A 42,001-nucleotide genomic window follows, 5' to 3' on the forward strand; every position below is an offset into this window, starting at 1 on the left:
CATACAGGCGCGACCTGCAAAGTCGCTATCACAACTGTCTCGCCAATAGCAATTGGACGGGACCTGCTGTTCTGCCAGCAGTAGCCTACTCGATCGTGCGTCGCTGGTAACGGCGGGGTGCGGAGCATCGAGGACAACGACTGGGGCCGCAAGGCCTAGCCCGAGCCGCGAGGCGAAGGCGACACCTGCAAGCATCGACGCGGGAGCCGGAAGGGCTCGGGTGGCACGGTTAACGGAAGTGAATTCTCGCAAGCGTCGTGATTACAGTCCAGCCAAAGATGCTGACAGGCTGAGGGCAAAAGCTACGCGACCGGGTGCATTCAGTCTGTGGTGAATGCACGCAGACCACGGTGTCGCCGGCGTAAAGAGGAAACCGTCGTCATCCCGTTGCGACAGCGGAACAGGGTAAGCCCATCTCGTCGCCCCCAGGGGCAGGCCAACCGCGAGGGAGGCTGCGGGCGGAGCGGGTAAAGGAGGTTGGAGAAAGCGAACGCCAGGCCGTAATGGCCGGGATACGAGCTGAAACATCGCTCGACACGAAAGTGGGCAGACTTCCAACTGGTCTCTCATCACGAGATAACTTGCGTAATCTTTGAAGGCGAGAAAGCAAATGAACGGGCTGTCAACGTGTGCACTGGCCGACCAAGGTACGTCGTGGCACAGCATCGACTGGGACGCGGCCCACGCCATGGTCAAAAGAATGCAAGCGCGTATCGTGAAGGCGACACAGGCCGGTCGCTGGAACAGGGTCAAGGCTCTGCAACGGCTACTGACCACCTCGTTCTACGGCAAAGCGTTAGCCGTTAAACGAGTGACGGAAAACCAAGGCAAACGTACACCGGGCGTTGACAAAGTGCTTTGGTCGACCCCGGATGCCAAATACATGGCAATAGGCTCGCTGACGCGGTGTGGGTATCAACCGCTGCCGCTGAAGCGTATCTATATACCCAAGAGTACCGGCAAGCTGCGCCCGCTGAGCATCCCCACGATGCGAGATCGGGCGATGCAGGCCCTTCACCTGCTCGCCCTCGACCCCGTATCCGAAACGATCTCTGATGGACAATCCTATGGATTCCGAAAAGAGCGATCTACCCATGACGCGATAGCGCAATGCTTCATGAACGCCCGATACCACGGCAACCCAAAAGACCGGGGCGCACGGGTCTCGGCGCAGTGGATTCTCGAAGCGGACATCCGCGGCTGCTTCGACAACATCGACCATGCGTGGCTCTTAAAGCACGTGCCGACGGACAAGGCCGTGTTGGCGAAATGGCTGAGGGCCGGTTACTTGAAGGACGGTGTATTCGCGAGGACGACCGAAGGGACGCCACAGGGCGGCATCATCAGCCCTGTGCTCGCCAACTTTGCGCTGAACGGGCTGGACAAGGTTTTATCGTCCGTTTTCAAATATCCGTCACATCGCGTAGCTCACAAGGTCAATCTCGTGCGATACGCCGACGACTTCGTCATCACTGGAGTGAGTCGGGAAGTGTTGCAGGACACAGTCACCCCGGCAGTCACCACGTTTCTTGCATCTCGAGGACTGGAACTCGCCCCGGAGAAGACGAAGATCACCCACCTGACGGAAGGCTATGATTTCCTTGGCCAGAACGTCCGGCGATACGGCAAGAAACTGCTTATCAAGCCGGCGCGGAAGAACGTGCAGTCCTTCCTGCAAAAGGTTCGAGACATCATCCGAAGGCTAAGACCAGCACCGCAGGACGTGCTGATCGACGCCCTCAATCCTGTGATCACCGGCTGGGCAATGTACCACCGTCACGTCGTTGCACAGGAAGCCTTCACCCGCGTGGACAGCCATATCTGGTACGCAATATGGCAATGGGCCAAGCGACGCCATCCCAAGAAGCCTGCGGAATGGGTGCGGCAACGTTACTTTCATCGGATTGGGCTAAGGCAATGGGTATTTGCCGTCGCCACTGATCATGTGGACGATAACGGACGCCCTATCCTCCGGTCTCTCCGGACAGCGGCGAGTACACCCATCGAACGACATCCGAAAGTCCAATCGGACGCCAATCCCTACGATCGTGAGTGGTACACCTACTTTGCGCAGCGCGCTGCGATTCGAAGTCGGATCTCCCGGGCACGTCGCAAGGGCAACGGCCGCAGCTAGTCTGCACGCTGCCATGAAGCAGGTACATAGGCCGGTCGGTACGTGGTGCCGCCGGGTTGGTTTAATCACTGGCCTTATAGAGGCTTGAGCCGTATGCGGGGAAACTCGCACGTACGGTTCTTAGGGGGCGGCGGCGCAGCAATGCGTCGCTGCTACCCGACTGTTAGGCGCGCATCATGATCTTGCCCCCATTTGACCCACCACGCTTCGATGACATGTCGAAATGGTGGAGCAGCTGCACCTACGCCGAGGTTCATCGGCTGATTCTGGAGGTGCTGCATCTGCGGACTACGTTGGCCGAGATGAGCTCGCTGACGAGCGATGCCACACGCATGATCGCGTACCTGGAGCAGGCCGACACAGCGCAATACACAGCGCCGCTGCGACGCTTGGCGATCAAGGTCGACAAGGAGATTATGCGGGCCGGACGGACGGGTAACCCGCGCGCGCAGATTGCTCCTTTCTCCGATGAGTGGCGCGCGCGTGAAGAAATGAAACGCAGACTGTACGACACTCCCGGCGAGCCGGATCCCGGCTCCGACAAGGCGACAAAGTTGCCAGAGTTTCAGCGCCTGACATGGGACGAGTTGCGCGAGACATGGAGCGCGACCACCTTCAAGAAAAACAAACGGCCGACGCTTGAACAGCGTTTTGTGCTGGAGGTTGTCCACGTCCGCAGAACACTGCGGCTCATGGAGAAAATGGTCTGCGCGGCCGAGCTCGAGCTGAAGAAAAGCGGCTACCCGGATTCGTTCGCGCTCGACCAGCTTCGAAGGATGATTGATGGTGCGCGGTTCGATTGAACACGCAGGAGGGAATGCGTCGCACGCTGCCTCGCGCGCGACGCCACAGTGATTACTTCTTGACCGGCTCAATGCCCCAACACTGCGCTGCACGGATGTACTCGGGAATCGACTCCGGGTTGTGCTTGCACTGGTCGATCGTCTCGAGCGCGGCTTTATAGTTGATCGTCAGCGGCTCCACGATGCTATCGATCTGCGCATCCTGCGTTGCCTGATCGGGCGTCGAACAATCAGCGCCCATGTGCGCGGGATCCGACTGCCACAGCCCCCCAACGGTCCGGAATCCAACCACGCCCCGCGACGAGGCCGCATTGATCGCCCCGTACAGCTCACGCGACGCGGTGAAATGCTCTTGTACGGTCACGCCCCCGTTCGCGTCGACAACTCGCTCCGTTTGCGAGGGCTGGCACGATACGATCGGAAGTACCGCGTGCACCACCCTGCCCTTGAGATATTCCCGCGCAGCGTAGATCTGCAGGTCACTTTGGAATTGATCGACCGCGGCACGCTTCTCCGGCGTGTCCACGTAGCCCGTCATATCGTCGAGCTGGAAATTCATCAACACCCACTCGGTAATGTTGGTGTTCGCGTTGATCACGTCCGCTTGGGTCGGGCCGACCCCGCCATTCTCCGCCTGGACGAGTTGATGCAGCGTCGAACCGTCGATCACGCCGGGGTAGACCCCGACGTCGGCCCCACGAGCCTTGAAAGCAGCCTGTAGCGCGTCGATCGTCGCCTGCGCGCTGGGCGGACTCGGGACGGCCGGCGAGCTTGCGTCAGCGGCAGCCATAGCCCGCGCAACGCGCGCGGTAATGATGGGATTCCCGGAATAGGTCATGCGGATAGCCGGGCCGGCATTCGTCGACGCGGTGTCGTCCCCGCCACCGCAGGCCGACAACGCAGCCGCGACGCAAAACATGGCAAGTAGCTTTTTCTTCATAGAGGTCTCAGGTGCTAGTGAAATTAGTATGTCCCCGCATATTCATTTTACAAAATCATTACATACAGGTAACTGTTGAAATGAAGCCGGGGTCAACGCCCCGGCCCCGGCCTCGGTCAGAACAGTCCGACTGGCTGCGCAGCGTCGTCCCAACTGAAAATAATCAGTTCGCTGCGATCAACTCCTTTGTGACCACCGCCAACCGTGTACTGCAGCGGGACAGTCTCGACGTGAAAGTCACTGAACACGCGTCGAATCTCGGAATGATCATTCAGACTGACGATCGCCCGCCCCTTGATCACCCGAAGTTTTTCGGCAATCCGTTCGTACTCTTCGAACGGAAAATCCACCCCGTATCCCCGCGTCTCGTAATACGGAGGGTCGAGGTAAAACAACGTGTGGGGACGGTCGTAACGGTCGATGCAGTCGCTCCAATGCAACCGCTCCACAAATGCCCCGGCCAGGCGCAAGTGCGCGGCGGACAATTCCTCCTCGATGCGCAGCAGGTTCAGCCCTGGGGGCGCAGTGGTCGCAGTCCCGAAGGTCTGCGCGTGGACGATTCCCCCAAAGCAACTTTTCTGAAGGTAATAAAACCGCGCTGCGCGCTGGATGTCCGTGAGCGTTTCCGGGACCGTCAGCTTCAACCACTCGAAAACTTGTCGGCTCGTCAGCGCCCATTTGAATTGCCTAACGAACTCCTCTAGGTGGTGTTGCACGACGCGGTACAGATTGATCAACTCGCCGTTGATGTCGTTGACCACCTCGACCTTTGCCGGTGGACGCATGAAATAGAGCGCCGCTCCGCCAGCGAACACTTCGACATAACAGTCGTGCGCCGGAAAGCGCGGAATGAGATGGTCTGCAAGGCGGCGCTTGCCGCCGATCCACGGAATAATCGGATTTGCCATTGTGAAAGCCGTTTTTAAACTTGGTGTAGAATCCGGCCCGCCTACGTAGGTAAACGGGGCCTTGGCTGATTCACTGGCACGCACAGTGGAAAAGCGACCGGGGACAATGCGCGAACATTCCCCTGGTCGCCCTGTTTCTCTCGAGGCCGTCGGCCTCGAGTAAAGCGTCGATCAGATCTCGCCGTCACCAGTCCAAGCGAGCTCCGCGCTTGGACCAGGCGCAACTGTTAGCTCCACTACGGTCGAGACAAGCGCATAGTCGGTAATGGTCGTCGGGCTATCCGCGGTCGGTATATAGCCCGACGAAGCAACACCCGCCTCGAGCTGTACGTTCGCCGCGTAGATAGCATCTCCATCGCGCCCGTTTCCATACCCCACCAGCCTGATCTCCGGCGATACCGCCGGAAAGGCAATTTGGAGCGCGACCTCCCGTCGTTGCCACGCCGTTCCGCTGATCGCCACCATTGCGCCGGCGACGAACTTGCTGGCATCGTAGTAGGCGAGCTGAAAATCAAATGCCCCGACACCGGCCTTGAGCCACACCGACAGCGCATATGTCGAGCCGACGTCAAGGGCAGCAGGCAGCTTCTGCACCAACTGGTGATCTGTCCCGCCGAGCAGTTTGATCAAACTTGCTGCCGTCACACCGTCCGGCCCTAGCATCCCGTCCTGTGACACCGATAAACCCCGCGCCTTGAACCAATCCTCCTTCGTCAAATCACTGGACTGGCGCAGCAGATTGATTCGAGGCGTAGCATAAAGCTGTTGATCTCCCTGCCAGTCACGCCGGCGGATCGTCGGGTTGTCTACCCTCCGGAGTGGCTGCCCCCGGTAGGTCAGCGGGTAGGTACGCCGTCCGCCGTCCCCAACACCGAACACTTCTTCGTTCGCGTGTACCAACTGCCCTGTCGCCGGAATCGCAAAGGACTTCGCCTGAGCATCTGACCACGACAGCCCGCTGTACCTACCGAGCGTCGCCCAGTCGACGCCATCTGTGGAACATTGAATCCAGAGTGTCTGCGGCATGCGAGCCCCACCCTTAAACATCAGCGGAAACACACACAACACATCGACCTCGATCTCAACACCGAAGTCGACTTGTATCCACTGGTCGTACGGGTTTGCGATCGAGCTCGTCCACGCATCGGTGTACGTCTCAGGATTCGCCATCGGTTCGTTTCGAAACGTCAACGCAGCGGAGCGTTCGGCATACTTCGAGCTCTCGCTCGTGACGGCACCTGCATAGGGAATCATCTCGCCTTTGCGGTACAACCAGACCCTCCCGATCGCGAGATATTCCGTCGGTATTACGGCATTCGGGACGGGCATAAAAATGCGCCAGAATCGCGCACGGCGAGCCGGCCTCGGGCCGCCGCTCGCATGACCCCGCCCGCGACCGTTTATCGAAATCCCGAAGCCGATCATACGAGCGCCACCAGTCCGCTAGCCGTCGTTCCGGTCTTAAGAACGCGAATGGGACGCACCGGCAACACCTGACCGGCATAGCAATTCCTGAATGGAACCGGCTCGTTGTTGTCACCGATGAGCATCACGTCACCGGCCTCGCCAACAAAAACGCCGCGCGGCCGATCGGGCAAATCCTCGTCATCGCTCGGAGCAATTTGGTAGAACCTGACCGCAGAGCTGGTCAGCGTGATAGTCGCAAATTTGAAGCGATCGATAATCCCCATCTTCGACTCCGTGTACAAAAAAAGAACCGGCGCCTGTGCGCCGGTTTTCGCTGCTCCAGAACAATCCGAATCGAACGCCGCGCGATCACGGCATCTCGACTTGCGCGTTGACCGTCAACGCGTCGTAATTGCGCTCGCAGTGCTGGCCGGCGATACCCCGCTCGTCAGCGATCTTTGCCAGCTCTCCCGACGTTTCATCAGACCGGCCGAGCACGTCGGCAAGCAGATCGAGGGCGTCGCCGGTTGCCGAGCCCCCGGCGGAAGCGCCGGCACGCCGGGCAGCGGCGACGAGCGCGGCGATTTGCTTGCGCAGGACGTCAGCAGCACCATCGGCAGCAGCACGAGCAGCAAGCGCCTCATCACGTTTTTTCGCAGCATCGGTAGCAATCCCCTGTTGTGCCACCACGCGGCGGCGAAATTCATCACGTTCGGCCCTCAGATCTTCGATCTGCTTTTGCTGATCCGCGACCCTGGCAGACTGGTCCGCATCGCGGTGTCCCTTCGAATGGCCGGCGGCCGCGCCGATGAAAATCGCGACGATCACGGCCAGCCAGATGCGAGGATCGAGCCACGTCATGCGCCGCTCCTCATCATCGCCGCGAGGCGCTTCGCGCGATCTCCGACCTGCCGCGCCCACAGACTGTCGAGCATCTCAATCGCCGCCACACCCCAATCGCCACGTTGAGCCGCCGCGAGAAACTTGCGGAACCCGAGCAGCTTCCCTTGCATGTTGAAAGCCATGTTCATGAACACGCGCTGCCGGACCGGATCGAGCGACCGCCACCACGGCAGATTGCGATCGAGCCATGCTTCGGTCTCGACGATGTCGTTCTGGTACATCAGATCGATCTCGCTGTCGCGGAACCCCTTGTCCGTCAGATTGCGGCCGATGCCCCCAGACACCTTGCCGACCGTGTCCGTGTAGATCCGATACCGTCGGTCTTCATCGCGCGTGAGCTCTGCCTTCAGTTTCAATCCGTCGTACTTACCCATTCTTGCTCTCCCCGAAAAATTGCTTTGCCTTCCTTCGCAACAGCACCTCCAGGTACTGCGACCCGACGATGCCGAACGCGCTGCCGAGACCGAGCAACGCGAGCGGCGGCAAGTCCGGAATCTGCGTAAGCGCGATCCCTGCCACCATCGACGTTGCAGAACCCAGCACTGCTCGACCGACGACGAGCCGGAACGACAACGGCTCGTTACCGACCAGCACCTTCGCGATACCGATCAGTCCGCCCATGAGAATCAACTCCAAGATGGTCTTTTCATGCTCTTGCATTACGGCTCCTGTTCCCCGTACCCCACAAATGAAAAAACCGCCAAGATGGCGGCCTGTTACACAATCCCCGTTCCGTCTAGCACCATGAAGCGTGTGTGCCAGCACTCTCTGAATGTCGTGATGTTTGAAGATCTTCCCCCGTTGTAAATGCGCGTTCCCCACGAAACAACGTCGCCGCTGACTCGCACCGTTCCGATCTCGAGAATGTCCCAGAGGCGCTGGTTGCTGTTCGATGACCCCCATATGTAGTGAGCCGACCATAGCGCCGAGATGAGCACTGGCCGACCGTATGAACGCTGATCCCAAGGTGGATTCGGCGAACCCGTAACCGTCCACCCCGTATCGCCCAAGTACCGCGCCTCGATCACATCGAGAACGCGATAGAACGGACTCGCCGCATCCGCAATCAACGTGCCGTTCGGACTGAAAACTTGCAGCCCGTATCGGCTTCCCGTCGCCGGCACGTTCGAGAAAACGAACAGGCGAACAGTCGTTTGGACTTCCGTGATGAACCGCACGGTATACGTGCGCCCGTCCTTCGAAGCTTTCGCATCCCAAAGCGAAACCCCGACACCCGGATCCGCAGAAAACGCATACAAGGGACGATCGGCCGAAAACGTAAACGAACAGACCCAGTACGTCCCGAAGTACTGGATGCTCGCGTTGTTATAGACAGTCTCCACCGTCGTCCGCTGCGACACTGCCTCAAGACGCTGAACGAGCTGGTAGTTCGGCGTCATCCCATCGATTTGAAAGACCCCGCTGTCGGTAAAAGCCTGAAAGCCAACGCCCATCAAAACACCCCATAGATAAGCCATCCGACGATCGGTGTGCGATAGTCAGCACCACCGTCCGCGCTGTACCACCAACGCACCCCTCCCGCGTTGATCTCAACATTCGGGACAGGTGCCTTCATCGAGATGTGCTTGAAGAGCCATTCAGGCATAAACGCCCAGAACGGCTGCCCCCCCGACAGATCCGCCGGTTGACTGCCGTCCGCCCCACCAACCCATACCATCCCGGACAAGCGCCCACATCGTGTTGTCCCGTCCAGCAGCAGTCGACCGTTAGCATCAAAAATCTGCAGCCCCGCAGGCATCACCACCTCCCCCACCGAACCAGCAAACCGCCATTCGGCCCATAGACCTGCCCACCGAGCTGGTTGATCACCGTGCGCCCCCCGCCGTCGGCGCTGTTGATCTCGAACGATCCGTTCTTATCGATACGCCATCCTCGCTGGCCAGCGACGTAGTCATTGCTCTGAATCACATCGCCAATCATGAGGTTCGTAATCCACCCCTTACCGATGAAGGCGCGGTTGATGAAGACTTCCCCGTTCTCGATGACGAACGGCGTGTACCAGCCTCCGGTCGCCAAGCTCAACAGCGCGAATCGGTCCGCCTGAAACAGGATCTGTGATTGCATAACCCCGTTGTTGTTGTCGACGCCGATCGACATCCCCGCGACGTACATGCTTCCGTTGGCCGCCGCCTGCACCTTCAGCGTGTAGTACGCCTTCACACGCCCATCGACGCTCGCGATCGCCTGCGAGTTTTGCTCGACGGCCGCGCTGACCGTGCCGACACTCGCTTCCGTCGTCTCGATCCGCTGCGCCATCGCCGTGTTTTCATCGACCCGTGTGAGCTGTTCGACACGAATCTGCGCGGCCGACTCGCCAGCAACTGCCGCGACGCGATCTACCCGCCGGGCAACTGCGGAAACTCTGTCGGTCATGGCGGACCACTGCGTCCAGGCGCCGGCCAACTTCTTCGTGTCGCCGGCGTAGCCGTCAGTCGCGCCGGCCCACTCGGGGGTCCATTGCGCAACTACACCATCAACGCGCTCCACCTCCGACTTGACATCCCCAACCGCAGTCGCGAGATCCTCGAGCTGCTGTTTGGCGTCGCCGATGAAGTCCGTCGCTCCCTTGATCTCCGATTGCAGCTCGTGCGTCAACTCCTCCTTGCCAATCTCCCCTTTCAGGTACTCGAGGATCGCAGTCGCATCGGAGCTCGATTGCCCGTTCACACCTGCGCCGTCCGGATACCAGGGGCCGACGTTGCCGGAGCGATCGACAAGACGCGCCCAGAAGAAAAGCGACGCCCCGGCATGCAGACCGTCCATCGTGTAAAGGTGCTGCGGATAAGCAAAATCGCCCAGCTTCTTCGCGGTACTACGATCCGGCGTCGGCGAGTACCAAAGCTCAGTACGTTGCGTATCGAGCGCCCCCTCCGGAAACCCCCATTCCAGACTGATCCCCATGATCTGCGACAACGCTCGTAGAAACGTCACGGCCGGCGGAGGCGTCGTCTTACCCTGCATATCGGTCAATACGCTGAATGCCGGCAACGACGGCACGTTCATCGCGTTGATTGCCACAACCCGCGCCATGTAGGCCCCTGCATAGATGCCCGGCACCTCGATGTTCACGGACCCGGTCCTCCCCGCTGAGATCCAGTCGCCGTTATCCTTGCGCCACTGCGCCTCATACTGAACCGCACCTTGTGAGGCATCCCACGCCATCACCATGACGGTAGACGCTGTCCCTTGGTCGATACGCGAGTACGAGCTGAGGCGAACGTTGGTCGGTGGCGGCTGCACCGATGGCGGGATGACCGTCACCGGCCGATCCTCGATGCGCGTCCCGAAGTCGATGTTGTCGAACTTGCCCGGTTCGTGCTGAACGACCGTGATCTCGAAGCGCAGCGACTGGTCATCCGTCCGCTCTGCGACCGACACAACTTGATAGGTCGGTACGGCCAGGTCGTCACTCTCCACCGCCCAAACAGCCTCGGGCTGCAGCAGCGCAGACCAGTCCGACGACACCGTGACATCGCGCCCTGAGACGCCATACACGATCCGGGTTTCGTTGCGACCGCTCGGCAAATTCACGATCAAGCGATCGCCCGGCTTCACCACGACGTCGCGATCGACCGTAACGGTACGGCCAGCTACCGCATGTACACGGCCGCTGATTGGACGGCCGGCAAGCGCCGAATCCGCAATGCGAATGATCTGCCCCGGCAATGCGAAAATCCCGTCCAGTCCGACCGAGAACGTGACCTCTTGCGTCTCCATCCGCGACGTGAGCAGCGCCCACTTCCCGACCCGCTGGGCCTGTCCCTGTGACGTACAGCCGATCGCCGTGATCTCCGTTTGCCGCACGCCGTAGCGCAGCTTGCCGTCGCGGTCCTCAACCGCCTCGACCGCCTGCTGATAATGATTGGCCGGATCGGACCACGACACCAAAGCAACTGTGTAACGCGTCTTGCGATCGGTGCCCTGACGAACGAACTTGCCCTCGATCACATTCCCGGCCGTGTACGTGTACACCGGCTCGGCCGGCATGTTCGCAACCGCCCAGATCTGCGAGGCCGACCAATAGGTCACGCCGCGAAACACCGACGCCAGGTCCGACAGCACCTTGTACGCGTCAGCACGTGACTGCAGATACACGTTGCACGTCATACGCGGCTCTTGCCCGCCTTTTCCGTCCGGCACCAGCTCGTCGCAGTATTGGGCGATCTTGTAGAGCTGATAGCGATCCAACTGATCCGCTGCGATTCGATGCCCCATGCCATAGCGCGGGTGCGTCGCCATGTCGTTGAACACCCACGCCGGGTTGTTCGTGTATCCGACCTTGAATGTCCCGTCCCAATTCCCCGAATATCCGCGCGTCGTTGGGTCGTAGTTCGACGGAATACGCACGCGCCGGCCGCGCATGTGATACGAGCGCGTCGGCACTCGCTGAAACTGCGACGCATCGATCACGACACCCGCAAGTGCCGTGTTCGGATACCGCAGCTTCGCGTCGATGATCTCCGTGACCGATTCGACCGTCGTCGTGTCCGCGATGGTCGTGCTACTCGCATTCTGCGTCAGCCTGCGAATACGCACCGTCCAACCGCGCCGAGCCGGGGGCAAGTTGACGCGGTGCGACCGCTCGTACTTTCCCGACACCTTGATATCGAAGGCAGCCTTCAGAGCAATCTCGTACGCGCCATCGTCCGTCGCGATCTCGATCTGGTAGTCGACGCGGTATCCCTTCACGTCACCGGTATTCGGATCGACCTGTTGGAACTGCGGCGTCGACAACCGCACTCGAACAGCGGAAAGATCGAGATTAGTAACGGCTCGCGAGTACGGCGTGTCGCTGCGCAATTCGACACTGACGCCGATCTCATTCTCGACCGCCGGAAATCCGGGAATGTAGTCCTGATTCTGCGAGCCGGTCCGGAACTCGACGGACGCCCCCGGAAAATTGATCGACCCGTCGTCGGCAGCCAACGGCGTGCCGTCGAGAAACACCGACTTCAAGCCGTTCACCGGCCCCTCGATCTCCCCCTCGGACAGGATGTCGAGCACGCGGGCGTATGAAATCGACTGCGCCGTATCGCTTGCCTCGATCGGGGCTCGTCCGCCGCCGCTTTTCTTAAAGCCGACGACATCTCGCACTCCACCGTCTCTCATAGCTGATCCTCCGCATAGATGCCGGCAGACCCGACCGCCGAGCCGATCTCAAGCTCACCCCACAGAACCGGCACCGGGCCGCCCTGTGCAGTCGTGTTGACCGGTCCGTTAAACACGTAGCTCGCTTGATTCTGCGGACTATCTTTCGCAGACAACCCGCGTGGTGATGGGGCGAGGAGCTGCGAGATGCCGCCTGCCATCATCGCGACGCCCATGTTGCCGATCACCGCACCGATCCCCGTCCAACCGAAGTAGTAACCGACAGCGGCCATCACGGCACCCAGAACGGTCTGGAACAAGCCGCCCGCCTTCGCGCCCTGCAGGATCGGCGCGATACGAATGTCATCGTCACCGCACGGAAACTTGAGGTCGCCAACACCGAGGTTGCGCCGGCCGGCGAAGACCGCATAGGTGATCCCCTTGTCGCGGCTTTCCATCAGTTCCCGCTCGAAGCCGGGCACCATGACGCAGAGCGCACGAATCGCCTGAGCGGGACAGCTGACGACGAGCCTGTGCACACGGCCGAATCGCGCACCGAGATACCCGTACAGTCGAATGGTTCGAACGTTTTCACTCATCCTTCAAACCTCAGAATGAGGCGGGTCACTTCCCGCCAGTAGCCGCCGTACACGTCACGGCTCGACAGTCTGTCGTAGAGGTGATGCAGCATCGTGCCGTCGCCGAGGTAAATCCCTGCGTGATTCGGCACCGGTGCACGGATCTGCATCAAGATGACGTCGCCGCACTCGGGCACCGGATCAGGACCGGGCAACGCAACGAATCCCGCAGCACCGTAATGCTGCATATACAGGTCCTCGCCGTTCGCCCACCACACGTCCTTGCGTGGAAAATCCGGCAGCAAAATGTCCTGCTCCACCCGATACCAGTCGCGGACAAGGGTGTAGCAGTCGAGCACGCCGTGCGCGAACGACCGGCCGACGAGCGGCACCTGAAATCCGACCGGCTCGACCGTAACGACAGCGCCCGCCCTGACAATGCCGTCGTCACTGCGACGCACCTCGACGATGTGCCAAACCATCCCCGACGCCTCGCAAGCCGCTCGATCCGCCTCGGATGCTTCCGCAGACGCATCGGGATGCGAATGCACTACCGCGACCACCGCGCCCCGATCCTCCGCAGCGGCATACTCTTGCGCCGGCAGAATGAAATGATCGCCATCGGTCGCCGCGTTACTGCATTCCACGTAGCGCTCACGGCCACGCTCCACGATCACCAGGCCGCAACACTCGTGCGGATACGCGCGAATCGCATGCAAGCGAATCGCGTCCAAAGTAGCTTTGCGCATAGGATTAGGTGCGGACGAGGCCCGCAGCAGGAAAGCCGCCGTAGGGCAGCTGGTTGTTGGCGCCGTAGCGGAGCTTGCAGCCCCGCAAGCTCTGGCTGCATCGGTCCTTGGCAGGATCATCCGTGGGTGCGTCGTTCGCGTCCGCGCAAGGTCCACCCGTGTATCCACACTCCGAGCCGCGATATGCCCAGACGCACAGGTTCGGAATGATTTGCCGGCGAGGCAGTTGCTCACCGTCGAAGTCGAGAGGCGACGATAGTTCGAACTCGACCGACTCGTTGTCCTCGTGGGACTTCCGTTCGATCAACCAGACCTCGAGCGGCATCTCTTCGTTCGGGTCGGCCGAGGGATTTGCACCGGACGGAAAATTTATCGCGTCGAGGTACTTCGACAATGTCCTGCGTCGCGACACCTTCGCACCGACGAGATCAGCCAAGGCAAGGCAAAGCGCCGAAATCGAACCATCGACGTTTCCAACCTTGAGAGTCGGCACAGGTTGCCTACCCGCGCTGGTCCGCTCAAAGCCCTCAGCAACAATCGGCCACGGGGAATACATCACGCCACGCCACGTTATTGACCCCGCCTGACGGTGAGCATGGAAGTAGGCCATCTGACCGCCGATCGACGTTGCATCGAGCTCGAACAACTCAACCAATGCACCCGGCTCGAGGCGCTGAATATCCGCTGTTATCGTCATACTCGGCTCGCCAGACCCCCGATGCGAGATTCCAGATCTTCGACCCGCTGCAGAAGGCTGCGCAGTACGGATGAGTGGATGGGAATCACCTGATCGTAGTTGACCGAAAATCGAACACCTTCGGGACTCACCCACCCGTCGTCGTCCACGGTTTCTTCAACGCTTGCGTCGAGGGCCATACGCAGCAGCTCCGGGAATCCGGCTTTCCCAATTTCCTGCGCGATAAACCCAAAGTTTTTCGTGTCAGTCTCGTCGCCTTTCCACCGGAATGCCACCGCGTTTACGTTTCGCACGAAGTCGACCGCGCGCGCTGGGTCGATCTTGACGATGTCCGTCTTGAGTCGCGCATCCGATAGCGCATCAAACTCGCCGGCGGCAACCCGCCCATTTGGGCAATAAATCGCGACACCGACATTCACGCCCCCCGGATTGGTCCCGGCACCGTTCTGCGCCAAGTACCCGTAGTTTCCGTAAGACATGGGCCTAGCCCCATTGATCTGGAGCCAGCCACCGAGGACGGCGCCGTCAATGCCCTCATGGACTATCCGATGTGCATTCGCCCCCATCGAACGCCCGCCGACCTTCCAGTAATTGTCCGTGTCCAGACCAAAGTACGCAGCGAAACTGCCCTCCCGGTGAAACTGGATCACGGCAGACGCGCCCGGATTGCCGCTGTTCGACATTGTCAGGCAGGCGTCATATCTCCCAGCATCAATACCGGCAATGTTCGGCATAATGCTGCTGGAAAAATAGCTCCCCGCAATATTGTTGCCCGTTCCTCGAACAAGGTAATTGCCTGCCGGCTGATAGTTTCCTTTCGGTTGGAAGCTGCCGGGATCGAGGTTTCCGGAGTCCCACGGGGTTTTACCTGCGAACATCGGACGTTTGGCGAACGATGCCATGCCAGCTATCTTCAGCTCGCCGCCAACCGACAGACTCCCGATAACCGACTCATCGTCCGCACTTGCACGGCTACGATAGAGAAGTCCCCACCCGGTTGATCCGTCTGTATCCACCAACGCACTTTCGGACGGCTGCAGTTGAGATAGCCCGATGAAGTCGCCCGACCCATCCTCAGCAGCAAATGACACGGCAGCCTTGCCAACATTGCGCACATGGATAACCTGATCGGGCGTGCACTTTTTCGACGACGGAAGCTTGATCGTTCCTGCCGCCACGAGATTGACACGCACACGCCGGCCGACGTGATCGTCGAGCGTTAGAGTCTGAGGCTTGGTGATCATGCCCTCGGCCGACGTCAGGGGCGATTGCGTACTGAGAATATCGACGTTGTGATTCATCCGCTCGTTAGCACTACGCGGAGAATCACCGCCAACTCCTGTTCCTTCCGCCCCGAGATTTACTTTTTCAAGCTTTCCCATTATCAAGCCCCGAATGATTCGTCGAAAGTCGCGGTCAAAGTAACTATGCTTCCCGCTCCACGACTCGGCACATACGACGCGCATGTGTAACGCCCCTGAATGCCTATTGGCGACGTCCACAGAAACGACTTGACGCCCGCATGCCGGTCGAGAAAATCCATCACCGGCTGAACCTCAGCCAGCGTGCCGATGACGGTAATCGGCCACTTCGCACGCTTCGAATTGATACCGTCACCGACTCGCTGCTGATAGCCGTCACCAAACGGCGCAGCCCTTACCTTGAAGTCGATTTGTCCGGCATCGCCGGTCCGAACCGCCCACACGAAAATTTCATCTGCCATTTTTCATGAACGTGTAAATGATTCCCCCCGGGCGGGTCTCGCCGAGTACGACAGCGCGTATCTTTTGTTTCAGTCCATCCGCGAGCGCCTGAGCCGCGCTCGTCGACGACTGCGTCGACTGCTCGTCACCGCCCGACTGGATATAGACGGGCGCGGAAACAGACAGGCTTATTCCGACGTCGGAATAGCCGCCACCAGCTGCACGCCAACCAGAGACAAGACCACCACGGGCAAACTTCGAAAGGCGCGACATGCCGCGGCCGTTGTTCAGATCCTCCAGCATCGGGAGTACGCCCGGCTGCGAAACGACGTCCGCGCGAACGATGAACTCGCGGTTCGACACGCGCGCGAGAATGCTGTCGCTCGTCCCCGTGCCGGGGCCGCTGATCAATCCACCGCCCGCGAACTTCATCCCGGCACCAGCGCCGAACAGAGACCCGCTGCCGGAGATCGACGACAGCGCCGTGAATCCGTATGCGCTGCCGCCCATGCCGCCGGCACTCGATAGCACCCCGTCGAAGAGCATCCCCATCAGCCCCGTATATGCCTTGTTCGCAAAGAGCTGTGCGAACGAACTGAGCATGCTCACGACCATCGAACGAACGGCCTCGGCCGGCGTCTTAGCGCCGGCTGCGATGTCCTGAAACAAGCCGCTGAAGGCACTGCGGCCGGCGTCGGTGAATTCCTTCAGGTAGTTCGAACTATCGAGCATCGACTGCCGAATGCGGTCGCGCATCACATCGAGACTGCGCAGCACACCCTCGTCCGTCGACTGCCACGAAAGCCGGTTGACTTCGTCATACAGCGCCTGCAGCGACGTGACCGTATCGGCCGAATTCGCACGCAATTGCGACAGACCATCGATCCAGCCGGTCAGCCCCTCCTGCTGATCGAGGGAGATCTTCCGCTGTACGCTGCTCGCCTGGGCGATGATGTCGTTGTACTGCGCCGACAACTTTGTGAGCTGCCGGTTTTGCTCGATGAACGCGGCCCCTTGCACGTCCCCTGTCGACGCCGCCTGCAGCAGCGCTCCCCGATTGCGATCGTCGTATTCGTGCATCGCGCGCGGCACCGACACGCCGGCTTGCGCCAACAGTGCATCGCGCGTGTCCGAGATCGACTTCAGATAGCGTCGTTGCGCATCCTCTTGCTGCGTCAACAGCACGAGATCGCGCGATGCATTCTCCTCGCGGGCCTTCGAGATCTTCGTATCGACCTCGCCGATCTCTTTCGTGATCCGGATGCGCTCGTCGGCGGGGGCCTTCCAGTAGGCCGACTGAAGCGTTTTCTTCTCGCGCTCGTACGCGGCGATCTTCTTCGCCGTGCTATCGTCCGCCAGCGCGATCTGAGCCGAATAGAACGCGTGATCCGAGATCAAAGTTGCTTTGCGCAGCGCCTGCAGCTGATCGTCAGCATTCTTGTGAGCGTTCTGGATCAGCTCGAGACTATTCTTCGTCTCCTGCAATGCGGCGTCGAGCAGGCTCTTACGAATTCGGTTAGCGTCAGACGCACCAGACCGGTCGGCGTACTTCTTTCGAATCTCCGCCATGTCCGCGGCCATCTGTCCGGTCGACACTTTGTTCTCAGGATTCGCCTTGTTGTAGTCGGCAATCTTGCGCTTGTAGTCGTCGAGCGCCTCGTTGATGCGCGAGATGCCCCGCGCTTCGTCGCGTAGCCGCTTGAGGTAATCCGACGCTGCAATACCCGCCTCTTGGGTCCGCGCGTCCTCAGACTTCTTCTTCGCTGCAGCAGTCTCGTCAGCCGCCACTTTCTCGGCCTCGGCCAACCGTGCCCGCGCGGCGTCCATCGCCCCCGGCCGCATTGCAACCGTGCCGGACCGCGCGGCGTCCTCGAGGTGTCGAAGGTCCGCCCTGGCGGTCGCAACGCGCTCCGCCGTCGTCTCAGCCTTGCCGATCGACTTCATCCACTCCCATGCCCCGCCGATCGCGCTTCCCACCCCGCGCCACGCACGCTCGAGCGCACCGAGGTTCGACAGTGACTCGCCGCGCAGGTGTGCGTCGAGCAGTTTGGCCGTCTCTAGCATCGCTTTCTGACGATCCCCGGTCTCCTCGATCGCGCGAATATGTTCGTATTGCGCGGTCGTCATGAAGTGCATGCTTCGGTTGTGCTCCTCGGCCCACTTCGCCACGCCCTCGGGCATCCTCGAGTAGTCCTTCGCGAGATCGTCCAGACTCGCCCCGGTCAGCTCATGCTGCCGGATCATGCTTTGCCCGAGAATCTGAAGAGCATCACCGGCAATCTGCCCGGTCGACACAAGCGCCTGCACGCTCTGCCGCGCAGATCCGACGCTCGCGTGCGTCGCGTCCGCGACGGCAACCGACATTGCCGCGATGCTGCTCGTCGTCATGCCCGCATAGTTGCCTGTGAGCTGGATCGACTTGTTGAAGGTGCTGACCTCCTGCGCGCCCTTGTACGCGCCCAACGCGAACGTTCCGATAGCCGCCGCGACTGCTCCGACCGCGAGCCCCACCGGACTGAGCGCTACAGCCATCAGGTCGATCTGCTCCGCGAACACCATCGCAGAGCCGGCGAGGTTCTTCCAGCTTCCAGTGACGACCTCATGCGCCATCACCATCAGCTCACGTCGTGCGCCGGCCGTATGGACACCGACACCGTGCATCGATTTCCCGGCCTTTTGCGCCGACTTGTCGACGGCGTCCGAGAACGCCGCCGTATCGTTCTCCGCAGTGCGCAGACTCGCACGATACGTCGCCGGGTCCATCGTCAACTGCACGACGAGCTGCCCCAGACTGCCGCTTGTTCCGTTCATATCGCTTTCCCCACTACGTCGGGTCAATCACTGAGCAGTACTTCGAGCGCCGCCTCTTCCATGACCCTGATCTGCTGAAACAACGCGACACGACGTTTTCGCTTCACGCCGAGCAACCGGAAGACTGGCTCGAGCGCGGAATAGTCCAGGCCGGTATGCACCATCGACGCACCGCCGAACCCCGAGATCCCCGTCATGCGCCATTGCGTCGTCATTGCGACGAATGCCCGCACGGCCTCCCAGTTTTCTTGGTAGACCTCAAACGCAGTGTCAGCCGCCTGCGACGCGGCGGCCTCGAGATCCGCCGGACGCGCACCAAACGCTGCAAGCGCCTCGACAACACCTCGGTCGACGGTCGAGGCTGACGACGAAGCGCCGGCCCAATGCCGTGCCGCGTCGATCAGTTTTTTAGGCCTGCCCCCGAAGCGCCCGTCATGAACGCGACAACGGCACCACGTAGCGCGTGCGGAATGGACAGCAGCGCATCGCGCGTGGCGCTCGTGAAAGGCACCTCGTCGTTCCGTTCGTCGACAAGGCCATACCAGCCGAGCAGCAGTTCCGACATGATCGACAGGTCGGTGCGGCCCGATTTGCGCATCTCGTCCCATTCGGACATTTCGATGCGCTTGAACACCCCGACGAACTCATGGGTTTCCACTTCACCACTCGAGCTGGTGCCCGGCTCCACAACAGTTACTTTCATCGTGAAGGTCGGCGCTTTGGTCAGACAGTAGGACATACAGCCTCGCAAATAGAAACGGCCGCTTCACGCGGCCGCCTGATTGGGTTTCGGAAAGTTACTTTACGGTGATCACCAGCTCGTCGTTGCCGCGATCCGGGTTGACCGTCAGCGTCGCATCGAGCATGACCTTCTTGTCCTGATCCGAGTACGACGGGTCGGTCAACTGCACCTTGGGAGCGTCGAACTGGACGATATTGCCCGGCACGTTGCCTTGCTTGATGGTGAGTGCACCGGTCGTTGCATCCTTGACGGATTGCCACCAGTTCTTGTCGGCCACCGATCCGAGCTGCATCGTGATCTTTCCAGTCGGCTGTCGATCGTTGATCTCCGCACCCTCATAGCCGATCAGCGCCGCCCAGGTCAGCGAGTTGGCCAGATCGAGGGACAACGCCTGCAGCGGACCTGTGTAGCCGTGCATCGCCCACGTCGTCGCCTCGGTACTCGCGAGCTTCGGCCGCAGGAACTTCGAGAAATCCGTGTCGGCCGGGAGCGGAGAATCGACGACCGGGTTGTAGACACCCATGAAGTGGAATTTCATCTTCGGGATCTGCTTCACTGTGAAGTCCCACGACACGGTCCCCCGCGCGTCCGTCAGCTTATGCAGCAGCCCGTCGAGGTAGTAGTACAACGTCAACGGCGTCCGTACCGCCGTGCTGACTGGCCGGTACTGAACGTCGACCTTGTCCGTGACGGTCTCGGCGAAGTTGCACGCCATGAGCAACCGCCCCCACGCCGGCGCAACCCCGGCCTCGCCGGCCCCGGCAACCTCGACCTCGAAATCGAGCTCGGCGTGCGCGCCGGCCGGGAGCTGCTCGCTGCTACCGAAGTACGGGCGGACCAGATCCCGCCCGGTATATTCGGCCGAGATCGGTTTCGCTGACGGATTGCTCACGAGGATGGCATCCGTTGCGCCTTTCGGCACCGCCGGCGTTCCAACCGCAGTTTGCAACGCGGCCAGGACGACGGAATTTCGCATTGATTTGGCGCTACCCATTTCAACTCCTGTCAATGCGCCGCCGTGACCTCAATCGAGGTGTCCGGCGCGCGTCTGGTAAAGAAAGAGATACCGCATCGTCACGACGCCGACGCCGCCGTCGACATCACCAGCCTGCGGCTCGTCGGTCCCGGCCTCGCGCACGCCAATCAGGCCGTCAGCCTGGAAGCGCATCACGATCGGATGCGTCACCTCGAACATGGCGTCGGCCGCGAGATCCGGCGCATCGGCATGGACGACGGCCGACACAGCTACCCCGCACTCACGCGTAGTCACGCCGATGTTCTCGTCGACGACTGGATCCGAGCCGCGATGGACAACGATCACACGCGGTTCACTGGCCTCGAATGCGGCGAAGAGCGATCGCTCAACTACAACGCCCTGCTGATGCAGTCGCTCATCAGCAGAAAACGCGGTCATCAACTGCTCGATGAAGCGCTCGCGAAGCGTCGTCATTGCTTGACCTCCAGCTCGGCGACCGAAAAGAAACCGTCATCGGTACGTCGCGGCGGGCGGTAGATCGAATAGCGCACGCTGTCGATCACAACGATGACGCTGCGACGCAGATCCGGGGCGTCTGCGGTCTGATACTCGATCCGATGACGCGATACCGTGACACGGCCGTCGAGATCGATCTCTTCGGGGGCGAAGAACCCGACCTGCAGCTCCGCCCCCGACTCTTCGATGATCGCCGTCTTGAGCATGCCGACGGCCCCGATCGCCGCCCAGATTACGGACGGGTTGTACATCGTCACTTCGTCCGCAGCAGACGCACGCGGGCGCGACCGACGTTCGCTGCCTTCGCATCCGCATAGATGCCGATCGGCGTTGTGCCGTCAGCCTTCGCCGTCACAGTTCCGGCCGCCTCGTCGAAGTACGCCAGGTCGCCGACAATCGCTGCATCGGCCGCGACTGCCGGAAACTCGAACACACCGTCGAGCGCGTATTCGCCCGGCACGTTCGCGGCAAACGACCCATATGCGACAGCCGGCGTTTTCGACGAGCCGAGGAGGACGAGATCGCCCGAGGCGACGGCCTTCGGCAGCGTCACGGTGAGGATGTCACCGTCTTGAATATAGTTGCGCATACATGCACTCCTGCTGAATGGGAGAAAGGAGGACGGCGGCGCACTGAATATGCGCCGCCGCGAAAGTTACTTGCCAGCGTTGCGGTACACGCCACGGTGGTCGACTGCCTTCGCCGCGAAGTCGAGCCGCGCCTTGACCTTCAGACCGTCGACGTCGAAGTCGAGCGACTGCTCCGTGTACAGGCCCTGCTCGCCCTCGAGGTAGCAGAACTCGATCGTGTCGATCGTCGCGGGATCGGCAGCGAGGTACCACGCCGTCGGGCTGATCGCGTCGAGGCGCGGCTCCACAACCGGTGTCAGGACGCCGTAGAACGGGTTCTGTTCCTTCGCGACGGTCGGCGTGTACTGGTTGCTCGTGTACTGACCAGCGACCGTCTCGAGCGCCGCCGGCACGAGCAGAAACTTCGGCATCACGTTCACGACCGAGTCGTCGCCCGGAGCCTTCTGCGTGCGCATCTTCGTGCGTGCTTCGGACAGCGAGTCGATGCTGATCGCGGCGGCCGTGCCGATGTTGTTGTGCGACGCGTCGAACAGCGGTTTGCCGTCGGCCATCTTGCCGCCGCCCGTCAGAGCAGCGTAGACGAGATCCGATTCGAGGTTTGCAGCAGCGCGGCCGAAGAACAGCGGCACGCGCTCAAGTGCCGACAGATCATCGTTGATGATCATCTGGCGCGTGAAACTGATCATCTTGCCGTAGGTGCCGAGCTGGATCACTTCGCCACCATCGACGAGCGTCCCGGTCTTGTATTCACCCGCCTCGTTCACCTTTTCGAGCTTCAGGTTGCCGTCGACCATCACGCGCGTAGCCGCGCGGAAGTCGGTCAGCACACCTTGACGCGCCCACGCCGAAAACGAGCGCGGCGCAGCCGTGTACGCGTCGCGCAACGTGCGATTGATCACGTTACCGAACACGGCCGGCAGGTCCGAGGTCGTGTGATATCCGCCACGCTCGCCCATGCCGAGTGCGACACCGGCCAGCGCGCGGATGTCCATGCCGCGCGTGTCGATGTGTGCCGCTTCGAGACCAACGCGGCAGAGCTCACGCAACGTCATGCCGCGATACTGGCGAGCCGCATCGGTGAGCGTGTGGCGCGGATTGAGGCGATGGATCAGCGAATCGGTCATCGCAGCTCGGCGCACGTCCGTCTCGTCGCTGACCGTTTGGATATCGGCCTGCCCGCGGATGTTGGTTGCGTTCGAGCGCTCGGCCTGCAGGCGCAGCACCTCCGCACGCACGGCGTCGATCGCCACGCCGCGCTCGATGAAGCCGTCGATCAGCGCTTGCTGGCCGTCGAGCGTGCTCGCGCGAACGGCCGCACCGATCTCGATGATGCGCTGACGTTCTGCGCGCTCGCCTTCCGCACGCGCGTTGTCAGCCGCCGGCGCCGGAGTGACGTTGCCGGGTGCCGGCGTCGGGGTTTGAACGGTCGTCGATTGGTTACGGGTGTTGTCTTGAACATGCATTTGCGTATCTGCTCCTTGATTGATCGCCGGGACAGTCGCCCCGGAAGGTTGTGCTGCTGCGCCGCGCTCGATGAACTCGCACGGAAAGGTCGGAATCTCCCCTGCGAACGGTTGACCGGGATCACCACGCGTCGTCGACCCTGCATCTGCATTGATATCGACAACCGAGATCTCCGTCGGCTCCCAGTCGATCGCGCGATAAATCCACACCTCATTGCCCTCTTGACCGGGCGGGATCATCTCGATGCGATACACGCGATAGCCAACAGAAACATTCCGGAGAATCCCGTCCTGAACGTCCTGAAAGTACGGCTCTGCCGTGTCGCGACGCGAGAACCGCAGCGTCGCGGATCCCGTACCAGCGGCGGAGTCAAGATCAGCCGCCTGGACAACGCCGAGAACACCGTCGAGCCCTCGCCAGCGCTCATGGTTGTTGATGACAGGCGCAGTACCAGACGACAACCGCGTCATCCGCACGGCCCCCGGCGCAGTACTGAGCTCCTCGAGGTACGGTCGATCGTTCCGCCAGTCATAGCGCATCACCTGCGCGCCGGCCGTCCATGTCACCTCGACAGTGCGCGCCTCGGCGTTGAACGACGAGACCGGCATCAGGCGCGACATGAGCGGCATCGACGTGCCCCGCGCCTGCGGACTCGTTGGGCTGTTAGTGCTACGGGGCATGCTTGCCTCCAAATGAAAACGCCCGCTTACGCGGGCGCTTGTGGGTGGAAAACGTACGTCGTCGGGTCTCGGGCGAAGAACTCGCCCCACCAGCTCCGAGACTTCGGCTCCCGGCGGGCGGCTCGTCTGCATTGAGCGGATCGGCCCCGATCTCTTCGTCGACCTCCTCCGGGTCGTCGCCGAGCTCGCGAATGCCTTGCTTCCGGCTCTTAAGTCGCGCCTCGATCAGCGCAATCAGACCGTTTGCTTCGCGAGCAGGGTCGATAAACTCGATCCGCTCCGGCGTCCAGGTGACATCACACGTGGCAAGCTTGGTCTTGCCCGCAAGGAATGCCGTCGACACGAAGCGCATCGCGACGCGTTCGCAGAGCATCGGGATCACGATCAACCATTGCCGCTGCTCCATGATCCGTTTGAACTCCATCTTTCCCATGCGCCCGCTCGTGAAGTTGACCTGCGAGTAATCGCCCGTCAGCTGCTCGTACGTGATATCGCACCCCGCCGCGATCGCTCGCAGCTCAATGCGCACATGCTCTTCGTATCCGTCGCTCGCGGCGGGTGCAGCAAACTGGATCTCCTCTCCATTGCGCAGGTACTCGATCATCCCCGGTGACAACGCCTCGACGCGCGGCGCATCCTGCTTTGCCCCTGCGACCGCTACGGGCCGACCCGGTTGATAGCTTTCATCGTTCGTCTTGACGAAGGCCGCGAAGCAAGCCTCGATCTTTTTCCGGACCAGCTCTGCATCCTGATACTCGTCGAGATCACGTACCTTCCAGATGGACGTTGAGAACTCTGGGAAACCGCGCACCGAACCGGGGCGCTTGATCGCGTCAAACAGGTGGATAACCTCAGACGCCGGCACAAAGTGACTTTGCATATCGCGCGGGACCAGCGCTATCTCGCCGGGATGCCGATCGAAGAACCAGTACCCAACGCGGCGACCGATTGCGTCGAACTGCACCCCGGTGATCGCGAAGCCCCCGGTATTCGTCGGCCCCGTCTGGGTGCTGTCCAGGTACTCCGCCTCGAGCACCTGCAGCTGCAGCGGCACCTCGAGGCCGTCGTCAGGTTGGCGCGTCCTGAAGCGAATGAAAACCTCACCCGCCTCATCCATTGCCCGATAGCACTGCGCCTGAATGCCATTAAAGTCGAGCAGCCCCGCCGCATCGCATTGCTTGATCCAGTTCTTCCAGAGCTTCTGCAACGGCTTGTTGTCGAACTTCGCTCGAATGCCAGTGCCGACTAGGTTGGCAACTTTCACATTCAGCGCGTGCTTGATGTACCCGTTGTTCCGGACGAGATCCCTCGATCGGTTGCGCAGCGTCGCCAGTGCAGGCGCAAGCTCTGCGCTCGCACTGGCACCGCTTGCGCGCCAGCCGACAGCGCGGGGACCGCGCTTCGCGCCGTCAAAGCCGCGAACGGCATCGAGCGCCATACGCGCCTGCACGCGTCGCACGCCCCAGACTGGTGACACGGCAGCGATCATCTTGTCGAGAATGTTCGTTCGCATGTCAGAAACGCTCGATGATTGCGATGCTCGATCGCGGCCGACGTTGACCACCGCTCGCCGCGTCGACGTCGGCCTTGATCAGATCGCGCGCTGCGAGCAGGTCGGCGATGCTGCGAAACGTCGTTTTCTTGCCGTTGTACTCGACCGTCAGCGCTCCGCTCGCGATGGCTCGCTCGACGGCTATCAGATCGTTCTGTGTGAATGCCATAGCTACCTACGCCTCAACCAGTTATCGCGTCGCGGCACCCATCCGGTTGCATTCGGACGGGGCTCCGGTTCCACTGGCTCGGGAGCGGATGCGACGGGTTCATATTCTTTAACGGCCACTTCGACCTCGTGCAGCTCGAGCGCCAGGTCATCGGCATCCGACGCCGTATCAGTCGCAGCGGGTGCGCTATCGGCCTCGACCTCTGCAGCCGGCTCCGCGAACAGATCACGGACACGCGGCTCGACAACGGCCTCCACAGCGGCCCAATCGGCCTCCTGAAACGCATTGAGACGGAGCTTGGGGTGATACGCGCACGCGAGGTTGTAGACCTTCAGGTCAAGCGCCTCATTGCGCTTGCGGAGCTTGTCCCACCGATCCTTCGCCGCGTTGTACGCCTCCGCGCACAGCTGTTCGAAATACTCGTCCTCAAGGTCCGTCGAAAAAAGCATCTGCTGATCGGCTACCTCAAGCTCCTCGTCTCGCGACAACGCGCTGTAGATCCGAGACTTCGCCGTGTCGGTGCCGACCGGCCAAAGCTGCACCCCGCCCTTGTGTGTCCGCCCGTTCTTCGTCACGTCCTGATCGGTTGGTCGACCGATGATGGGCTTGTGCTTGTCACGCGCACCCTTGATCGCGAACACGCCCCGATGCTTGCGAAGCCGGCAGTAGTCGTACACGTCCTGCGTACGGCCACCGCCCGAGTCGACCGCGCAAAGCTCAATGCGCATCGGCACGCCGAACGCGTTGACGATCGGTGTCTCGAGTAGCTTGTCCAGCTCCGCCCACGGGGCCTTTGTGGCGGGATCGCCGCGCAATACGACGTGGTCGATCGTCCAGTTGAGCATCCCGCGCCCCCATCCGCCAATCTCGACCTCGAGCCGGTCGTTCTGCGTGTCGACCGCCGCAGTCAGGATGAGACAGCCGAGCGGGATCGTACGAAGCTTGTACGGCTGCGCACGACGCTTGATCGTCTGCCACTTCATCTCGGCAGCCTTGTCTTCGTACGTCTCGGCGAGACCGTTGTTCAAGAACGCGATCTTCTTCTCGACGTCGAGGTTGCCGGCCTCGTGATCGGCCGCCATCTCGTCCCACGGACGCCAGCCGAGCGGTGCATAGATGGCGCTGAGGTGGAAGCTGGCGGTCTTGCCGTCCCCCTTCGCAGTCGGCATCCAATACGCGCTGCCATACCCCCGCTTCCACTCGTGCTCGCGACCGCCAGCACCGCACGATTCGCAGTAGTAGCGCACCGTTTCCGGCTCGCCCGGCGTGTACTTCATCCCCTTGTGCCAGTCGAAGAACTGCGGATGCTCGCAATGCGGACACGGCACGAAGTACCTGCGTTGATCCCCCTGCTCGTACAGCTTCTCGATCTGCGACCGACGCTTGATCGTCGGCGTGCTATTCGCGAACACCTTTGCCCGGCGGCCAAAGTTGCTTGTCCGATTAACCGCAAGGTCGATCGGGTTGCCCTGTCCGTCGACGTTGAGCTCGTACTCGTCGACCTCCTCGAGCAACGCGTAACGAACCGTCGTCGACTTGAGGCGACCTGCGCGCGTCGCACTCACGAGGTTCATCATGCCGCCGGGATAGCGCTTGCGCAGCTTGGTGTTGGCGCTGTTCTTCCGGTTGGAATCCTTCACGCGGCGACGCAGCGCACGCGTTGCAAGCCGCATCGGCTCGAAGCGATCCATCTCCCACTTCTCGGCGTCGTCCTTCGTCGCAAACACGCACAGGAGGTTGCCAGCAGCCGTCGTGATGCTGCGGCCGATGAAGTTCTCGCCAAGCGCCGAGCCACCGAGCTGGTGCCCTTTCTGCAGGCCGACGATCACGACCCAACTGTTGTCGAACGGTTGTGGATCGTCGTGCGCGTAGCGCGTGACGTTGCTCGACATGCCCGACAGCGCATCCATGATGCCGACGAGGTACGGCGTCCGACTGTTCCGCCACTGCCCCGGCTCGGGACTGTTCTCAGGCAGGATGCGATGCCGCTCTGACCACTCGGCAATGCCGATGCGCTCGTCAGGCTGAATCGCCTCCTTGATCGTCTTCAGGAAGGCTTCTGTCGCTCCCATCGGCGTCACCGTCTTGATCTTGCATCAACGTGTCTACGTCGACCGAGGACAGCGCCCTTGCGAGCTCCTCCTCAAGGATGGATTCGACTCGGGCCGCACTGTCTTCGGCCGCGAGGATGTCTTTCACGCGTACGGGCACGTTCATCACGTTGTCCCGTACCGTTCGGAAGGCCGTGAAGGCGATCCGTTGCGCGTCCGCAAGCGCCAGCGTGTTGCCGAGCTCGCGCGCAAGCTCCATGCGTTCGCGTTCGAGGCGCGTCTCCTCGCGATGCGCACGCGCAGCGCGATACTTCGCCATGTGCGGGTCTTCGTTCTTCGCGCCAGCGGGGAAGTCGTCTTCGTCGTCGCCCAGCGACGGCGGCAGAGAAGCCGAGGAAAGCGCAGGCGTCGCGCGCGACAGGTCTTCGAACGAACGACGTGACTCGTCGGTGTTGCGCCGCCATGCGGCCTCGGCCGCATCGGAGTCGATCTTGCCGTTCGCGTTCAGCGAGATCCGGCCAGCCTTGATGGCTTTCTGGACCGAGTTGAGCGCGACGTTCATGTGACGCGCGAACGCGCGTTGACTCATCTCAGGCATATGACCACCTGTTGACCACCGAAACTGACCACCTGACCACCCGGTGACCACCCTGAAAAATCTTTGACACTGCGCGTCCAACGTGGCTCGAATTACCCGCATCGGGAGGGTGTCCGGGAGGACCCAAAAAAATCCGGCCAGAGCCCTCACCGTGCTTTTCAAGAAAGCTATCGATTCTCATTTGCAATAGAAAGATCCTATTGCCGTGTACCCCATCCGATTGCCTCTTGCTATCGACGCGTCGCCATCGCCAACTTCAGAGCAGCTTCGAATGCAGTCGGCAACGTGCGCGTCGACACGGTCTCGACGACTCGGTCGAATGGGAATCGCTCACCGTATCGGGGCGCACGTACGAACATCAGCACCGGCCGGACCGCATAGCCAGCCGCGAACTTGTATCGCGCCCACACTCCGAGCGGCATCTTGCCGCCACCCGGTCGACCGACGAAGTAACGCGCGTCGCGAAGCGGATCACGCTTGCGTCGCTTTCGGGAGCGGGCCGTTTCGTTCTGCGTGCGATCACGTGACGCCTGCAGCTGCGCGAGGATCTTCGAATACTGCCCCCGGCTGAAGTTGCCGTACTGATCGAGCTGGGCTGCCGCACCTGGGACGACGTACATATCCGATGGGAGCAAACCGCGCGCACGCAGCAACCCTTCGACCCGCTTCACACTACGCGGCCCGCCCGATACTTGCGGCATCAGGTATGTCGTTGCTGGCGTCCCTTTGAACGATTCATCGATGAAGCCGACGCGGGCTTCGAGCCGCTTCTTCGTCGCGGACTTGATGCGCAGCGATCGCATCGTGTACGGGGTTGGCCGATCGAAGACCTGACGCATCGTGTCGGCCAAAGCAGCTTTCGCCGCCTGAGCCGTTTCGTTCAATGCTTTCGAGATCGCAAACGGTAACTGCTGTTGCACGTGATCTTCGGCCGCCGCATGAAGACGAGACGTGTCAACGCGAAAGGTGAAGGAGCCATTCGACATGCGGCCTCCAATGCAAAAAGCCCCGAGGCTTTCGCGCTCGAGGCTTCAAGAATTCCATTTTGTGAAGGCGAACGCCTCCCACTGACCTAACGGGCACCCTTAATTGTTGTTATGTCTCCGAGAGGTTTGCACGACTAACGCGCGGTGCCAGCGAATATCCAGTGACTCGGTAAAGGATGGCCGGATTTTATTCGCGCTGCTCTTGGTTTGCAAGATTTTCATCGTTGCATCTTCCGTCGCACCGTGTCTGACACGCGACCGTCCACGCTATCCAACAGCGCGAGCGCCGCGACAAAATGCCGAGGCCACTGCGAGCGGTAGAGGTCCAGCGAGATACCAAGCGCACGCGCCCGCGCCGGTTCGTCGATCGCGGCTTTGCCCGACCCGCCGCAGCTCTTGCAGATCTGTCGGCCAACGCGAATGCCCGACTTCGAAACGCGGATTTTCCCTACACCATCACACTCGGGGCAAGGACCGTACTCCCGAAGCACCATCGGACTGCGACCGTTGTGCGCGAACGGCACGCGTTGCTCGTCGACCACAATCTTCCGACGACCGCAGCAGACCGGGCATTCGACGTCGCGGTCTGTCGGCTCGTCGCGACGCGAACGGCCGATGACGCCGTGACCATCGCAGTCCGTACAGATGTCCGCGCACCATTCGACGATCACGCGACGCGCAAAACGCTCAACGATATCCGCCTTCGCCACGTCAACCTTCAGACCGCGTCGTTTGTCGAGCGCCTGCTGATGATCGAGGCCCGTGAACTTCGCTCGTGAAAATTTCCGCGACGTCCGAATGCGATGCGCCAGGAGCAGAACCGCACGTCGAAACGGTGAGCGTTTCACATCATGGACGTATGACACGTCCTGACCGTACTTCATGTGCCAAAGTAACTTTCCGAGATCGCCCGCAAAGGCGAGTGCCCCCAACGTGGTCTCCGCATCGACGGCCTGATCGTTCAGCTGGCTTTGAACGTTCATCGCTGTCCCGGCTCGTTCTTTCAGGTCGATCATTGCTCACCCCGTTCTTTACTTTGTCCTACTGTCCTACTGTCCCAAGGAAAGAAGGTCAGGTGCGCGTGCGCGCGCTTGCGACGTGCGCCCATCCGTGTGCACGTGTCGCGCACGTCGCACGCACACACGCACGTACGCGAGGCGGAGTGCTTGGGACGTCGGGACACGAGACGGCGAACGGCGCGCCGATTTGCCCGACGCGGCGCGGCAAATGAGCCGGAGCGGCGCGACAAACAACGCTGACGCAGCGCGCGGAGCGAAGCCGCGTGCACTGCATTTGACTGACGGTTAGAAGCACGCTTCATTGCCAACCTCCGCTGCCGCGAGCGCTGCTGTCGCAGGCCGTGCGACGATCTCAGCCGCTTCCGGACGCATGTAATACCAGCCACGGTCACCCTTCGACTCGCGCTTGCGCACCCACCCAATCGACTTGATCGCCTTGCCGATGCGTCGCTGCTCGGCAGGCGTCCACTTCGAGATATCCAGCTTCAAACACTCGCCGAGGATGTCCTCCATCGTCACCCTGTCGCGCATTTCGATAAAGCGGGCAATCATCGGTTCGAACACGTCGCCTTCATAACGGGCATCCTGCTCGACGCGGAACAACGGCTTTTCGTCGGCCAAGACCTGCCACGGCGCGGGTAGCACACCATCGGCCTCCAGGTTCGCCGCATCCCATTCGGAATAGATCTGAAATGCCTCAGCCCAGATCTGATCGCGATCGGCCGCAAGGCCCTTCAGATCCAACACATCCGCCACCTTGACCGGCCAGTAGCGCCGGTTACCAGACTCGTCCTTAAGGTACGTATCGAAGTTGACCGTGCCCGCAAACACGCTCTGACGTGGCACGTCGATCGCACGCTTCGCGTACGGCGGCCGGTACGTGTCGACGGCCGTCGAGAAGAAGCGCTTCGAGTTGGACGACTCCGACTTTGAAAGCGCATCCAGTTCGGCCAGCTCAATAACCCACTTCCCCGCCATCACGGCATACGAATCCTTGTCGCCGATGATGATGTTCGCGTCGGTGAACCAACGCTGCGAGAAGATTGTGCGGAATGCCGACGACTTGCCGGCGTCCTGCGCGCCTTCGAGAATCAGCACGTTGTCCATCTTGCATCCGGGCTTCATCACGCGGCCGACCGAAGCGACGAGCCACTTGAACCCCGCCAGCCGCACGTATTCCGTATCCTCTGCACCGAGGTAGGTAACGAGCCAACTCTTCAGCCGCGGAGTGCCATCCCACGTCAGGCCCGCGAGGTAGTCGCGCACTTCGTGATACGAATTGCGCTCGGCCACCAGAAACACTGCGTCGGAGATCAGATCCGCACGCGGGCTGACCGCGTAGCGCTGGCCCAGCCACAGCGCACAGCGCGCGTCGTCGCGATCGGTCCACTCGCCAGTCTCGCCACCGGGAAACGGTGGCGGCTTCAGCTTCACGATCCGGAGCGCGAAAAGTTCGAAGCCGAGCACGCCCTCCCACTTCGGGTCGTTCGACAGGATCGCGAAGACGTTGTCGACCGTCGGAAGCAATGCGCCGCTGTTCGTGCGCCGAAGGTCCGCGTACCACGATCGAGCCTGTCGTGCTTCGTCGGGCGGCGGCTCGTCGTCGGCAGCGCCAGCGGACGAAGGGGGTAACGCGTCGCCTGAATCGATGACGCGACGAGAACCCTTGTCGTTCTCTTCAGACACGATCCCGGCTTGCGCCATGTCCTCAAGCAGCCGGGCCGCACGGTTGTAGCCGATCTTGAGCTGACGCTGCACGAGCGAGGCAGACGCACGACGCGCCTCACGCACTACCGACACTGCCTGAGCGAACAGGGGATCTGCAACACGCTCGGCCGCATTCAGATGCGGGAACGGCTTCACATCGCTCGCGGCCGGAGCCAATGCCGCGAGGATTGCACGCTCGACCTGCTCTTTGACGACGTGGAGCCCTTCCTCGCAATGCAGGTCGTTGAAATCCGTGAGCTTGCGATCCTCGCGATTCGAGAAGATCGGGAATGTGACGCTCGCGTTGCCGACGGCATGCGCCGCTTCCACTGCGCGGGAACGGCCAGTGTTCTCGAATCGCTTGATCTGCTCGGGCCGGCCATCGACGTCGATGCGCAGCTCGAGGTGCGGAACACGCCCGTCGATCTGCGCCACGGCGGCGCTGACACGATGCACGACGCCACGATGCTCAACTTCGACCGGATCGGCACCGACTACCAGGTGCCCGCCGAAACCGAGCTTCTGGTTCAGCCAGTCGCGCATTTGCTGCTCGACCTTCCAATCGTCGTCGGCGCAGATCAGGATATGCACGTCCGGATACGCGTCACGCAACGCGCGCGCGGCGAGCATGATGTTGCCGGCATCGATACAAACGGACAGCGGGATAGCCTCGTCTGTCGCCATGCGAATCGAGCGGCCGGTGGCGTAGCCTTCCGTAACCATCACGATCTTGTCGTCGACGCTCACGCTACCAAGCCGGCATTCCGCGCCCTTCTTCTCGGTCCCCTTGTTGAATCGCTTCGCACCGTCTGGCGTGATCTTCTGCAGGCCGACCATGCGAACGTCGTCGATCGTATAGCGCAACAGGGGCACGTATAGCGTCCCGTCGGCGGCAAACCGCACGCCTTCAGCGGTGATCTGCTTTCGGTCGAGATACGCAGAAGCGCCCACTTCGGCAGCCTCGCCCCACTGCTGCCGCGCGCGGTTCGCTGCCAGCTTCGCCGCGTTTTGCCGCTTCTCCTCTTCCGCGCGTTCGGTTGCCTCTTGCCGACGACGGGTCTCGGCCAGAACGTCCGGCGGAAGCGTACCGCCCTGCCATACGAATTTCTGCGTACCGTTGTCGTCACCGCTCCACTCGCCGAACGCGCCTGCGTATCCGACCACTTGCCCGGCCCGGACTATCTCGTGTAGTGAGTACCAGTGCTTTTTCTTCGGGCCATAGCGATGCGGCTTCCCGTCCGCGATGGGGTGTCCGTCGGGCAATCGCGGGTGCCCCGCAGCGTCCAGCTGCGCGATGATCTGATCGATCGAGGACAAGACTCACACCCCCGTCGAAAAGATCCGAGCTGCCCGGCGACGGCGGAACGATGCGCGGCCTGCGACGAACGTAGATTGACCTACGGTAAAGCGATGTCCTGCACGGATGTGACGCGCACGAAGCGCGATCGATACTTTCGGCAAAGTCACTTTGTTATCCCCGATTGGTTGATGCTTTCCGCCGATGGAATTCGGCGAGGGTCGATTGTTCGAACTGGTCCAGTTGCTCGCCGCTGAGATAGCCGGCGATCTGGTCTTTGAAGGCCACCCGATCCGAGCGCGTCGCAAGCGAGGCGCAATACTTCGCGGCAACGCTAATTGCGACGGTCTGGTCGGCGTAGCGCAAGGCGTGCTGCATTACGTACCCGGCCGAGGCCGGAAACGTATCCAGCAACGTGTTGATAAGGCGGGGAACACCAGACGGCATCGTGCTCGCCATGCGCTCGAGGGCCGAGCTGGCGCAGCACAACTGGTTGCCGTAGTCGCAAGACAGCCCTGCTTGCTCGCGATACGGGTTGCAGCACTGCATTCCGTTGCTGAATCGCATGACGCGGCTCAGTCCCGATTGAACGGGGGCTTCGGCGCACGAACGGCAAACCGAACGAGCCGGATGAGGCGGTCGAGTGCACGCTGTTGGGACCGAGCCGCCGTCGTGATCGTCGTCGCCTCGCCTTCGCTGACGACCTTGTCTTCCAGTGCGACACGCACGGACTCGGCCACCTCGCCCGTATGCTTTGCGATCTCGAGCGCTTCACCGATCAGCGCCTCGGCGGGATCTCCCGCCGGCATGGCATGCGCCTCGGAGGCACGCAGCCCAAACCGCTCGTTCAGTGCGTAGAGCGCATCCAGCGCGTATGTCGACCGGCGCTCGTCCATCCACTCGATCAGCAACTCGAACATTTCCATCGAGAGACGGTTTTCATCGACGGCACGCAGGCGCAACCGGAGCGCCTCAGCCGAGATTGATCGGCCGCGGCGAGCAGTCAGGAAATTCGCCGCGTCCGCGACCCCGCCCGGCGTGCTTCGGATCGACGTATAGAGAACGTCGAGCCATTCGGTACCGCTGTATCTGCAGGTCATGCGCCCCCCCGGAAGTTCTTGGTGATGGTGGAGTTTCATTCTGTGTACTCGTCGCTGCGTCACATACGATTGGTTCTGGTGAGGCAACTGAGGACTCTCAGTGCGAGCCGCCTCGCACTTCCAGCGGATGCGCGCTTGCGCGGGCGTCCGGATCAGGCAGATCGGCGAAGTAGTCGTACAGCGCTTGAACGGTAGACACCCTCGGGTCACGCACGAAACCGCACGCGATCTTGGTGATGGTCTGGTACGGCACCGTGCTTTCGCCAGCGATTCGCGGCCAGTCGCCCTTAACCTGATTCAGTCGCCGCAACACGGTCTCGAGCATCGGCTCGTGGTTGCCTTTCATCGTTCCCCCATTTTGAAAACGGCCCGAAAACTTCCTTATGCGGAATTTTACACACAATCAAAACTTCCTCATAGGGAATTCCATGTATGGAATGATCCCCTTCATGGGTAAAGACATTTCGATGCGGAAACTTCTAGCGGATAAGGTGCGCCTCTGGATGGGCCGAGTGCCGGCCGCAGACACACAGGCAAAGCTCGCGACACGAGCAAAAATGTCGCAGAGCTCGATTCATCGCGTGCTGCATCTAGACACAGAACCCGAGCTAGCAACGGCATACAAGCTGGCTTCCGCGTTCGGGATCTCAATCGCCCAGCTCCTCGGCGAGGACGACTGCGAAGGGGCAAGCACGCTGCCGGTCGACCCGCAACGCTTTGCGCGCCTCCCGGCAAGCGAAAAACAGAAAATTCAGGCGTTCGCCGAATTTGTAATGGCGACCTACGAGTCCAGCACTGGGGGTGCTGACGAACTGAAGTCGATGTCGGAGTCCATTCCTGCTACAGACGACGAGCGCTCGCTCGTCGAACGCGTCGCTCAACGTGATCTAACCACTGATACGCTGAGCGAACATGAGACCAATAGCCAACCCGCCCGAAAACGCGGCAAAATCCGAGGCGCAAGCAACAGTCACTGACCTTCCGTCATATCGTTCGCGGCACCAAACTGCCGCGACGCCCGCCACGCAGCAGGCGCAGGACAACGTCGAAGCACGACACCTGCGTATCGCATCACACCTCAGCTCACGCCTTGACCCCGACGAGACGCACGCTGTCGCGGCCGCGCTCGTCCTGCTGCGCGCCGATGGATCACTCGATTCCACAACCACCGGCTTAGAGCCCGAATTCGTTCCCTTCCTCACACGCGGCCTCAACAGCCTTTCGGACAAGTTGTCGCGAACGCTTCTCCCGAGGCGATCGACTCCAGGTCAGCGCGGGACCGCGACCCTAACCGTCATTGCAACGCTTGGCTTCGTGGCAGCCACCTATGTCAACGAATGTCCACTAATCGATGCAGCGCTGTCTCTCGCCAGCCAGTTTTGCGCTGCTAGGTTTTGGCTGCGCAGACGCTGAAACGCTTCCGTATACGCGATATGCCCCTTAAGCATCGTTCATCCCTTACTCTGAAAATTCCGTATACGGATTGACATTGAATTCCGTATGCGGATATCCTCCGGCGGAACGCGTCACCCGACGCGCCCACCGGAGAACTGCATGAAACCCATTTTTGACGCGCATGGTGCCGCCCGTCGGGCGGCAATCCAGCGCATGCAGCAAAGTTACTTTCCGCCCGTCAAGCCGGTTGAGTCGTCGACCGCATGGCGGTTCGTGATGGTCGCGGCCGTCGTCGCGATCCTCGTGAACCTGCTCCCCGGCAATGAAGCCACCACTGCGCCGGCAGCCCGAGCGCATTCGTGCGTCCAGGTGTAACCATGCGCCGAAACCGCAAATCCCAAGCCGGCGCAGCGCGTACTTCGATCGCCCTGCTCGTGATCTTCATCGCCGTTGCCGTGAGCACGTTCCGCTCGGAAATGTCGATGGTCAATCACATCGCACTCGACGCGTCGAGCTCGAACGCGGGGTAGATCGGACATGACAGCGATGGATCTGATCTCTGACGAAGAAATCGCTCGCGAGCATCGCCTTCGCTGTCTGCCCGGCCCCGCCTCCGCATCCCTGACCAATCCCGCCCTCCGGATCTGCCTCGCGAATTGCGCGGCGCTCCGGACGCGCGACCAGAAACCACACGCCAGACACGTCGACTTGAAGAGTCGCGCGGCCGGCGAAAGCGAACAGGAGTAACACCATGCCCCGCCCGATCAAGCGCTTCGAAACCGATGCCCCGCGCGGCAATACCCTCAGTCTGCGGACCATCGTCCGCTACGACCGCGATGCCCGCCGGCCGTCGACCCCGATTCTCGTCGGCAAAACCATCGTCATGCGCCGCCCGATCGCCGACAGCATCTATACCGAGTACCTGATCATGGACGGCCACGACGTCGTCCGCACGCAGATCTCGATCCCGAGCGAGGAAGATTGCGCAACTGCCCTCAACTCAGCACGCCGGCAGCGCAAGGCAGTTGAACAAGCCGCCAAGGCCGCGATCGAACAGGCCGCGCAGAAAGCGAAGCCGCGCGGCAAGCGGACGGCGAAGGAGATCGCGTAATGGACGAGCGCACGCAACAACTCGACCTGACCGCGCCGATCCCGACCGGGAACATCAAAGCCGCAGCCGCAGCGGCAGGCGCGACGTCGGCGGACCTCTGGATGGTCCCCTACGAACAGCTTCACTACGACCCGGCGGACAACATCCGTGCGGTTGACACCGAATGGGTGGCACACCTCGCAGCGCTGATGCGAGAGAACGGATACGACAAGGGCTCCCCCCTCCATTGCTACGCTCGGAAAGTTGACGGCAAGGATCTTCTGTACGTCTACAAGGGGCAGCACCGCTATCTCGCAGCCGGACACGTAATCGTGACCGGGAAGAATCTGGGCAAGATCCCGGTCGTCGTCCGCGACGCCAAAAACGTCAATCGGGCCGAAATGGTGATCGACGGCTATCTCAGCAACAACGGAAAACAGTCGTCGCCGCTTGATCTGGCCGCTGCCGTTGCAGAGCTGCGCGACATTCACGGCATGACGCTTGCGGCGATCTGCAAGCGCCTGAATGTCACTGACCAAACAATCCGCGACGTCGGGCTGCTCGAACGCGCACCGGTCGAACTGCATCAGATGGTTCGGGACGGCGCGGTCGCAGGCACGCTCGCAATCGAACAGATCCGCGAACACGGCGCAGACAAGGCGCTGGACCGCCTACAAAAAGGCGCAGCGAAGGCCGCTGAGTCTGGCAAGTCCCGAGTGACAAAGAAGCACCTCGATGCAGCGGTCACGCCATCGCCGGCAGCTGCTGCCGCAGTCGAAGCACAGGCGCCAGCCCAAACACCCGCCTCGCCGACCACCCACACCAAGATCACCGAGAAGCAGTCAAAGCAACTTTTGCAGGCGCTGCAGGCCGTGCTGCACGACCCCGTGTTTGGCAAACTTTCGCCCGGCACTATCGACGCCGTACATACCGCGCTGACACCGCTCGCGGATCTTCTCGATGCAACGCCCGCACGCAAGACCGCGTACGCCATCGCCACCGCGAACGAACACGGCATCTATACGCCGACTGACGTCGTAACCGCACCGAAGCAACAGCGCACCGGACGAAGCCCGGCGGAAATTCGCGTTGCACTGATTGCGGAAGGTGAGTGGATTTACGGCATGGATTACACCATCGGCGCGGCCGGCGGCGTTTCGCCATGCTCATACCACGAAGGAATGCCGACGTACCCGACCCGCGTGCAGGCAATTCGCGGGGCCGTGCGCGACCTCACCCGCCGCATTGAGAACAGCCCCACGATGTCAAAGGCGAAGGAGGCCAACAGCGTGCGTAAGTGGCTCGACAAGCTGTACGCGATGCCCGACCCTGACTGGACGCCTGGAATGGCGCTGGAGACGTGCAAATGACTCCGCGCCCGGCTCTTTCTACCCCACGTCCGCTGTCGCGTAAGCGGGAACACGGAAACGGACGCACAGCTATCGTGCTCGCGAGCGTCGACGGCAAAGCTATCGCGAGCAACAAGCGCGAGCGTGCGCCCGCAAAAGCGATCCAGAAGAACGAAGCGACGCTCGCGCGTCGCAAACCTATCCAGGTGGACGATGCCTCGGCGGTGACCCGCCGAGGCAGAGCCGAGCGCCTCGAGACGGTGCGCATCGCGATCCGCGAGCTCGTCGTCGAGATTTCGCGGGCGGCCGACGTCGAGCTGCTCGACCTGATGGCCGACGAGACCGGCAGCTACGCCCGCCACAAAGCCGCACAAGAGGCCCGCACATGGGCGGCCGCCGCAAGCGTCACGCTCGAGACCGGCCTTATGCAACTCGACCGCGCCCTGCCTGAAACCACCATCGGAGATCGCGGAGGTAACGCGTGAGGACGCTCGACCTGATCGAATGCGCGGAATTCCTGAAGATCGACCGCACTACGCTGCTCGACATCGTCCATCGCGGCGACATCCTCGGTGCCAAGATCGGCCGAGCGTGGGTCTTTCTGGAGGACGACGTCGTGGCCTACCTGCGCGAACAGGTGCAAGCGCAAACGCAGAAGCGGATTGAACAGATCCGGTGCGGGTCGACGGCAACTGACGCACGAGTCGACAAGGCGATCCGAAAGCAACTTTCCTCGACCGATCCGCGCCGACCGGGACGGAAAGCGCGGCCGCTACCGCGACTCCCGGAACTTGATAGTTCGATGGTCACAAGAACCGCGTGATTTCCTACCCCCTGCGATATGCGCCGCAGGGGGTATCAACGCCTCACGCTGATTCGTAGCGCTCGACGTTCTCATGAAAGCGGCACAGGTGAACGGACAACTTGAACAGAAACAAGTAGAAACCCGTCATGCCAAGCGTGAATAGCTTCTGCCGCTGCTCCCCCTTACCCAAGAAGTATTCAACGGGAAGCGTATGCACATCGTCCAAGAGTGCGATGTGATCTTCTTCGAGCCGGGCACCCGCAGGAAGGTAGAAAATGCTTGTAATCGCCTGCTCTCGGATCGCCTGCAGCTTGCCGTCGATCGCTTCCTTCTGCAACCCGGCACGCTGGAGCAGCTCGACGTACCGAGACAGCTTGACGAGGGGCGCAAAGAGCAGTCTCGGCGGTACCGCCCGCTCGTTCCCGTCATCGATATCGCAACTGTTCGAAAGCACGATTCCACGCACCGCCTTTCGCGTCCCATCCTCGAATCTGATTAGATCCATGCTTGACCAACCGTCCCCTTGAAGCAGGTCAGTCTGGTATCGATCCAAATAGTAATCAATCTTATTCGGGAATTGGCTTAATGCTTTGATAAGCCCCTCTTGCTGCGGCTTCGTGAGATACGGCGGGATCTGTTGCCGCAAGTCTTCTATGCCAAGTTCCATTTTCTATTCAGCGTATAGATCCCACAGATTCTGGCTCAAAACCTGTTCGAACACGTCACCCAAAGGCCGTTGATTCTTGAGAAGGCGGTTATAAAAAAGAGCAATCTCGGTTTCGAAATTCTGCTCAGCCTCAACGAAGAACGACTCCCCGCCGACCGCTCCAGTCGCTAGGCTATGCTTCCACGTGTATGCGCGAGCTGGGCTAACCGCGGCCGCGGCAAGATGTCTATCTTGCAACGTCGCATTCCCCATAGCAGCGATCACTGTTGCAGCCATAAAGCCGGCAACCAGCCCCGGCGCTTGACTCGACATCGAAATGTTACTCATAGACCGGCCCCAATGATTCAATGGTCGACTTCTTCAAGCACTGAAAGAAGAGCTCTTTATTAGCCTGATGAATATCCTCTGCCAAAACGGGAAGCGTTTCTAGAAATTCCTTATACGCGACTGGCGTACTAAGCACATGAATTGTATCAATATCGAGTACCGCCCCGTCACGATTCTCATTGGTCCCCGTTATCACGATCTGAGCCGAACTAATAGCATTAACGATGTGCAACCATTTATCGTGAACCAACTCTGTCCGCAACGTCGTCGTCTCAGTGCTAAGAGTATGGCCACCGAGCTGGATATCAAGATTCATTTGATCCAGACCGCCCCCTGTGGCCAGAAGGTCAACATACTTCGTTGAGCAGCGCTTGACTTGGTCAATGAGGTTGAGGCCGCCAACCACTTCGAACACCCGCAGAAGCGCGGCACGAAACTCTGGCCATCCCGGATACGGGAGCTGACATCCCACTGCCAAGGACTCGTCCCCGACGAGCACATAAAACTTGCCCCAATAGACTTTGACTATCGCCATGGCGCGAAGATTGGGGTCGCTTCGGCGAAACGCTTCCGGCAGGTTTGCGGCCGCGGTGTTCTCGACCTTGTCTGCACCCAGAGATGCAAAGAGATAGCCGGGAAGAATCGAGGCGACGCTCGCCTTTGTGTCGAAACGCACTTCGAACATGGCGTCGACGATTGGCTCGCTTTTGAGCCTCGTAGGGAGTTTCATATGATTGCGCGTGATTTTCGCGAAATATTACCTTCCAGAGATGGAAAAATCTATCACGGACGGTCACCTTACCATAGGCGTTCCGCTAGATCGCTGCCTCGCAGGTTCGCATAACGCATCAAGACCTTGGGATTCGTGTGCCCGGTGATCTTCGCGATCTGAACGTCGCTCAACGTTGTACGCTCGTACAGCCGCGACGTCGCCTCGTGCCGCAGGTCATGGAACACGAGATCCGAGCAGCCCGCCGCGTCGAATATCCGTCCAAACTGCGCCGATAGCCGGGACGAGACACGAGCAAGCACCTTGCGCTTCAGCAGTTGCACGCCCTCGGCCCGCATCGACGCCTCCATATCGTCGACCCACGGAAACAAGCGGCCGCCGTCGAAGGTGAATCCATTCATTTCAGGGTCGCCCCCATTCACGGCGACGACGTACCGTTCGTACGCGGCGATCGCGATCGTCGTGAGCGGCACCGAGCGCTTGCTGCCGTTCTTCGTCTTCTCGAGCGCCACCGTCCGGCGACTAACCTCAAACTGTTCTACCTCGAGTGTGTACATTTCTCGCATCCGCATGGCGGACTCGATGCCGAGCTCGAAGAGGAACACCAGCGCCGGCCTGTACGGGAGATCGAACGCACGCTCGCGGCCGTTTGGCTTCCCGCCGGCCATCAGTCGCCGAATCTCGGCCTGCTCCGCCTCGCTCGGCCGCCGATCCCGGTGCACGTCCTCTTTCGCGTCGACATCCTGCGCCTCTACCGACACTCGATCTTCATCGGTATAGGTTGCATATCGTTTCGGGAGCAGTCGGAGCGGGTTGGTCGCCAACATCGGCGTGCCCGATCTCACCACCCAATCGAAGCAGCGGGCCAACGCACCGACGTAGTGCCGGATCGTTGACGGCGAAAGGTGATCGTGACGCTTCATGCTGGTCACCCACTGCTCGACCCACTGGTAGTCGAGCGTCGCAAGCGACTTTGCCTTGATGGTTGCTCTGCCGAGGAGCGCGTTTAGCACCTGGACGTCGGAGTCAGGCACCGAAACGCGCCGCAGGTACGCCCGAATGGCGTCGCCCGTCGTCGCGATCGCTTCGCGCTGCTCGACGACCTCGTCCGGCACGATGCCGGCGTCCAGCAGCTGCTCCAATCGGGCAACGTACGCGTCGCCCTCTTCCTCGGTGTCAAAGGTCAGGGAAAGCGGCTTTGGTAGCAGCTTCGCCCGCTTGATCGTGTATTCCCACGTGCCGGACGGCCGCAGTCGTTTGTTCGCCATGCCTAGATGAACTCGCCTCGATTGCCAATTAGCCGATTGATGGGTGGTTGGCGTCGGTTTTTAGTTGGTTACAGGCGACTTTTTACCACTCTAGACGACGCATTTCCATCTTTGGAAAGGCGCAGAAAAAAGAAAAGCCCTGACGAATCAGGGCTTTATCTCGTTCTACTTGGAGGCGCGA

46 protein-coding genes are annotated in these 42,001 nt (G+C 61.1%); 9 read left to right on the forward strand and 37 right to left on the reverse strand.

The features are described 5' to 3' along the window. The first annotated feature begins 610 nt into the window (after positions 1-610). On the forward strand, positions 611-2,134 hold the full coding sequence (ltrA, locus tag ACTJKF_RS28565; RefSeq protein WP_440621833.1) for a group II intron reverse transcriptase/maturase: 1,524 nt from the start codon (positions 611-613) through the stop codon (positions 2,132-2,134). Between the two features lie 176 nt (positions 2,135-2,310). Further along, positions 2,311-2,937, forward strand: coding sequence for a hypothetical protein (locus tag ACTJKF_RS28570; protein WP_440628177.1), 627 nt, complete (start codon positions 2,311-2,313; stop codon positions 2,935-2,937). A gap of 52 nt (positions 2,938-2,989) precedes the next feature. Here ACTJKF_RS28570 and ACTJKF_RS28575 read toward each other — a convergent pair whose 3' ends face one another. The 33 genes from ACTJKF_RS28575 to ACTJKF_RS28735 all read right to left on the reverse strand — a co-directional run bounded on the left by ACTJKF_RS28575 (position 2,990) and on the right by ACTJKF_RS28735 (position 34,535). After that, positions 2,990-3,877 carry a hypothetical protein gene (locus ACTJKF_RS28575; protein ID WP_440628179.1) on the reverse strand — a complete coding sequence of 296 codons (888 nt, stop codon included), beginning with the start codon at positions 3,875-3,877 and terminating at the stop codon, positions 2,990-2,992. A 116-nt stretch (positions 3,878-3,993) separates the two neighbouring features. Further along, positions 3,994-4,785, reverse strand: a complete 792-nt coding sequence (locus ACTJKF_RS28580; protein WP_440628181.1) for a DNA adenine methylase — start codon at positions 4,783-4,785, stop codon at positions 3,994-3,996. A gap of 171 nt (positions 4,786-4,956) precedes the next feature. Next, positions 4,957-6,057, reverse strand: coding sequence for a phage head spike fiber domain-containing protein (locus tag ACTJKF_RS28585; RefSeq protein ID WP_440628182.1), 1,101 nt, complete (start codon positions 6,055-6,057; stop codon positions 4,957-4,959). A gap of 149 nt (positions 6,058-6,206) precedes the next feature. Next, entirely contained in the window at positions 6,207-6,476 is a 270-nt protein-coding gene (locus ACTJKF_RS28590; RefSeq protein ID WP_440628184.1) for a spike base protein, RCAP_Rcc01079 family, read from the reverse strand. 85 nt (positions 6,477-6,561) lie between these two features. Beyond that, positions 6,562-7,053 (reverse strand): DUF2514 family protein, encoded by a 492-nt coding sequence (locus ACTJKF_RS28595; RefSeq protein ID WP_440628197.1) that lies wholly within the window; start codon positions 7,051-7,053, stop codon positions 6,562-6,564. Beyond that, positions 7,050-7,469: a glycoside hydrolase family protein gene (locus ACTJKF_RS28600; RefSeq protein WP_440628198.1), complete on the reverse strand. Its 420-nt coding sequence runs from the start codon at positions 7,467-7,469 to the stop codon at positions 7,050-7,052. Before ACTJKF_RS28600 ends, ACTJKF_RS28595 begins: the two co-directional genes overlap by 4 nt. Continuing rightward, positions 7,462-7,755 carry a holin gene (locus ACTJKF_RS28605; protein ID WP_440628200.1) on the reverse strand — a complete coding sequence of 98 codons (294 nt, stop codon included), beginning with the start codon at positions 7,753-7,755 and terminating at the stop codon, positions 7,462-7,464. Before ACTJKF_RS28605 ends, ACTJKF_RS28600 begins: the two co-directional genes overlap by 8 nt. 56 nt (positions 7,756-7,811) lie before the next feature. Next, positions 7,812-8,573: a hypothetical protein gene (locus ACTJKF_RS28610; RefSeq protein ID WP_440628202.1), complete on the reverse strand. Its 762-nt coding sequence runs from the start codon at positions 8,571-8,573 to the stop codon at positions 7,812-7,814. Then, on the reverse strand, positions 8,549-8,854 hold the full coding sequence (locus ACTJKF_RS28615) for a hypothetical protein (protein ID WP_440628204.1): 306 nt from the start codon (positions 8,852-8,854) through the stop codon (positions 8,549-8,551). Before ACTJKF_RS28615 ends, ACTJKF_RS28610 begins: the two co-directional genes overlap by 25 nt. Continuing rightward, positions 8,854-12,210: a host specificity protein J gene (locus ACTJKF_RS28620; RefSeq protein ID WP_440628206.1), complete on the reverse strand. Its 3,357-nt coding sequence runs from the start codon at positions 12,208-12,210 to the stop codon at positions 8,854-8,856. Before ACTJKF_RS28620 ends, ACTJKF_RS28615 begins: the two co-directional genes overlap by 1 nt. 11 nt (positions 12,211-12,221) lie before the next feature. Next, complete coding sequence (locus tag ACTJKF_RS28625; protein WP_440628208.1) at positions 12,222-12,803, reverse strand: tail assembly protein; 582 nt, start codon at positions 12,801-12,803, stop codon at positions 12,222-12,224. Beyond that, a complete protein-coding gene (locus ACTJKF_RS28630) occupies positions 12,800-13,531 on the reverse strand; it encodes a C40 family peptidase (RefSeq protein WP_440628210.1) in 732 nt (243 codons plus the stop codon). Before ACTJKF_RS28630 ends, ACTJKF_RS28625 begins: the two co-directional genes overlap by 4 nt. Positions 13,532-13,535: 4 nt before the next feature. After that, complete coding sequence (locus ACTJKF_RS28635; RefSeq protein WP_440628212.1) at positions 13,536-14,228, reverse strand: phage minor tail protein L; 693 nt, start codon at positions 14,226-14,228, stop codon at positions 13,536-13,538. Beyond that, positions 14,225-15,529 carry a tail fiber domain-containing protein gene (locus ACTJKF_RS28640; protein ID WP_440628213.1) on the reverse strand — a complete coding sequence of 435 codons (1,305 nt, stop codon included), beginning with the start codon at positions 15,527-15,529 and terminating at the stop codon, positions 14,225-14,227. The genes ACTJKF_RS28635 and ACTJKF_RS28640 overlap by 4 nt, the downstream gene beginning before the upstream one ends. An 83-nt stretch (positions 15,530-15,612) precedes the next feature. Then, complete coding sequence (locus ACTJKF_RS28645) at positions 15,613-15,951, reverse strand: phage tail protein (protein WP_440628215.1); 339 nt, start codon at positions 15,949-15,951, stop codon at positions 15,613-15,615. Next, positions 15,941-18,742, reverse strand: a complete 2,802-nt coding sequence (locus ACTJKF_RS28650) for a phage tail length tape measure family protein (protein WP_440628217.1) — start codon at positions 18,740-18,742, stop codon at positions 15,941-15,943. The genes ACTJKF_RS28645 and ACTJKF_RS28650 overlap by 11 nt, the downstream gene beginning before the upstream one ends. A gap of 23 nt (positions 18,743-18,765) precedes the next feature. After that, positions 18,766-19,146 (reverse strand): DUF1799 domain-containing protein, encoded by a 381-nt coding sequence (locus ACTJKF_RS28655; RefSeq protein ID WP_440628258.1) that lies wholly within the window; start codon positions 19,144-19,146, stop codon positions 18,766-18,768. Further along, positions 19,143-19,481 (reverse strand): hypothetical protein, encoded by a 339-nt coding sequence (locus ACTJKF_RS28660; protein ID WP_440628218.1) that lies wholly within the window; start codon positions 19,479-19,481, stop codon positions 19,143-19,145. The genes ACTJKF_RS28655 and ACTJKF_RS28660 overlap by 4 nt, the downstream gene beginning before the upstream one ends. A 58-nt stretch (positions 19,482-19,539) precedes the next feature. Further along, positions 19,540-20,478: a phage tail tube protein gene (locus ACTJKF_RS28665; RefSeq protein ID WP_440628219.1), complete on the reverse strand. Its 939-nt coding sequence runs from the start codon at positions 20,476-20,478 to the stop codon at positions 19,540-19,542. Positions 20,479-20,508: 30 nt separating this feature from the next. After that, entirely contained in the window at positions 20,509-20,934 is a 426-nt protein-coding gene (locus ACTJKF_RS28670; protein ID WP_440628220.1) for a hypothetical protein, read from the reverse strand. Further along, on the reverse strand, positions 20,931-21,227 hold the full coding sequence (locus tag ACTJKF_RS28675; protein ID WP_440628222.1) for a head-tail joining protein: 297 nt from the start codon (positions 21,225-21,227) through the stop codon (positions 20,931-20,933). The genes ACTJKF_RS28670 and ACTJKF_RS28675 overlap by 4 nt, the downstream gene beginning before the upstream one ends. A 2-nt stretch (positions 21,228-21,229) precedes the next feature. Continuing rightward, on the reverse strand, positions 21,230-21,565 hold the full coding sequence (locus ACTJKF_RS28680) for a DUF2190 family protein (RefSeq protein ID WP_440628224.1): 336 nt from the start codon (positions 21,563-21,565) through the stop codon (positions 21,230-21,232). A gap of 66 nt (positions 21,566-21,631) precedes the next feature. Next, a complete protein-coding gene (locus ACTJKF_RS28685; protein WP_440628260.1) occupies positions 21,632-23,710 on the reverse strand; it encodes a prohead protease/major capsid protein fusion protein in 2,079 nt (692 codons plus the stop codon). Beyond that, positions 23,700-25,223, reverse strand: coding sequence for a phage portal protein (locus ACTJKF_RS28690; RefSeq protein ID WP_440628225.1), 1,524 nt, complete (start codon positions 25,221-25,223; stop codon positions 23,700-23,702). The genes ACTJKF_RS28685 and ACTJKF_RS28690 overlap by 11 nt, the downstream gene beginning before the upstream one ends. 1 nt (position 25,224) lies before the next feature. Beyond that, positions 25,225-25,431, reverse strand: a complete 207-nt coding sequence (locus ACTJKF_RS28695; RefSeq protein WP_004540003.1) for a phage head-tail joining protein — start codon at positions 25,429-25,431, stop codon at positions 25,225-25,227. A 2-nt stretch (positions 25,432-25,433) separates the two neighbouring features. Beyond that, positions 25,434-27,503, reverse strand: coding sequence for a phage terminase large subunit family protein (locus ACTJKF_RS28700; RefSeq protein ID WP_440628227.1), 2,070 nt, complete (start codon positions 27,501-27,503; stop codon positions 25,434-25,436). Next, the gene (locus ACTJKF_RS28705) at positions 27,451-28,044 is read right to left on the reverse strand and encodes a hypothetical protein (RefSeq protein ID WP_440628229.1); all 594 of its coding nucleotides are present in this window, start codon (positions 28,042-28,044) and stop codon (positions 27,451-27,453) included. The genes ACTJKF_RS28700 and ACTJKF_RS28705 overlap by 53 nt, the downstream gene beginning before the upstream one ends. A 266-nt stretch (positions 28,045-28,310) precedes the next feature. Next, on the reverse strand, positions 28,311-29,066 hold the full coding sequence (locus ACTJKF_RS28710) for a hypothetical protein (RefSeq protein WP_440628231.1): 756 nt from the start codon (positions 29,064-29,066) through the stop codon (positions 28,311-28,313). A gap of 218 nt (positions 29,067-29,284) precedes the next feature. Next, complete coding sequence (locus ACTJKF_RS28715; RefSeq protein ID WP_440628233.1) at positions 29,285-30,082, reverse strand: hypothetical protein; 798 nt, start codon at positions 30,080-30,082, stop codon at positions 29,285-29,287. A gap of 288 nt (positions 30,083-30,370) precedes the next feature. Further along, positions 30,371-33,109, reverse strand: a complete 2,739-nt coding sequence (locus ACTJKF_RS28720; protein ID WP_440628234.1) for a VapE domain-containing protein — start codon at positions 33,107-33,109, stop codon at positions 30,371-30,373. A 154-nt stretch (positions 33,110-33,263) separates the two neighbouring features. After that, on the reverse strand, positions 33,264-33,656 hold the full coding sequence (locus ACTJKF_RS28725) for a hypothetical protein (protein WP_440628236.1): 393 nt from the start codon (positions 33,654-33,656) through the stop codon (positions 33,264-33,266). Positions 33,657-33,664: 8 nt separating this feature from the next. Then, complete coding sequence (locus ACTJKF_RS28730) at positions 33,665-34,189, reverse strand: phage regulatory CII family protein (RefSeq protein WP_440628262.1); 525 nt, start codon at positions 34,187-34,189, stop codon at positions 33,665-33,667. 97 nt (positions 34,190-34,286) lie between these two features. Beyond that, entirely contained in the window at positions 34,287-34,535 is a 249-nt protein-coding gene (locus ACTJKF_RS28735) for a hypothetical protein (RefSeq protein WP_440628238.1), read from the reverse strand. A gap of 103 nt (positions 34,536-34,638) precedes the next feature. Between ACTJKF_RS28735 and ACTJKF_RS28740 the strand changes: the two genes are divergently transcribed. The 7 genes from ACTJKF_RS28740 to ACTJKF_RS28770 all read left to right on the forward strand — a co-directional run bounded on the left by ACTJKF_RS28740 (position 34,639) and on the right by ACTJKF_RS28770 (position 38,846). Continuing rightward, positions 34,639-35,166: a helix-turn-helix domain-containing protein gene (locus ACTJKF_RS28740; RefSeq protein WP_440628240.1), complete on the forward strand. Its 528-nt coding sequence runs from the start codon at positions 34,639-34,641 to the stop codon at positions 35,164-35,166. A 577-nt stretch (positions 35,167-35,743) separates the two neighbouring features. Beyond that, positions 35,744-35,959 (forward strand): hypothetical protein, encoded by a 216-nt coding sequence (locus tag ACTJKF_RS28745; protein WP_440628242.1) that lies wholly within the window; start codon positions 35,744-35,746, stop codon positions 35,957-35,959. A 2-nt stretch (positions 35,960-35,961) separates the two neighbouring features. Beyond that, positions 35,962-36,114, forward strand: a complete 153-nt coding sequence (locus ACTJKF_RS28750; protein WP_440628244.1) for a hypothetical protein — start codon at positions 35,962-35,964, stop codon at positions 36,112-36,114. Positions 36,115-36,335: 221 nt separating this feature from the next. Continuing rightward, positions 36,336-36,695 (forward strand): beta-hexosaminidase, encoded by a 360-nt coding sequence (locus ACTJKF_RS28755; RefSeq protein WP_440628246.1) that lies wholly within the window; start codon positions 36,336-36,338, stop codon positions 36,693-36,695. Then, a complete protein-coding gene (locus tag ACTJKF_RS28760) occupies positions 36,695-38,044 on the forward strand; it encodes a ParB/RepB/Spo0J family partition protein (RefSeq protein ID WP_440628247.1) in 1,350 nt (449 codons plus the stop codon). Before ACTJKF_RS28755 ends, ACTJKF_RS28760 begins: the two co-directional genes overlap by 1 nt. A 74-nt stretch (positions 38,045-38,118) precedes the next feature. Beyond that, positions 38,119-38,508 (forward strand): hypothetical protein, encoded by a 390-nt coding sequence (locus tag ACTJKF_RS28765; protein ID WP_440628248.1) that lies wholly within the window; start codon positions 38,119-38,121, stop codon positions 38,506-38,508. Continuing rightward, positions 38,505-38,846, forward strand: a complete 342-nt coding sequence (locus ACTJKF_RS28770; protein WP_440628249.1) for a helix-turn-helix domain-containing protein — start codon at positions 38,505-38,507, stop codon at positions 38,844-38,846. The genes ACTJKF_RS28765 and ACTJKF_RS28770 overlap by 4 nt, the downstream gene beginning before the upstream one ends. A 43-nt stretch (positions 38,847-38,889) precedes the next feature. Here ACTJKF_RS28770 and ACTJKF_RS28775 read toward each other — a convergent pair whose 3' ends face one another. The 4 genes from ACTJKF_RS28775 to ACTJKF_RS28790 form a co-directional block, all read right to left on the reverse strand. Further along, complete coding sequence (locus ACTJKF_RS28775) at positions 38,890-39,495, reverse strand: hypothetical protein (RefSeq protein WP_440628251.1); 606 nt, start codon at positions 39,493-39,495, stop codon at positions 38,890-38,892. 3 nt (positions 39,496-39,498) lie between these two features. Further along, positions 39,499-39,822 carry a hypothetical protein gene (locus tag ACTJKF_RS28780; protein ID WP_440628253.1) on the reverse strand — a complete coding sequence of 108 codons (324 nt, stop codon included), beginning with the start codon at positions 39,820-39,822 and terminating at the stop codon, positions 39,499-39,501. Beyond that, on the reverse strand, positions 39,815-40,552 hold the full coding sequence (locus ACTJKF_RS28785; protein WP_440628255.1) for a TIGR04255 family protein: 738 nt from the start codon (positions 40,550-40,552) through the stop codon (positions 39,815-39,817). The genes ACTJKF_RS28780 and ACTJKF_RS28785 overlap by 8 nt, the downstream gene beginning before the upstream one ends. Positions 40,553-40,620: 68 nt before the next feature. Then, positions 40,621-41,820: a site-specific integrase gene (locus ACTJKF_RS28790; RefSeq protein ID WP_440628257.1), complete on the reverse strand. Its 1,200-nt coding sequence runs from the start codon at positions 41,818-41,820 to the stop codon at positions 40,621-40,623. Between the last annotated feature and the right edge of the window lie 181 nt (positions 41,821-42,001).

The sequence above is a fragment of the Burkholderia sp. 22313 genome (genome assembly GCF_052045245.1).
Taxonomy (GTDB): Bacteria; Pseudomonadota; Gammaproteobacteria; order Burkholderiales; family Burkholderiaceae; genus Burkholderia.

Bases quoted from the DNA above. Each gene is read 5' to 3' on its own strand.
- ltrA (WP_440621833.1), top strand. From the start codon at position 611: ATGAACGGGCTGTCAACGTGTGCACTGGCCGACCAAGGTACGTCGTGG.
- ACTJKF_RS28570 (WP_440628177.1), top strand. From the start codon at position 2,311: ATGATCTTGCCCCCATTTGACCCACCACGCTTCGATGACATGTCGAAA.
- ACTJKF_RS28575 (WP_440628179.1), bottom strand. From the start codon at position 3,877: ATGAAGAAAAAGCTACTTGCCATGTTTTGCGTCGCGGCTGCGTTGTCG.
- ACTJKF_RS28580 (WP_440628181.1), bottom strand. From the start codon at position 4,785: ATGGCAAATCCGATTATTCCGTGGATCGGCGGCAAGCGCCGCCTTGCA.
- ACTJKF_RS28590 (WP_440628184.1), bottom strand. From the start codon at position 6,476: ATGGGGATTATCGATCGCTTCAAATTTGCGACTATCACGCTGACCAGC.
- ACTJKF_RS28595 (WP_440628197.1), bottom strand. From the start codon at position 7,053: ATGACGTGGCTCGATCCTCGCATCTGGCTGGCCGTGATCGTCGCGATT.
- ACTJKF_RS28600 (WP_440628198.1), bottom strand. From the start codon at position 7,469: ATGGGTAAGTACGACGGATTGAAACTGAAGGCAGAGCTCACGCGCGAT.
- ACTJKF_RS28605 (WP_440628200.1), bottom strand. From the start codon at position 7,755: ATGCAAGAGCATGAAAAGACCATCTTGGAGTTGATTCTCATGGGCGGA.
- ACTJKF_RS28610 (WP_440628202.1), bottom strand. From the start codon at position 8,573: ATGGCTTATCTATGGGGTGTTTTGATGGGCGTTGGCTTTCAGGCTTTT.
- ACTJKF_RS28615 (WP_440628204.1), bottom strand. From the start codon at position 8,854: ATGCCTGCGGGGCTGCAGATTTTTGATGCTAACGGTCGACTGCTGCTG.
- ACTJKF_RS28625 (WP_440628208.1), bottom strand. From the start codon at position 12,803: ATGAGTGAAAACGTTCGAACCATTCGACTGTACGGGTATCTCGGTGCG.
- ACTJKF_RS28630 (WP_440628210.1), bottom strand. From the start codon at position 13,531: ATGCGCAAAGCTACTTTGGACGCGATTCGCTTGCATGCGATTCGCGCG.
- ACTJKF_RS28635 (WP_440628212.1), bottom strand. From the start codon at position 14,228: ATGACGATAACAGCGGATATTCAGCGCCTCGAGCCGGGTGCATTGGTT.
- ACTJKF_RS28640 (WP_440628213.1), bottom strand. From the start codon at position 15,529: ATGAATCACAACGTCGATATTCTCAGTACGCAATCGCCCCTGACGTCG.
- ACTJKF_RS28645 (WP_440628215.1), bottom strand. From the start codon at position 15,951: ATGGCAGATGAAATTTTCGTGTGGGCGGTTCGGACCGGCGATGCCGGA.
- ACTJKF_RS28650 (WP_440628217.1), bottom strand. From the start codon at position 18,742: ATGAACGGAACAAGCGGCAGTCTGGGGCAGCTCGTCGTGCAGTTGACG.
- ACTJKF_RS28660 (WP_440628218.1), bottom strand. From the start codon at position 19,481: ATGTCCTACTGTCTGACCAAAGCGCCGACCTTCACGATGAAAGTAACT.
- ACTJKF_RS28665 (WP_440628219.1), bottom strand. From the start codon at position 20,478: ATGGGTAGCGCCAAATCAATGCGAAATTCCGTCGTCCTGGCCGCGTTG.
- ACTJKF_RS28670 (WP_440628220.1), bottom strand. From the start codon at position 20,934: ATGACGACGCTTCGCGAGCGCTTCATCGAGCAGTTGATGACCGCGTTT.
- ACTJKF_RS28675 (WP_440628222.1), bottom strand. From the start codon at position 21,227: ATGTACAACCCGTCCGTAATCTGGGCGGCGATCGGGGCCGTCGGCATG.
- ACTJKF_RS28680 (WP_440628224.1), bottom strand. From the start codon at position 21,565: ATGCGCAACTATATTCAAGACGGTGACATCCTCACCGTGACGCTGCCG.
- ACTJKF_RS28685 (WP_440628260.1), bottom strand. From the start codon at position 23,710: ATGCCCCGTAGCACTAACAGCCCAACGAGTCCGCAGGCGCGGGGCACG.
- ACTJKF_RS28690 (WP_440628225.1), bottom strand. From the start codon at position 25,223: ATGCGAACGAACATTCTCGACAAGATGATCGCTGCCGTGTCACCAGTC.
- ACTJKF_RS28695 (WP_004540003.1), bottom strand. From the start codon at position 25,431: ATGGCATTCACACAGAACGATCTGATAGCCGTCGAGCGAGCCATCGCG.
- ACTJKF_RS28700 (WP_440628227.1), bottom strand. From the start codon at position 27,503: ATGGGAGCGACAGAAGCCTTCCTGAAGACGATCAAGGAGGCGATTCAG.
- ACTJKF_RS28705 (WP_440628229.1), bottom strand. From the start codon at position 28,044: ATGAACGTCGCGCTCAACTCGGTCCAGAAAGCCATCAAGGCTGGCCGG.
- ACTJKF_RS28710 (WP_440628231.1), bottom strand. From the start codon at position 29,066: ATGTCGAATGGCTCCTTCACCTTTCGCGTTGACACGTCTCGTCTTCAT.
- ACTJKF_RS28715 (WP_440628233.1), bottom strand. From the start codon at position 30,082: ATGATCGACCTGAAAGAACGAGCCGGGACAGCGATGAACGTTCAAAGC.
- ACTJKF_RS28725 (WP_440628236.1), bottom strand. From the start codon at position 33,656: ATGCGATTCAGCAACGGAATGCAGTGCTGCAACCCGTATCGCGAGCAA.
- ACTJKF_RS28730 (WP_440628262.1), bottom strand. From the start codon at position 34,189: ATGACCTGCAGATACAGCGGTACCGAATGGCTCGACGTTCTCTATACG.
- ACTJKF_RS28735 (WP_440628238.1), bottom strand. From the start codon at position 34,535: ATGAAAGGCAACCACGAGCCGATGCTCGAGACCGTGTTGCGGCGACTG.
- ACTJKF_RS28740 (WP_440628240.1), top strand. From the start codon at position 34,639: ATGGGTAAAGACATTTCGATGCGGAAACTTCTAGCGGATAAGGTGCGC.
- ACTJKF_RS28745 (WP_440628242.1), top strand. From the start codon at position 35,744: ATGAAACCCATTTTTGACGCGCATGGTGCCGCCCGTCGGGCGGCAATC.
- ACTJKF_RS28750 (WP_440628244.1), top strand. From the start codon at position 35,962: ATGCGCCGAAACCGCAAATCCCAAGCCGGCGCAGCGCGTACTTCGATC.
- ACTJKF_RS28755 (WP_440628246.1), top strand. From the start codon at position 36,336: ATGCCCCGCCCGATCAAGCGCTTCGAAACCGATGCCCCGCGCGGCAAT.
- ACTJKF_RS28760 (WP_440628247.1), top strand. From the start codon at position 36,695: ATGGACGAGCGCACGCAACAACTCGACCTGACCGCGCCGATCCCGACC.
- ACTJKF_RS28775 (WP_440628251.1), bottom strand. From the start codon at position 39,495: ATGGAACTTGGCATAGAAGACTTGCGGCAACAGATCCCGCCGTATCTC.
- ACTJKF_RS28780 (WP_440628253.1), bottom strand. From the start codon at position 39,822: ATGAGTAACATTTCGATGTCGAGTCAAGCGCCGGGGCTGGTTGCCGGC.
- ACTJKF_RS28785 (WP_440628255.1), bottom strand. From the start codon at position 40,552: ATGAAACTCCCTACGAGGCTCAAAAGCGAGCCAATCGTCGACGCCATG.
- ACTJKF_RS28790 (WP_440628257.1), bottom strand. From the start codon at position 41,820: ATGGCGAACAAACGACTGCGGCCGTCCGGCACGTGGGAATACACGATC.